Origin of the sequence: Stenotrophomonas sp. RIT309 (genome assembly GCF_000632045.1) — a bacterium.
GTDB classification, from domain to species: Bacteria; Pseudomonadota; Gammaproteobacteria; order Xanthomonadales; family Xanthomonadaceae; genus Stenotrophomonas; species Stenotrophomonas indicatrix.
Genome location: NZ_JFYS01000042.1, coordinates 168,034 through 221,029, shown reverse-complemented (window position 1 = coordinate 221,029; position 52,996 = coordinate 168,034). Strand labels below are relative to the sequence as shown.

The window sequence follows — 52,996 nt, the reverse complement described above, 5'->3', positions numbered from 1 at the left end:
TTTCCCAGGCCGGTGGCCGAAAAACACGCCCGAGCATGATCAGTTCCCCCCCCCCCCGAAAACGCAGAAGGCCCTCCCGCCCGATGAGCGGAAGGGCCTTCAAACCACGCGCGATTACTTGCGCTTGGCAGCCTTGCGCACGGCCTTCTTGGCCGGAGCCTTCTTGGCCACGGCCTTCTTCAGCGGTGCAGCCTTCTTGGCGACCGTCTTGCGGGTAGCAGCGACCTTCTTGCCGACAACCTTCTTGGCAGCAGCGGTCTTCTTGCCGACAACCTTCTTGGCAGTGGCGGTCTTCTTGCCGACGACCTTCTTGGCAGCGACGGTCTTCTTGCCGACGACCTTCTTGGCAGCGACGGTCTTCTTGCCGACGACCTTCTTGGCAGCGACAGTCTTCTTGCCGACGACCTTCTTGGCAGCGACGGTCTTCTTGGCCGCAGCCTTCTTGGCGGTAGCGACCTTCTTGCCGACGACCTTCTTGGCGGCCACGGTCTTCTTGGCCACAGCCTTCTTGGCGGTAGCGACCTTCTTGCCGACAACCTTCTTGGCAGCAGCGGTCTTCTTGGCCACAGCCTTCTTGGCGGTCGCAACCTTCTTGGTGGCGGCCTTCTTCACGGTAGCGACCTTCTTGCCGGCAGCCTTGGTGGTCTTCTTGGCAGCAGCAACCTTCTTGGTCACGGTCTTGCCGGCAGCCGCCTTCGTCTTGGCCACTTCCTTCTTCAGGGCAGCAGCTTCGGCCTTGGCGTTCTTCTTGGCCGCTTCCAGCTTCTTCTTGGCGTTGGCAACGGTCTTGCCGACCGACTTGGCAGCCTTCTCGGCCTTCTTGGCAACGGTCTTCTCGACCTTGGCCACGACCTTCTTGGCCTTGGCGACGCGGGTGGTGGCAGCCTTGCGGGCGCGCTTGACGGTCTTCTTGACCGACTTCACTGCGTCTTCGGCGGCGTGGGCGATGGTCTCGCCGACGTTGGTGGCGGTTTCTTTCACGTTCTCGACGGCGTCGGTCACGACCGACACACCATTACCGTTGCTCATGTTGCCCTCCTAGGGGCCTGGATTGTCAAAACGGGGCGATGCTATACCGACAATGGCTATCGTGGAACGGGCACGGCCGGCCAATCGCATCCGGTGCGACGCAACTGGAGTAGGCGATAGCGGCGGCTGACGTGCCCCGCAGTCAGGAAATCCCTTTTTTTAAGCAGTGTGCTGCGCAGCCTGCCTGCTGCTGGCGTGCCGATGCAGGCACTGGCAGCAGCCACACATCCGCGCAGCACTGAGCGTCATCGCAAGGTCGGGATGCGCGGAACTGCGCAAGTGTCGCGGTGTATCAGGGCGCTGCCGGCGTGCCTTGCGGCACTCGCTCGCGGCTGTCGCGAACAGCGTTGTGGTGCGCGCGTCAGCTTTCCGGCGCCTGCGGCGAGGGTCGGATTTTCATGGGGCATTTATCCAGATCGCGACACACTCATTCAGCTTGTTCTACCGTATGCGTCAACGGCCCCAACCTCAGCCTGCGAACCGACTCCCATGCGACCGCTTCCCACCCTGCTTACGCTCGCAATCGCCGCTGCCTTCGGCGGCTTCGTTGCCACCGGCCTCAATGCGCACCTGGACAACCGTGCCGATGCCGCTCCGCTGCCGGCGGTACTGCCCACCTCCGCAGCGCTGCCGGCCGCGGTTGCCGGGCAGGCGGTGCCTTCGCTTGCACCGATGCTGGAAAAGGCGATGCCGGCGGTGGTCAGCGTCAACACCAAGCAGGTGGTGCGGGTACGCAACCCGTTCTTCAACGACCCGTTCTTCCGCCGCCTGTTCCCGGACATCCCGCAGGAGCGGATCAACGAGTCACTCGGTTCGGGCGTCATCATCGATGCCACCGAAGGCCTGGTGCTGACCAACCACCACGTCATCGACAACGCTGATGACGTGCAGGTGACACTGGCCGATGGGCGCACGGTGAAGGCCGAGTTCCTCGGCTCGGACCGCGACACCGACATCGCGCTGATCCGCATTCCGGCGCAGAACCTGACCGACATCAAGCTGGGCAACAGCGACCAGCTGCGGGTGGGCGACTTCGTGGTCGCGATCGGCAATCCGTTCGGTTTCAGCCAGACGGTCACCTCGGGCATCGTCTCGGCGGTGGGCCGCAGTGGCATCCGCGGGCTGGGCTACCAGAACTTCATCCAGACCGATGCATCGATCAACCCCGGCAATTCCGGTGGCGCACTGGTCAACCTGCAGGGCCAGCTGGTGGGCATCAACACCGCCAGCTTCAACCCGCAGGGCAGCATGGCCGGCAACATCGGCCTGGGCCTGGCGATTCCGTCGAACCTGGCCCGCAGCGTGGTGGACCAGCTGGTCAAGCATGGCGTGGTGGTGCGCGGCACGCTGGGCATCGAAAGCCAGAACCTGAGCGCGCAGATCGCGCAGGGCCTGGGCCTGGGCGAAACCCGCGGCGCCCTGGTAACCCGCGTGCTGGCCGGTTCGGCCGGTGCCGCCGCAGGACTGAAGCCGGGCGACGTGGTGGTATCGGCCAACGGCCAGCGCGTGGACAGTGCCGAAGCACTGCACAACGTGGAAGGCCTGGCGGCGGTGGGCAGCGTGCTGACCCTGGACGTTCGCCGCGAAGGCAAGCCGCTGCAGATCAAGGCAACGCTGAAGGAACAGGCGCGCGTGGTCAGCGGCGAGAGCCTGGACCCGCGCCTGACCGGTGCCAGCTTCGTCGACCTGCCCGAGTCGCTGCGTCAGTCTGGCGTGGGCGGCGTGCTGGTCAGCGAGGTCAAGCGCGGCAGCCGCGCCGCGACCAATGGCCTGCAGCAGGGCGACATCATCACCGACGCCACGGTGGGCGAGTTCGCCGACCTGGCCAGCTGGCGCGCCAATTTCCAGCAGCGCCCGCCCACCCTGGTGCTGCGCGTGCTGCGCAACAATGGCCAGCAGCAGGGCCAGTTGGTGATGCGCTGATCGCCTGGCCGTAACGCCCCCTATACCCACGTGATGCTATTGCTGTACGTCCAGGTCGGCCAAGCGCCGATCGCCCGTTCCCCCATCGCAACAGGAGTGATTCGATGAGCCCCACCAATACCGAGAACCTGAAGGACCACCTGGGTGAAGCCGGTTCCCACCTGAAGCAGGCCGCCAGCGCTGCCGGCGGTGCGATCAAGGGCGCTACCGGCGCCGCGACCGACGAACTGCGCATCGGCAAGGCCAACGTCAAGGCTGAACTTTCCGACAGCGCGCTGTCGGGCCTGGCTGCTGCCGAGTTCGGTGGTGCCGCCGCCAAGGAACAGGTCGACGCGCTGATGGACAAGGGCAAGGACCTGATCGACAGCGCTGCTGAGCTGATCCGCGAACGTCCGCTGGCCTCGTTCGGCGTGGCCTTCGCTACCGGCTGGATCATCGCCAAGCTGGCCCGCGGCAGCGACAAGTAAGCTGCGGCGTGAGCGAAGACACCACGCAACGTCCTGATCCGGCGGCCACGCCGCCGTTGGACGAAAGCATCCGCCAGGTCGGCGCAGCCGGCCGGGCGACTGCCGATTCGGCCAAGCACTCACTGCGTTCGCTGCGCCGGTTGGCGTCGGCGGACTTCGCGTTGGCGCGCAGCGCGTTCGGCCGCGCATTGGCCTGGGCCGGCGTCGCCATCGTGTTCGGTGCGTCGGCCTGGCTGTTGCTGGCCGCCACCCTCATCGCCCTGCTGCAGAGCTTCGGCCTGAGCTGGCTGCAGGCCCTGCTGATCACCTCGCTGCTGAGCCTGGCCGTCACCGGCTATGCGATCTGGCGCGTTTCCTACTTCTTCCACCACACTGGCATGCACGCCACCCGGCGTCAGTTGTCCCGGTTGGGCCTGTTCGATGAGCCCACCGATGATGATCCCGATGCAGGCGTGCAGATCCCGGAGGGCAAGCCATGAAGTTCGGTGCACTGCAGCGGCGTGTGAAACGTTGCGAACAGGTGATGGCCGTGCGCCTCGGCGAGACCCAGGACCACTGGAACGTGCTCAGCCAGGTCTGGCGACAGGGCTGGTCGCCACTGCGCATCGTGGTGGTGGGTCTGGCCGGCGGGTTCATCGCCGGCAAGCTGGAGGTTCCGGGCAAGGTCAACGGAGCGCGTTGGCTGCAGATGGTCGGTTCGGTGTCCAGCCTGTTCGCCAGCGCCCAGGCCGCGTTTGCTTCGGTGGTGGCGGCGCAGGCGGCGGAAACCGCAGACGATGCCGCCGACCAGGTGGATGAAGCGGCCGGGCCGCCCCCCGCCGCCGCAGCACGACCGGCAGCACGCCCGGTGGCCGAGCCCGAGCTGCGTGAGCCCCGTCCGGCCGAAGCGGCGACCGAGATGTCCGAACGTTGACGAACCTTACCCGCCGCGTTGATCGCGGCGGGCCGATAATGGGCTTCTCTTTCTGGTCGGTGCGTCGATGAGCGAGTCCCTGTTGTCCCCGTCGTCGCCTGCGCCGGACGAGTCCGCACCCCTGCCGCCGCCCTCGCGCCCACGTGGCCCGATGTCGCTGGTGATCCTGGCGACCCTGGCCGTGGCGTTCACCCTGTGGGCGGCGCAGGACATCATCCTGCCGGTCCTGCTGGCGATGTTCTTCGCCCTGGTCGGCAACCCCATCCTGCGCCTGCTGCAGAAGCTGTGGATTCCGCGCGCGCTCGGCGCCCTGCTGGTGCTGGGCGCCGGCCTGGGCGTGACCGGTGCGTTGGCGGTGCAGCTGATCGGCCCGGCGATGGACTGGGCACAGGAAGCACCGCAGCAGCTGCGCAAGGTTGCGCGCCAGGTGCAGGACCTGACCAAGCCGGTGCAGCAGGCCAACCAGGCCGCAGAGAATTTCGCGCGCGTGGCCGGCGGCGACGGCAACCGCAAGGTGCAGGTGATCCGCACCCAGCTGGACGACCCCTACCGGATGCTCACCCGTGCGCCGCGGCTGGCCGCCTCGGTGCTGGCCGTCGTGCTGCTGACGCTGTTCTTCATGATCTACGGCCAGAGCCTGCAGCGTGCAGCGATCGCCCTGTTCCCGAACCGGCAGCAGCAGCGTTTCACCAGTGACATCCTGCGCTCGATCGAGCATGAGGTGTCGCGCTACGTATTGACCATCAGCGTGATCAACACGGTGGTCGGCCTGCTGTTGGCCGGGGTGCTGATGCTGCTGGGCATCGGCCTGCAGGAGGCGCTGCTGTGGGGAACCGTGGCGGCGCTGCTGAATTTCGCGCCCTATGTCGGCCCGCTGCTCGGCGTCGCGTTGATGCTGCTGATGGGCTTTGTGGAGTTCCGCGACCCGCTTCAGGCACTGCTGCCTGCGGCCGCCTACCTGGCCCTGCATACCCTGGAAGGGCAGCTGGTGACGCCGATCGTGCTTGGCCGGCAGATGAAACTGTCACCGCTGGTGCTGATCCTGGCGCTGATGGTGTTCGGCTGGGCCTGGGGCATGATCGGCCTGCTGCTGGCGGTGCCGCTGCTGGTCTGCATCAAGCTGGTGCTGGCGCGGCTGGACGGCATGCACGGCTGGGCGCGGCTGCTGGAGTGAGGCGCGCTCCATCGACGGGCGTGCGGGGAGAGGAACGGTGGGACGGCGAAGGCTGGCAGAATATGCGCCCGCTTTTTCCCAGGATGGAACCCTTGCCATGTTCTCTTTTGCGCGTCGATGCCTCGCCCTGACCTGCCTGGCCGCCCCCGCCTTCGCCGCGGCCCCGCCCAGTGCGGAAGTGGCCCGCACCCAGCTGGTGGAGGCCATCACCTGCCAGCGCCATCTCACGCCCGAACAGTTCGATGCCATGGCCAAGGTGCTGATGCCCGCCGGGGCCAAGACCAGGGACGAGTACGACGACGGCTACACACTGGCCTCGCCGCTGATGGTGCTTGGCCTGCCGGTGACCCATGTGACCTCCTACGACGGCTCCAGCGGCGAGGATGGCGTGGACAGTTACACGGCGTACTTCGGCAGCGCGGAAATCAGCAAGGTCGCCGCCTTGGCGAAGATGCCGCCGCCGGTGGCCGGTGGCTACCGGCGCGAAGTGGGCAGGCATGACCTGAGCGTCGATCGCGTCGATGGCCAGACCGTCCTGTACTGCTCCTACGACCTGCGCAGCCACTGACGGCGGCAGCGCCTGCCCGCCGCGCGCATGAAAGCCCGCGCGGGCAGGCGTAGAATGGCGGGGTGAAATTCCCTGTCCTTGCCATCACCCTCGACCTCGACGATACGCTGTGGCCGTTCGCTCCGATCGGCGCCCGCATCGACCAGGTCCTGTTCGACTGGATGCGCGAACACAGCCCCGCCACCGCCGCGATGTATCCGGTGGCGGCCATGCGCGAACTGCGCGAGCGCTCGTTCCGCGACAACCCCCACCTGCATTTCGACCTGAGCGCGCTGCGCCGGCTGACGATCCAGGAGGCGCTGGAAAACAGTGGCGCCAGCCTGGATCTTCTGGAACCGGCGTATGAAGTGTTCTACGCCGCGCGCAACCAGGTGGAGTGCTACCCCGATGCGCTGGACGCACTGGCGCGTATCGCCGCGCGGGTGCCGGTGGCCGCGTTGAGCAACGGCAACGCCGATCTGGAACGGATCGGCCTGGCCCATCACTTCAGCTTCCAGTTGGGCGCGCGCGAGCATGGCGCGGCCAAGCCCGAAGCGAGCATTTTCCACGCTGCCTGCGACCGCCTGGGCGTCGCCCCGGCGCAGGTGCTGCACGTGGGCGACCACGTCGAGATGGACGTGGCCGGCGCGATGGCTGCCGGCCTGCGCGGCTGCTGGATCAACCGCGAAGCGGCCACCTGGAACCATCCGCAGCTGCAGCCTGACCTGCAGTTCGACACCCTCACCGGCCTGGCCGATTGGCTCGATGCCAACCTCGACGCCGCCGACGCTGACGCATCCCGGAGTACCTGACGCATGAGCGAGATCACTGGCTTCACCGCCGACACCACCGCCGCACTGCCGCTGCACGTGCTGGACCGCAGCCAGTTCGAGGCGTGGAAGAACAGCCAATCTGCTGCCACCCAGGCGTGGTTGAAGTCGCAGGGCTTCACTGCGGGCGCGCATTCGGTTGCGCTGCTGCCCGGCGCCGATGGCCTGGCTGGCGCGGTGATCGGCGTCGGTGATCGTGCCGATGCCTACAGCTACGCCCATGCACCGCATGCCCTGCCGGAAGGCAGCGTGTGGCAGCTGGCCAGCGAACTGCCGGCCGCCGAGCAGGCGCTGCTGCAGCTGGGCTGGGGCCTGGGCAGCTACCGCTTCGACCGCTACCGCAAGCGCAACCGCGCGCCGGCCCAGCTGGTGGCTGCACCGACCGGCGAAGTGGCCGACCTGATCGCCGCCAGCCTGCGCGTGCGTGACTGGGTCAACACGCCGACCGAAGACATGGGCCCGCAGCAGCTGGAAGACGCCGCGCGTGCCCTGGCTGAAGCGCATGGCGCGCAGGTGGAAGCCATCACCGGCGACGAACTGCTGGCGCAGAACTTCCCGGCCATCCATGCGGTGGGCCGTGCCTCGCACCGTGCGCCGCGGCTGATCGTGCTGCGCTGGGGCAAGGAGACCGACCCGGCGCTGGCACTGGTCGGCAAGGGCGTGTGCTTCGATACCGGCGGCCTGGACATCAAGCCGGCCGATGGCATGCGCAACATGAAAAAGGACATGGGCGGCGCCGCACACGCGCTGGCCCTGGCCGGGCTGGTGATGGCCCAGCAGCTGCCGGTGCGCCTGACCCTGCTGGTACCGGCGGTGGAAAATGCGATCGGCCCGGATGCCTTCCGTCCGGGCGAAGTGATCGCCACCCGCAAGGGCCTGAGCGTGGAGATCGACAACACCGATGCCGAAGGCCGGGTGATCCTGTGCGACGCGCTGACGTTCGCCGGTGAGCAGAAGCCGGACCTGGTGCTGGACTTCGCCACGCTGACCGGCGCGGCACGCATCGCGCTGGGCCCGGACCTGCCGGCGCTGTTCAGCAACGATGACACGCTCGCCCAGCAGTGGCTGCAGGCTGGCGACGCCACCCGTGACCCGGTGTGGCGCATGCCGTTGTGGCGCCCGTACCTGCGTTACCTGAGCAGCGGCATCGCCGACCTGGCCAACGCCGGTTCGCGCATGGCCGGCTCGGTCACCGCCGCGCTGTACCTGGAACGCTTCCTGGAAGACGGACAGCGCTGGGCACATCTGGACGTGTATGCCTGGAACGATGGCGAGCGCCCGGGCCGCCCGGCCGGTGGCGAAGCCCTGGCCCTGCGTTCGGCCTGGACGATGCTGAAGGCACGTTACGGCTGATGGAGCCGCCGGGCATGGCCCGGCGCTGCCCATGCCGGTGGGTGCCGACCTTGGTCGGCACTGCATCACCCTGCAAATCTGACGAAAAATTGAATTTCGGCCCCGGCCGGGTTCTGCGAGGATGGTGTGGTCGCCCACCCACACATCCGTGAAGGCAGGACTCCGACCATGTCGCTCTTCCGCTATACCCGCGCTGGCCAGGAGCCGGGCGCGCCGCGCCGGCATTCGCCCTTGCCCAGGATCGCGCTGATCGCACTGATCCTGGGCATCGTTGCCCTCGCCTTCGCCTGGCTGGCCGGTTGGATCGGCCGCGACCGGCTGACCGCACAGCGCTTCACCGACACCATCGAGGCCACCGGCCCTGCACATCCCGGCTTCCGCCGCGCGCACAGCAAAGGGGTGTGCGTGAGCGGCTGGTTCGAACCCAGCGCACAGGCGCCCACGCTGTCCAGCGCACGGGTGTTCTCGCAGGCGAAGGTTCCGGTGCTGGGCCGGCTGTCGATCGGCGGCGGCGATCCGCACGGCGCCGATGGCAGCGCGCGCGTGCGCAGCATCGCCGTACAGCTGGTGGGCGATGACGGGCAGGAATGGCGGATGGCGATGAACAGCTTCCCGTTCTTCGCCGTGCCCACCGCCGAGGCGTTCTACGAGCAGACCCGCGCGCAGATTCCGGATCCGGCCACCGGCAAGCCCGACCCGCAGAAGATGGCGGCCGTGCTGGCCAGATACCCCAGCGCACAGGCCTTCCAGCAGTGGGCCAAGAGCGCACCGTGGACCAGCAGCTGGGCCAACACCACCTTCAACAGCGTCAACAGTTTCTGGTTCACCAACGCGCAGGGGCAGAAACGCGCGGTGCGCTGGCGCTGGCAGCCGCAGGCGCCGCTGGTGGAGATGGATGCAGAGGCACGCAAGCAGGCCAATGTCGATTTCCTCAGCCAGGAACTGCAGCAGCGCCTGGCCACCGGCCCGGTGCGCTGGAACCTGGTGGTCAGCCTGGCCGCGCCGGGCGATGCCATTGACGATCCCTCGGTGCCGTGGCCGGAATCACGCGAACAGGTGGTGGCCGGCGTGCTCAGCCTCGACCGCATGCAGTCGCAGGAAGAAGGCGCCTGTGGCCAGCTCAACTTCGATCCGCTGATCGTGCCCAGCGGCGTGCGCGGCAGCGACGACCCGATCCTGGCTGCGCGCTCGGCGGTGTATTCGCAGTCGTTCAACCGCCGCGAGCGCGAGCGCGCCAGCGGTGCGGCGGCACAGACGAAGGGGGAAGCACGATGAGTACCGGCAACGGCCACTTCAACCTGCTCGCCCGGGTGCTGCACTGGTCCATGGCGCTGATGATCATCGCCATGCTGTTCATCGGCGTGACCATGGTCGCCTCGCTGCACCTGCGCCCCATGCTGATCGACCTGCACCGGCCGCTGGGTATCGCCATCCTGCTGCTGGCGGTGCTGCGCCTGTACAACCGCCTGCGCCACCGCCCACCGCCGCTGCCAGCGGATCTTCCCGCGTGGCAGGTGCTGGCCGCGAAGGCTTCGCACTGGATGCTGTACGCGTTGATGCTGGCGATGCCGCTGATCGGCTGGGCGATGCTGTCGGCCGGCGGCTACCCGATCGTGCTGGGCGGTGGCCTGCACCTGCCGCCGATCGTGCCGCACACGCCAGCGCTGTACGCCGCGCTGCGCAATGCGCACAGCCTGCTGGCATACGTGTTGTTCGCCACGGTGCTGATGCACGTGGGTGCGGCGCTGTTCCACCTGTGGGTGCGCCGCGATGGCGTGTTCCAGGCGATGGCACGCGGGAAGGATTGAATGGGTTCGCCGGGGGTTCCCGGCTGGTCATTTCCGCGACTGCGGAGGGGTGTCACTTTTCTTTTCGCGCGAAAAGAAAAGTAACCAAAAGAAACGCGCCGCCAGCCGCGAGCCGGCGTGCTTCGCACGCCGGTGCCCTGTGCTCCTCGGTCCGTCGAGGGACGGCGCGGGAACTCGCTGCGCTCAGACACCCGCGCCTCTTCGCCCTCGCCGGACCTGCGGTGCTCGGCTCGCTTGAAGGCGGACCCAACGTCAAAAGCCGCAGCTGCACCCAGTAGATCCACGCCATGCGTGGATGCCTTTGCCGTTGATCTTGACCTTCCATTCCGCCTTCTAGCGAGCCGAGCATCGCAGGGGAATCAGGGGCGAAGAGGCGCCGATGTCTGAGCGCAGCGAGTTCGGCGCCGTCCCCTGATTCACCGAGAAGCGCAGGGTACTGGTGCGCAGCACCGGCTCGCGGCCGGCGGCGTGTTTCTTTTGGTTACTTTTCTTTTCACGCGAAAAGAAAAGTGACGCCCCGCTACAACCACCCCTTCTGCCGTGCCAGCCGATACGCCTCAATCCGGTTGGCCACGCCCAGCTTGCCGATGCATTCGGACAGGTAATTGCGCACCGTGCCGTGCGACAGCCCCAGCTGCTCGGCGATCTCACTGGCGGTGCGGCCCTCGCCTGCCAAGCGCAGTACGCGGCGCTCGCGGTCGGTCAGCGGGTCGGCCTGCGACCACGCATCCAGCGCCAGCTGCGGATCGATCGCACGGATGCCCTGCTTCACCTTGCGCAGTGCCTCGGCCAGGTTCTCGGCCGGTGCATCTTTCAGCAGATAGCCCAGTACACCCGCTTCCAATGCGCGACGCAGGAAACCGGCACGGGCGAAGGTGGTCACGATCACCACCTTGATCGGCAGTTCATGGCGGGCGATGCGCTGGGCCAGTTCCAGCCCGCTCAGCCCCGGCATCTCAATGTCGGTGACCAGGATGTCCGGCTGCAGCTGCTGCAGCATGCGCCAGGCGGCTTCGCCGTCGGCAGCACTGCCCAGTACCTCGATATCCGGTTCCAGGCCCAGCAACGCCGACAATGCGCCACGCACCATCGCCTGATCCTCGGCCAGCAGGATGCGGATCATGCCGCGCCTCCCTGTGCCAGCGATGCCGGCGACAGCGGCGTAGTCGCGGCCACCAGGGGCACGCGCACGGTCAGCAGCGTGCCTTCCCCGCGCGGCGACTGCAGCGTCAACTGGCCACCCAGCGCCGCTGCGCGCTCACGCATGCCACACAATCCGTTGCCCTCGGCCTGCACACCACCACGGCCGTCATCGCGTATCTGCATCACCAACTGTCGGTCCTCAAGCATGAAATCCACCTGCACCCGGGTCGCCTGCGCGTGGCGCACGATGTTGGTCGCCGCCTCGCGCAGCACCAGTGCCAGCCCACGCTCTACCTCCACTGGCATCGGTGGCGGCGGCATGTACTGCAGGTGTACCTGTTGGCATTCCAGCAGCAGGCGTGCCGAGGCCAGCTCGCCGGCCAGGTCGCTGGCGCGGATGCCGGTGACCGCACTGCGTACCTGCGCCAGCGCCTCGCGGGCAATGTCCTCGGCCTCGCCGATTTCCTGCCGGGCACGCGCGTCATCGCGGTCGTACAGCTTACGCGCCAGTTCCAGCTTCAGCGTGATCAATGACAGCGTATGCCCCAGCAGGTCATGCAGATCACGGCCGATGCGCTCGCGCTCGGCGGTGGTCGCCAGGCGCCGCACCTCGTCCTGGGACAGCTGCAGGGCAACGTCGCGCTGATGGCTCAAGGCCTCCACGTTGACCACCAGCCCGACAATGAACGACACCGCCGGCATCCACACCATGGCCTGCCACGGATAACCGAAGTAGAGCGCGGTGCTGCAGAACAGGAGATTCAGGCCAGTGAGCTGCAACAGGTACACCCACCAGCCGCCGCGGCTGCTCATGCGGATCATCACGCAGCCGAACACGAAGTAGCTCAGTCCCGACGGATACCACGGCAGCAGCACCAGGGCCATCGCAATCATGCCCAGCGCGTAGCGCCAGGCGTGGTGCCGTGGCGCCAGCATCACCCTGGCATAGAACAGCAGGAACAACGGATAGCTGGCCAGCGTCAGCAACAACCAGCGCAGCGTGAAGCCATTCCCGAGCACCGGGGTAAGGAAGATCCAGACCGACCACAGCAGGTGGATCGCACCACTCCAGGGCGACTTGCCACGCCGCAGCAGTTCGGCCACCGCCGAATCCGGGGCAGGGCGCAGCAGGGACGCAGGCCAGCTCGGTGGCACGGAAGATTCCAGGCGGGGACGATCGCTGCCGATCATGCCAGTTCAGCCGACCCGGCGCAGGCGCCGACACGCCTGCGCCACCAGTTCATCCACCTGCAGCATCGGCGGCAGGCTGGTGCTCTGCAGCATCACGCCGAGGCCGAGCCGCTGATCGCGCTGCTGCGGATCACCGCCCAGCAGCTCGACCTGGCCGGCGTCGGCACGGCGCAGGCCCAACAGCACGCTGATCGCGGTACTCTTGCCGGCACCGTTGCGGCCCAGCAGGGCCAGTACCTGGCCAGCGCGCACCTGCAGGTCGATGCCGTGCAGGGCGGTATGGTCGCGGTAACGCCCCTGCACCTGCTGCAGGCGGGCCAGCGACGGAGCGATCGTATCCATGGGCGGTACCGGTAGCGGGGACGTTGCCATCCTGTGCCGCCGTGGTCACATTTCGCAGTTGCCGCCGTCAATGACATCGGATGACAGCTGTCACTGCCATCGCCGATGCACCTGCCTTCATGCTGTGCCGCACGCTCCACCGCCGGAACCGCCGCTGCCTGCCCTTCCGGTCACACCCGCCCGAACGCCTGTGATGGAACGAATGAACGCTTCTGCCGAGCTGTTGAAGGAACTCCGTATCGACCGCAAGTCGCCACCGCCCGCCTCCAGTGGCGGCAGTGGTGGCCGCCGCTGGCTGTGGATCGCCGTGGCCGTGATCATCGTGCTGCTGGCCGGTGGTGCATTCGCACTGTTCGGCCGCGCGCCCACCGTGGAAGTGGACACCGCGCCGGCGGTGGCCATCCAGCAGGGCAGCGCCAGCAGCTCGGTGCTCGACGCCAGCGGCTACGTGGTCGCCCGGCGCATGGCCACGGTGTCGGCCAAGATCACCGGCAAGGTGCGCGAGGTGATGATCGAAGAAGGCATGCGGGTGGAACAGGGGCAGATCATGGCCACCCTGGACCCGATCGATGCCGACGCGCAGCGCAACCTGTACGCCTCGCAGCTGCAGGCCGCACGCAGCCAGGTGGTCGGCCTGGAAGCCCAGCAGAAGCAGGCCGCCGCTGAAGCCAGCCGCCTGCAGGCGCTGGTCGGCCAGCAGCTGGTCTCGCGTTCGCAGTACGACCAGGCCGTGGCCCAGCGTGACAGCCTGCGTGCGCAGCTGGAAACCGCACGACGCAACGTCAAGGTTGCCAACGACCAGCTGTCCATCGCCGACCTTGGCGTGGACAACAACATCGTGCGCGCGCCGTTCTCCGGCGTGGTCACCGCCAAGGCCGCGCAGCCCGGCGAAATCGTCTCGCCGCTGTCGGCCGGTGGTGGCTTCACCCGTACCGGCATCGGCACCATCGTCGACATGGAATCGCTGGAGATCGAAGTCGAGGTCGGCGAAGCCTTCATCGGCCGCGTGCAGCCGAAGATGCCGGTGGAAGCCACGCTCAACGCCTACCCGGACTGGAAGATCCCGGCCGAGGTGATCGCCATCGTCCCCACCGCTGACCGCGGCAAGGCCACGGTGAAGGTACGGGTCGCACTGAAGGTGAAAGATCCGCGCATCGTGCCGGAGATGGGCGTGCGGGTCAGCTTCCTGGAACAGGCCAAGCCGCAGACCGAAGCCAAGCCACAGGGCGTGCGCGTTCCGGCCACTGCGGTGGTCGAGCGTGAGGGCGCGTCGGTGGCCTTCGCACTGGGCGATGACAACCGTGTGCAGCAACGCACGGTCGAGGCGGGCCAGGCGATGGGCAAGGACCGCCAGATCCTCAAGGGCGTTAGCGCGGGGGAGTCGGTGGTGGTCAACCCGCCGGACACCCTGCGCGACGGCACCAGGGTCAAGCAGAAGCAAGCGCAGTAACGGCCCGGCGCCCGCATGGCGCCACCGGCAGTACCGCTGGAAAGCACCACTGTTCGACGCGTGCCGGCCGTTGGCCGGGACGCATCCCCGTTTCCCGCCTTTCGTGGAGAACCACCCATGTCGACCCTGGTTTCACTGCGCAACATCACCAAGACCTACCAGCGTGGCCCCGAAAAGGTGCAGGTGCTGCACGGCATCGACCTGGATATCGCCAGTGGCGATTTCGTCGCGCTGATGGGCCCGTCCGGTTCCGGCAAGACCACCCTGCTCAACCTGATCGGCGGCCTGGACAACCCCACCGGCGGCGAGATCAGCATCGAAGGCGAGCGCATCGACCAGATGAGCGGCGGCCAGCTGTCGACGTGGCGCAGCCATCATGTCGGCTTCGTGTTCCAGTTCTACAACCTGATGCCGATGCTGACCGCGCAGAAGAACGTGGAACTGCCGTTGCTGCTGACCCACCTCAGCGCGGCGCAGCGCAAGCGCAATGCCGAGATCGCGCTGACCCTGGTCGGCCTGGCCGACCGCCGCAGCCATCGCCCCAACGAACTGTCCGGCGGCCAGCAGCAGCGCGTGGCGATCGCCCGCGCGATCGTCTCCGACCCGACCTTCCTGATCTGCGACGAACCTACCGGCGATCTTGACCGCCAGTCCGCCGAAGAGATCCTGGGCCTGCTGCAGCAACTCAACCGCGAACACGGCAAGACCATCATCATGGTCACCCATGACCCGAAGGCTGCCGAGTACGCCACCCACACGGTGCACCTGGACAAGGGCGAGCTGGCCGACGCGCCGCTGGCCCACTGACGGAGGCCACAGCGATGAAATACTTCTCGTTGGTCTGGGCGCAGCTGTTCCGCAGCCGCACCCGCACCCTGTTGACCCTGCTGTCGGTGGTGGCCGCGTTCCTGCTGTTCGGCATGCTCGACTCGGTGCGCGTGGCGTTCTCGTCCGGTGGCAGCGTGGAAGGTGCCAACCGGTTGGTGGTGGCTTCGCGCCTGTCGATCACCCAGTCGCTGCCGATCCGCCTGGAAACGCAGATCCGCCAGGTCAGCGGCGTGCGCGATGTCACCTACGGCATGTGGTTCGGCGGCATCTACCAGGACCCGAAGAACTTCTTCCCCAACTTTTCGGTGGCGCCCAACTACTTCGATGTCTACCGCGAGCTGCAGATCGACCCGGCGCAGCTGCAGGACTGGCAGCAGACCCGTACCGGCGCGATCGTCGGCGAGACGCTGGCCAAGCAGTTCGGCTGGAAGATCGGCGACACCATCCCGCTGCAGGCCACCATCTTCCCGCGTGGCGGCAGCAACGACTGGCCGCTGGAACTGAAGGGCATCTACCGCTCGAAGGATCGCGCACTGGCGGCCAATGAAGAACGCCAGTTGATGATGAACTGGAAGTACTTCGATGAGTCCAACGACTACATCAAGAACCAGGTGAGCTGGTACACGGTGACGCTGGACAACCCGGAGCAGTCGTCGAGAGTGGCGCAGGCCATCGATGCGATCTCGGCCAACTCCGACCACGAAACCAAGACCCAGACCGAATCGGCGTTCCAGCAGGCGTTCGTGAAACAGTTCGCCGACATCGGCATGATCGTCACCTCGATCATGGGCGCGGTGTTCTTCACCCTGCTGCTGTTGACCGGCAACACCATGGCCCAGGCGGTGCGTGAGCGCGTTCCGGAACTGGCCACGCTGAAGACGCTGGGCTTCAAGGACAGCACGGTGCTGACCTTGGTGATGGTCGAATCGGTGCTGCTGATCGGCCTCGGTGGACTGATCGGCATGGGACTGGCGGCGCTGATCCTGCCGGCCATCAGCCCCAAGAGCATGGGCATGCTGCCGCCGCACGTACCGACGCCGACCTGGCTGGTGGGCATCGTCCTGATCGTGGTGATCGGCATCGTGGTCGGGCTGCTGCCCGCACTGCGCGCCAAGCGCCTGAAGATCGTCGACGCGCTCGCCGGCCGCTGAAGAGGACACCGACATGAACAAGCTCAAGAAGTGGCTGGGGAACGCGGTGACCGTGCTGCTGCTGGTCGTTGGCCTGGTGGTTTGGATCAGCCTGCCGTGGATCGGCGTCGCTGCCATCGCGGTGCTGCTGGGGCTGTGGCTGGCGCTCACCCGCAGTGGCCGGCTGGCCCTGGCCGCCACCCGCATCGGCATCGCCAGCCTGCCGCAACGCTGGGGTGCCTCCTCGGTGATCGTGGTCGGCATCGCCGGCGTGGTCGGCGTACTGGTCGCGATGCTGGCGATGGGCGAAGGCTTCCAGGCCACGCTCAACAACACCGGCGATGACACCACCGCGATCGTGCTGCGCGGCGGTTCGCAGGCCGAGACCAACTCGGTCATCACCCGCGAACAGGTCCCGACGCTGTCCACCCTGCCCGGCATCACCCGCGATGCGCAGGGGCGGCCGCTGCTGTCGCCGGAACTCTCGCAGGTGGTCAACCTGGTGTCCAAGGCCGATGGCACCGACGTCAATGCGCAGTTCCGCGGTGTCGGCCCGCAGGCGTGGGCCGTGCATGACAAGGTCAAGATCGTCGAAGGCCGCCGGTTCGCCGCCGGCCTGCGCGAGATCGTGGTCGGCCAGGGCGCCAGGAGCCAGTTCCGCGACATGGATGTTGGCAAAACGCTCACCTTGGGCAACCAGACCTGGACGGTCGTGGGCGTGTTCGCTACCGGCGATGCGCATGACTCGGAACTGTGGACCGACGCCGACACGCTGGCCACCACCTACCAGCGCAGTGCCTGGCAGTCGATCAGCGTGCGTACCGACGGCAAGGCCGGCTTCGAGCAGTTCAAGGCCGCCGTGGCCGCCGATCCGCGCCTGAAGCTGGACGTGGAAACCACCCGCGTCTACTACAGCAAGCAGGGTGGTGGGTTGACCAAGCTGATCGACATCCTCGGCAAGGTGATCGGCACCATCATGGCCGTAGGCGCTGTGTTCGGTGCGCTCAACACCATGTATGCCGCCGTGGCCACGCGCGCACGCGAGATCGCCACCATGCGCGCGATCGGCTTCCGTGGCCTGCCGGTGGTGACTGCGGTGATGCTGGAAACCATGCTGCTGGCCCTGCTCGGCGGACTGCTTGGCTGCGCGGTGGCATGGCTGCTGTTCAACGGCTACAGCGTGTCCACCATCGGCAGCAACTTCAGCGCGGTGGTGTTCAAGTTCCATGTATCGCCGGAACTGCTGTGGAGCGGGCTGAAGTGGGCGCTGGGCATCGGCCTGGTGGGCGGGTTGTTCCCGGCGCTGCGCGCGGCACGCCTGCCGATCACCACGGCGCTGCGCGAGACCTGAGCATCACGCATTGATTTATTGAGCGTTGCGCAGGGGACGGGGCGAAGGCTCCGTCCCTTTTTCGTTCCCGGAATTCAGAAGTCCACCGACGTGGCTTCAGATGGCGGGGTACGCGAGGCCAGATGCTGACGCAGGGCTTCCTCCGGCGCACATGCCGTGCACAGCGGGTGCTGATCGCCCGTATGCCTGTCGAAGAAGATCGGTCCATTGCCGGCCAACGCATCCGATATCTCGCCGGATTGCAGGTAGCGCAGCGATTGGAAACAGAACAGCCAGCCTTCGACGACTTCATGCTCGTGCGTGATGACAACCGGTTCATCGTCGGTGGCAAGTGCAGCCTCCACTCGGCGGCGTGCCTCTTCGAGGTGGATCATCCCTTCATCTCCTTCTTTCGACGACAACGCGAAGAGCGTTTCATGCGGGACGGAGTACCACAACTGATAGCTACGTGCGTACTGCGATGCGTTGTTGCAACCACTCAAGCGTGCCGGGTTCGTGCCGCTATCGGTGCCTCTGCCCATCGCAAGCGCATCGCGCGTGACGTTGCGCACAGTGCACCTGTGGATTGTTGGTTGCGATTCATTTTCGCGGCGTTACAGCGCGCGCGGACAAACAGTTACCGATGAAAACACTCTAGAATCCGGCCCCCACGTTGGTTTGCAGCACCCCACGCGTCCATAGAACGGACGCATGTTTTTTCTGAAACACGAGATTTCACGGATGTCCCTGAAGACCACCCCGCTGCGCAACGCGATCGTCATCGCGCTGGCCGCCAGCTGCACCACGCCCGCTTTCGCACAGGAAGCCGGCGATACCCCCACCAACCTCGACCGCATCGAGATCACCGGCTCGCGCATCCGCCAGGCCAGTGTCGAGACCGCGCAGCCGGTGGTGGCACTCAACCGCGCCGACATCGAGAAGAAGGGCTACGTCAACGTTGCCGACATCCTGCAGGACGTCACTGCAGCCGGCGCACCGAGCCTGAGCCGTTCGTCCTCGCTGAGCTCCTCGCGCGATTTCGGCGGCATGTATGTCAGCCTGCGCAACCTCGGCCCGGAACGCAGCCTGGTGCTGATCGACGGCCGCCGCATGGGCGTCAGCGCCGGCGGTTACTCCGACCTGGCCTCGATTCCGTCGGCGATCGTGGAACGCGTGGAAGTGCTGACCGATGGCGCCTCGGCGCTGTACGGCTCGGACGCCATCGCCGGCGTGGTCAACATCATCACCCGCAAGAACTTCGACGGTGGCGAAGCCAGCGTCTATGTCGGCCAGTACGGTGAAGGCGACGGCCAGAAGCGCTCCTATAGCGCCACCTTCGGCAAGACCTTCGACCGCGGCTGGTTCAGCGTCGGCGCCGAGCGCACCAAGGAAGACGAAATCCTCGGCGATGCGCGCGAGTTCAGCCGCTACCCGGGTGGCCCGCGCCATGCCGACGACGTCGACGCGCTGAGCCCGACCACCCAGTGGGGCACGGTCACCGTCGGTGGCAAGCCGCTGACCGTGGGCCCGGGCGGCGACCCGAGCAGCGCTGGCAACTTCCACACGCCGGATCCGGCTGACGGCGCCAACGCCAAGACCAACATGAGCCTGTTGAGCGGCCTGGAGCGCACCTCGGTGTTCGCCAACGGCGGCTTCTCGATCACCGACAACCTGCGCATCGTCGCCGATGCGCTGTACAGCAAGCGCGAGTCGACCAAGCACCTGGCCGGCTACCCGTACTCGGTCTCGGCTGCGCAGTCGCGCAACGGCACGCGCGCTGCGCTGTCCAAGGACAGCACCTTCAACAAGTGGGGCCAGGACGTGCTGTTCTCGCACCGCACCGAAGAGCTGCCGCGCGGTACCGAGAACACGCTGGAAACCAAGCGTGCCAGCCTCGGCCTGGAAGGCAGCTTCGAAACCGGTTCGCGCTACTGGGACTGGAACGTCAGCTACATGTACAACCGCAATGAAGGCGAGCGCGTTGGCACCGGCAGCATGTACCAGCCGAACGTCAACCTGGCCGTCGGCCCGTCCTTCATGGACGGCGACGTGGCCCGCTGCGGTACACCGGGTGCGGTGATCGCCGGCTGTGTGCCGTGGAATCCGGCTGCGCCGATGGGCTACACCGGCCCGGGCTCGCTGGGCAACCAGGACGTGCAGGACTACCTGTTCACCCGCTTCGTCGACAAGATGCGCAGCACCACCAAGGTCGCCAGCGCCAACATCTCCGGCTCGCTGTTCAACCTGCCGGCCGGCGACATCATGGGCGCGATGGGCTTTGAGCACCGCAGCGAAGAAGCCAGCTACACCCCGGACCTGATGGTGCAGAAGGGCCAGATCGCCGGCACCACCGGCCAGCCGACCCGTGGCGACTACTCGCTCAACGAGGTCTACCTGGAAATGCAGGTGCCGCTGCTGGCCGACATGGCCTTCGCCCGCGAGCTGTCGCTGGACCTGGCCGGTCGCTACACCGACTACAACACCTTCGGTTCGACCACCAACAGCAAGTTCGGCCTGAAGTGGAAGCCGATCGACAGCCTGCTGGTACGCGCCACCTACGGCACCGGCTTCCGTGCACCGACCGTGGACGATCTCTACGGCGGCGCGGTTTCCAGCCGCGATTCGTTCACCGATCCGTGCGATACGAAGTTCGGCATCGCCGCCAGCAGCCCGACCGTGGCAGCACGCTGCCAGGCGCTGAACGTGCCCGCCAACTTCCGTCAGCAGACCGGTTCGGACGGCAACCTTGCCAACCGCCCGGGCCAGCAGGCCACCTCCGATTTCAACTCCGGTTCCAACCCGGAACTGAAGCCGGAAACCGCCAAGACCTGGACCGTCGGCCTGGTCTACAGCCCGGAATTCGTGCAGGGCCTGGACGTCAGCCTGGACTGGTGGAAGATCCGCATCGACAACGCCATCGTGGGCGAGTCGGCTACCGACATCCTCAACCAGTGCTACGTGCAGGGCGTGGATTCGGCATGCGGTCGCTTCACCCGTTCCACCGCTGCGGCCACCCGCGGCCAGGTTTCGGCGCTGGATCGTTCGCTGGTCAACGCCGGCTACCGCGAAACCGCCGGCTATGACATCGGTGTGCGTTACCGCCTGCCGGAAACCGCATACGGCAAGTTCGCCATCAACTGGAACACCACCTACACCGACTACCTGGAGCAGCGCAACGACAGCGCCGCCACCACCCCGGTGGAGCAGCGCGTGGGCTGGGCCGGTGACTTCCGCGTACGTTCGACCTTCAACCTGGATTGGCAGTACGGCAACCTCGGCATCGGCTGGACCGCCCGTTACTACTCGGGCATGAAGGAAGCCTGCTCGTACGATCTGGGCGGTGGCCCGGACTGCAACATGGCCGACTTTGTTTCGCCGTATACCGATGCACAGCCGAGCCGCAAGGTGGGTTCCAACACCTTCCACGACCTGCAGGTGCGTTACAGCCTGCCGTGGGATGGCACCGTGTCGTTGGGCCTGAACAACGTGTTCGACCACCAGGGTCCGATCATGTACAGCCAGCCCAACAGCAGCTTCACCTACTACGGTGGCTTCGACATCGGTCGTTTCATGTACATGAAGTACCAGCAGCGCTTCTAAGCCTGCAACCGCGTTCCCGCCCCGGCCAACTCTCTCCTGGCCGTGGATGGAAGCAGAACGGCGCCCCTCGGGGCGCCGTTCTTTTTTGCGGGGTCGGATCCCTTTGCATCGCGAAGGGATCTGACCCCGGAGGCGCTATCGTTTCGCGCCGCGCATCGCCCGTACGTTGTCACCGACGTACAGGACCAACCCGGCCCAGATCGCCGCAAAACCAATCGCCTTGCCGGTGTCGAACGCTTCGTGGAAGAAGAACACGCCCAGCAGCAGCTGCAGGCTCGGTGCGATGTACTGCAGGATGCCGACCAGCGACAGCGGGATGCGCTTGACCCCGTAGGCGAAGCCGATCAGCGGCACCGCCGTGATCACCCCGCCGAAGATCAGCATCAGGTCGTTTGCCCAGCCCCAGCCACCGAAGAAGCCACCGCCATGGCCGTTTTCCGACCACAGCGCGAAGCCCAGCGCGGGCAGGAACAGGTACAGGCTTTCCACGCCCAGCCCGGCCACCGGATCGACCGACACCAGCTTGCGCAGCAGGCCATACAGGCCGAACGAGCACGCCAGGCCCAGCGCGATCCACGGCGGCGTGCCCGCATCGATGGTCAGCCAGGCCACGCCCACCGCGGCGATGGCTACCGCCAGCCACTGCACGCGGCGCAGGCGCTCCTTCAGCACCAGCACGCCCAGCAGAACGTTCACCAGCGGGTTGATGAAGTAGCCCAAGCTGGTTTCGATCACATGTCCTGCGTTGATCGCCCAGATGTACAGGCCCCAGTTGGAGGCGATGGTCAGGCTCGATACCGCCAGGATCGGCAGCGCGCGCGGTTGCGCGGCGATCTTCTTCCACCAGCCCAGCCGTGATGCGATCAGCAGCCAGGCCACCACCAGCACGGTGCTCCAGATGATGCGGTGGGCGATGATCTGGAACGAAGGCACTTCGTTGAGCAGATGCCAGTACACCGGCACCAGCCCCCACAGCACGAAGGTGGAGGCAGTGATCAACAGGCCCCGTCGCTGTTCTTTCTCGTCCATGCTCATCGCTTGCGTGTCCTTGCCATCGTCAGTACCACCACACCCAGAAGTATCACCGCCATGGCCAGGAAGTCGCGCCAACCAAAGCGTTCACCATTCAATGCAGCCCCCAACAGGACAGCAATCACCGGATTGACGTAGGCATAGCTGCCGGCCAGCGCCGGGCGCACGTTCTGCAGCAGCCAGACGTAAGCGGTGAACGCCACGATCGAACCGAACACGCACAGGTAGGCCATCGCCAGCAGGCCACCGCTGTCGGGCAGGGTGGTGGGGCGCTCGCCGACGACCAGGCCGATCAGCACCAGCAGCACGCCACCGCAGATCATCTGCCCGGCGGCCGTCATGAACGGCCCCGGCAGATCCTGCCCGCGTGCCCACACCGAGCCGAACGCCCAGCCGACCGGCGCGATCAGCAGCAGCACCAGCCCGGTGGGCGATGCGGTCAGGCTGCTGCCGGCGTTGAGCCAGACCACGCCGACGAAGCCAACGGCGATGCCCAGCCATTCGCCCTTGCTGGCATGCTGCCCGCGCAGGGCCGAGAACAGCGCCATCCACAACGGCACCGAGGCCACCGCGGTAGCGGCCAGGCCGGATGACACCTCGCGTTCGGCCAGCACCACCATGCCGTTGCCCAGCACCAGCATGGTCACGCCCATGATGACCAGGTTGCGCCACTGCCGCAGGGTGGGTCTGGGCATCTTCCAGAACAGGCGCAGCGCCAGGTACATCAGGCCGCCGGCAATGATGAACCGGCTGCCGGAGACCATCGTCAGTGGCAACGCGCCGCCATGCAGGGCCTTGGCGATACCCAGGTAGGTCGATCCCCAGACCACGTAGACCAGCAGCAGTGCCAGCACGACAAGGCCGCCCCGTGGGGCAGCCGCAGACGGAACGGGGGGAGCCGACATGACACACCAGGGAGCTGGGGGAACACGGATTTTAGGACGTTTTGGTTATGGTCCGGCAGCCCATGTAGTGGCACGCTGTCATCCATCCATGCCCCGCCCGCCCCTTCCGGCACCCGGCGTTGACGTGGGTTGCAGTACCAAGGAGGCTGGCCGGCAGCGCACCGCGCGCCTGGCAGCGCAATTTCCCGCATGGACGCACCGCATCGAGGATCCCCACCCGGATGAGCACTACGTCCCAATCCGCTGTCCCCAGCACCGACGGCGCCGCCCTGCGGCGTTCCATCTCCAACACCCTCAAAGGCTCCGCCGGCAACCTGGTGGAGTGGTACGACGTCTACGTGTACTCGGTGTTCGCCGTGTACTTCGAATCGCAGTTCTTCTCGCCTGAAGACAAGAACTCCACCCTGTACGTGTGGGCGATCTTCGCCGCGACCTTCCTGATGCGCCCGATCGGCGCATGGTTCTTCGGTCGCTTCGCCGACCGTCATGGCCGTCGCCTTGCATTGACCGTGTCGGTCACGCTGATGGCCTTCTGCTCGTTCATCATCGCCATCACCCCCACCGCTGCCAGCATCGGCATCTGGGCGGCGATCATCCTCCTGTTCGCGCGCCTGCTGCAGGGCTTCGCCACCGGTGGCGAGTACGGTGCCAGCGCCACCTACATGTCCGAGGCCGCCATTCCGGGCCGCCGCGGCTTCCTGTCCTCGTTCCACTACGTCACCCTGGTGGGCGGCCATGTGCTGGCACAGCTGACCCTGTTCGTGATGCTGACGTTCTGGGCCAAGCCGGAAATCTCCGAGTGGGGCTGGCGCATCGCCTTCGGCATCGGTGGCATCGCCGCCGTGGTCGTGTTCTGGCTGCGCCGTGGCATGGACGAGTCGCTGTCGGAATCCTCCATCGAAGCCGCGCGCGAGGGCAAGGACAAGAAGTCCGGCTCGATGTACGAACTGTTCGTGCACCAGTGGCGTCCGCTGCTGCTGTGTTTCCTGATCACCGCCGGTGGCACCATCGCCTTCTACACCTACTCGGTGAACGGCCCGAAGATGATCCAGAGCGCCTTCGCCGGCAACGACCCGATGACCGGCACCCTGATCAACCTGGGCGTGCTGGCCTTCCTGATGGTGTTGCAGCCGGTCGGCGGCTGGCTGTCGGACATCATCGGCCGCAAGAGCCTGCTGGTGTTCTTCGGTGTGGGCGGCGTGCTGTACAGCTGGTACCTGATCACCCAGCTGCCGCACCAGCACGATGCCACCCTCGCCTTCCTCACCCTAGCACTGGGCTTTGTCATCCTCACCGGCTACACCTCCATCAACGCCGTGGTGAAGGCAGAGCTGTTCCCCACCCACATCCGTGCGCTGGGCGTGGGCTTCGGCTATGCATTGGCCAACTCGCTGTTCGGAGGCACCGCGCCGCTGCTGTACCAGGGCGCATTGAAGACCGGCCACGTGGACTGGTTCGCCATCTACGTCACCGCGACGATCGCGGTATCGTTGGTGGTCTATGTGTTCTTCCTCACCAACAAGGGCCCCAACTGGCTCGACGGCACGCGCAAGTAAGCGCGCCGTAGTGATCGCGGCCACCGGTGCAATGCCGGTGGCCGCCGCGTCTCCTGCCACGCCGCTGGTATGGCTCGCACTGGGTCTGGGCGCGGCAACCCTGCTGGCATGGCTGATCCGCCGGCCCGGCGCCCAAGCGAGTTGGCCACGTATCGGCTTCGGCATTGCCCTGCTGGCGTTCTGCGCTGCACTGATGCTGCAGCTGGCAGTGGATCTGGGCAACGGTACCAGCACCCTGCATCTGCGCCTGAGCCGGGGCATCAACCCCGCACCGGTGGCCAGCCTGCGTACGATGGTGGCCTGTTACCTGGGCGCGCTTGCCTTCGCCGGTTGGGGCGCGTGGAAGCTGCTGCGGCCACGCGGCTGAAGATGCGGTAGTGCCGGCCGCTGGCCGGCATCTGCACATCCGTTCGGAAGGTTCATGAGGTTGCCGGCCAGCGGCCGGCACTACCATGCGTAAGGTTGCCGGCCAGCGGCCGGCATTGCCGTGCGTTTACCGGCGGGCGGCTTCGCTCTTCTCGCGGGCGCCGTGGAATTCCGATTCCTTCTCCCACTGCGGCCAGCGACGGCTGTTGGCCAGTTCGGCGCCCAGGTCATAGACCAGCAGGGTGTCGGCCGCGTGGCCCGCCGGATCCCAGCTCGGCGTCCATGCATCGCAGGCCTGGTGGTAGCAGTCGGCGAAGTACTTCTCGCGCAGCGCGCGACCGGCCTCGACGCCGCCCTCAAGCTTGTCCAGGCCCGGGCCGATGGTGATCGCTGGCACGCCCAGGCGGGCGAAGGCGAAGTGGTCGGCACGGTAGAAGAAGCCGGCTTCCAGGTTCGGATCCGGGCTGTAGCTGCGGCCACGGGCCTTGGCCACGCGTTCCAGATCGCCTTCCAGCGACACCCGGCCCTTGCCCCACGAGGCGATGTCACGGGTGGCACCATCCGGGCTGAACATCTCGATGTTCAGCACCGCAGCGGTCTTGTCCAGCGGCGCCAGCGGGTGCGCGGCGTAGTAGCTGGCGCCCAGCAGGCCCTTCTCTTCGGCGGTCAGGGCGACGAAGTACAGGGTGCGCTGCGGCTGCGGGCCGGCGGCGAACACCCGGCCCAGTTCCAGCACGGTGGCCACGCCGGTGGCGTTGTCGATCGCACCACGGCGGATACGATCACCCTTGGCGTCGGCCTGGCCGATGCCGAAGGCATCCCAGTGCGCCGAGAAGATCACCGCCTCATCGGCGTGCTCGCCGCCGGGCAGCTTGGCCACCACGTTGCGGGTCACCACCTGCTCGCGCTTGAGCGCGAAATCGACGCTCAGCTTCGCGTTGTCCAGCGCAACCGGGCGGAAGTCCGCACTCATCGCCTTGCGCTTCTCTGCATCGAAATCCAGGCCGGCGTCGGCGAAGATCTGTTCGGCCAGCTCACGCTGCATCCAGCCACGCAGCGGCGTGTGCTGGGCCATCGCCTCGGCCTGGCCGCGCTCGATGTCGAACAGCGGCGAGGTGCCCGAACTCTTCACCGTGGCCCAGCCATAGGCGGCCGGTGCGGTCTCGTGCACGATCAGCACGCCTTCGGCACCCCGGCGCGCGGCTTCCTCGAACTTGTAGGTCCAGCGGCCGTAGTAGGTCACCGCCTTGCCATCGAACGCACCTGGCGCGTCGGCTTCAAAATCGGCATCGTTGATCAATACCACGGCGATCTTGCCGTGCAGGTCCACGTCCTTGTAGTCATTCCAGTGGCGCTCGGGCGCGTCGATGCCGTAGCCGACGAACACCAACGGCGCCTCCTTGATCTGCACGCGCTTGCGCGGCTGCAGGCTCTGCAGGGTCACGTCCACACCATTGGCCAGCGCGCGCTTGCCGCCCTTCAGGGCGAGACTGGCCTTGGCCGGGCCATCCAGCTGCGCGCGCACCAGCGGTACCGGCTGTACCCAGCTGCCGTCCACGCCACCCGGCTGCAGGCCGTAGCTGCGGAACTGCTCGATCAGGTACTGCACGGTGCGTTCTTCACCTTCGGTGGCCGGTGCGCGGCCTTCGAATTCGTCCGATGCCAGCACGCGCACATGACGCGACAGCGCCTGCGGATCGATGCCGCCGCCGGGCAGGTCATTGGCCGCATGGGCCAGGCCACCGACGAACAGGCAGGACGACAGCAGCAACACGCGCATCGGGTTCACGGCAACACCACGGCTAGCTTGAAAGTCACCAGAGTGTAACGTGGTCATGACATCGCGGCGCGGTCCGGGACCGTGTCATCCACGCATGGCGTGGATCTACCAGGGGCGCAGCGGATCTCCGCCGCCAGGGAGTGCGCAGGTCAGCGCGATACACGGTCCAGCCAGCAGGCCAGGCCCTGCGCGTTGAGTTCGATATCCATCGCCAGTACTTCGCCCACTGCAGCCTGGTCCAGCGCGCAGCCATGCTGCTGTGCGCGCTCCAGGTACAGCGCCTGCAACGCGGCCAGCAGGCAGCGATGACGATCGGGGCGGCCGTCGCACTGGCGGCCGATTGCCGCCATCGCATCAATCTGTTCGAACAGATCCTCGGCCAGCTTTTCGACCTGTTCGACACGACCGTAATGGGTCAGGTACATCGCCTGCGGTGCGTAACCGAGCATGCGCTGGATCGACGCCTTCATCGCTTCCGGGTCGAACTGCACCGGCGACGAGGTGGGGAAGATGAAAGCGCCCTGCGCGCTGTCCAGCTCGCGGTAGGAGATACCGAAGGTATCGCCGGTGAACCAGCTGCGGCTGCGCGCATCCCACACGCAGTAGTGGTGCAGCGCGTGCCCCGGGGTATGCAGCAGCACCAGCTCGCGGCCGGCCAGGTCGATGCGCTGGCCGTCGTCAGCCACCACCACGCGCTGCTCGGGAATCGCTTCGATGCGGCCATAGCTGCGGGCGATTTCCTCAGCGCCATAAACGGCCGTGGCACCGGCGATCAACCGGGTCGGATCGATCATGTGCGGCGCGCCGCGCGGGTGCAGCACCGCGCGCGCATTGGGCAGCTGCTGCATCAGCAGGCCAGCGCCACCGGCATGATCCAGGTGCACATGGGTCAGCAGCAGCCAGTCCACCGCCTCCACGCCCAGCCCGTTGTCGGCCAGGGCCTGCAGCATTGCCGGTACCGACAGGCCGGTACCGCAGTCGACGAACGCGGCGCGACCGTTTTCGATGATCAGGTAGGCGGCATCGAAATCAGGCCGTTGGAAACCGGTATCGATGGTGTGGATGCTGGGATCGGCGGTCATCGACGCTCACCTGGCAGGATCGGGAACAGACACCCATGGTAGGCGCGCCGGCATGGCGTGATCGATGCGGCTTTGGTCGGATGGTGCCGGCCGCTGGCCGGCAATCCCGGGTTAGCCAGTTGAATGCAGTTGCCGGCCAGCGGCCGGCACTACCGATCAGCTGCAGCGCAAAGCGAATCGCGGCCGCAGCAGCAGCGCCAGTACCAGCACCGCCAGGAACGCGCCATAGGCATACAGCACCGCCAGCACCTGCGGCCAGATCGGCCCGGCGCCCGGCTGTACCAGACCGATGTGGTGGCCCCACAGCATCGCCACGATGCTCAGGGCCAGCGCCAATGCCAGCGTAGTGCTATCGAACAGGCGTCGCCGCGCGGTACGCGGCTGGCGCGGAAACAGCCAGTACAGGCTGCCCAGCAGGATGAACCAGGGCAGGAACAGCAGCAGCGACAACCAGGCCATTGCAGACTCCATGTCATCGCGCCTGAGGCGCGCGGACATCATGCCATGGGTGCACTGCCGTGGTAGTGCCGGCCGCTGGCCGGCATTTCGCCCTCAACAGCGCCGACCAAGGTCGGCATCTACCGATCAGTCGGCGCGCAGTACGGCCAACGCCGCCAGCACCGCATCCACCTCGGCTTCCAGCTTGAACAGGTCGCTCTGCAGCTGGTCACCCTGCTCGGCCTGCTTCAGCACCGCGATCAGCTGGCCGGCATCGCGCGGCGAGTCGAAGCCTTCGCTCTGGATCAGCAGCGTGCCGTCACCGGCGGTCAGCTTGAAGTAGAAACGGCCGTCCTTCTCGCGGTACTGCTTGAACAGCGGCGGAGCGGCGCGGGCTTCACCGGCATCTTCGCTGGCGATGTCGCCGGCATCGGACAGATCACGCAGGCCCACCGCATGGCGCAGTTCTTCCAGCAGCGGTGCTGCCAGCTGCTCACGCAACTGCTGGCCACGGCGCTTGAGCAGTGCTTCGATCTTCTCCGGCTCGGCCATCAGCGCGTTGTAGCGCTCGCGCAGCGGCGACAGTTCGCTGTCGATGCGCTCGAACAGCTGCTGCTTGGCATCGCCCCAGCTGATGCCATCGGCGAAGGCCTTGGCGAAGGCAGCGGTCTGCTCCGGGGTGGCGAACGCCTGGTACATCTGGAACAGCGCCGAACCTTCGGTGTCCTTCGGCTCGCCCGGGGCACGCGAGTCGGTCAGGATCGAGAACACCAGCTTCTTCAGCTCCTCGCGCGGCACGAACAGCGGAATGGTGTTGTGGTAGCTCTTGCTCATCTTGCGGCCATCCAGGCCCGCCAGGGTTGCCACCTGCTCGTCGATCACCACGTCCGGCAGCGGGAAATACTCCTTGCCGTATACGTGGTTGAAGCGCTGGGCGAAGTCGCGCGCCATCTCGATGTGCTGGATCTGGTCACGGCCCACCGGTACCTGGTTGGCCTTGAAGATCAGGATGTCGGCCGCCATCAGCACCGGGTACATGAACAGGCCGGCGCTGACACCTGCGTCCTCGTCCTGGCCTTCCTCCCGGTTCTTGTCCACCGCCGCCTTGTAGGCATGGGCGCGGTTGAGGATGCCCTTGCTGGCGATGGCAGTCAGGAACCACATCAGCTCGGTGGTCTCGCGGATGTCGCTCTGGCGATAGAACCACACGTGTTCCGGGTCCAGGCCACAGGCCAGCCAGCTGGCAGCGATCTCCAGGGTCGCGCGCTGGGTGCGCTGCGGGTCCTGCGACTTGATCAGGCTGTGCAGATCGGCCAGGAAGAAGAAGCTCTCGATGTCCGGCGCGCGGCTGGCCGCAATGGCCGGGCGGATGGCGCCAACGTAGTTGCCCAGGTGGGGCGTGCCGGAGGGGGTGATGCCGGTAAGGACTCGGGTCGTCATGACTGCGTACGGAAATCTTCTATGAACGCGGCCAGTTTACCGTGCACACGGTCAACCCCGTCAGGGCCTCCGGCGCGTTCATTCACCCAACCCCGCTGGAGACGCCCGATGAAACGCCTGCTGCCCCTGCTGCTGATCCTGCCCCTGGCCGGCTTCCGCCCGGCTCCGCTGCCCCCGCCGATGCCGCAGGACGGCCCGGTGCGCGTGGCCCTGGTCGACCGCGACCGCGGTACCGAGCTGCGCAGCTACCCGGCCGACGGCCAGCGCTGGGTGGCCGGTGAGCGCGGCCACCGCTATGCCGTGCGCCTGTACAACGACAGCCCGCGACGGGTGCTGGTGGTGCTGTCGGTGGACGGGGTCAACGCCATCTCCGGCGAAGACGCCGATCCCTCGCAGACCGGTTACGTGCTCAACCCTGGCCAGCGCGCCGACATCACCGGTTGGCGCAAGACCCAGGACGAAGTGGCCCAGTTCGTCTTCAGCAGCCCCAGCGGCAGCTATGCCAGCCGCACCGGCCGCCCGGACAACGTCGGCGTGGTCGGCGTGGCGGTGTTCGAGGAAGCACGTCGCTGGTACCCGCGTCCGCAGCCGATCCTGCGCGGTCGCGCCGGGCCGGCACCGGCGTCGGCCGAAGCCTCGGCGGCGGCCGACGCCAGCGCCAGCCGCATCGAAGGCTATTCGGCCAAGTCGCAGGCACCCGCACTGGGCACCGGGCATGGTGCGCGCGAAAGTTCATCGGTGCGCGATACCGATTTCGAACGCGCCACCCGCAGCCCGGCACAGGTGCTGCAGCTGCGCTACGACAGCGCCCGCAACCTGCGTGCACGCGGCGTCCTGCTCGATCCGCCCTCGCGTCTGGATCGCCAGCCACAGGCCTTCCCCAACCGCTACGTGCCCGACCCGCCGGCGCGCTGATCTGCGCACAGCACAACGCCCGCACCTTCCGGCGCGGGCGTTGTCGGTGGGGGCATAACGCGGGCGTTCGACGCGCCGTTACTTGTAGTCCGGGTAATCCTTGTGCATCGCCTTCTCGAAGTCGCGCACTTCGGTTTCTGCGCGGTCCTTGGCCCAGCCATAGCGCTCCTGCAGGCGGCCCGCCAGATATTCGGCATTGCCCTCGGCCACATCGAAATCGTCATTGGTCAGATCGCCCCACTTCGCCTGGGCCTTGCCCTTGAGCTGGGACCACTTGCCGGAAATGATGTCTTTGTTCATTGCTGAGGCTTCCTTGGTATGCAACGGCGTTGTTACCGTGGCTGCAGCATCGCGCAGTGCACGTTGAAGCACGGTCAACCGGCCATGAAAGCGCCGCTCACCTGCTTGAATGGTTCACTACCGGTCGGCACGCGGCGTACACACGCAGCAAACGCACATGAAAAAGGCCGGGAAGATCCCGGCCTTTTCCGTAGTGCGCACCACCTCAGGCTCAGTTGCCCTTGGCGGCATCCTCAACCTTCTCACCAGCCTTCTGCACGTCCTTGCCGGCACCGGCAACGGTGTTGCAACCGGCCAGCAGGGCCACCGAGAACATCGACAACAGCATCAGGGCAACTACGCGCTTCATGGGCTTCTCCTTGGGTTTGCCGCTACACCGCTCAATCACGGGGTTCGGTTGTATTGATCGGGGCGGCAGGCTGGCTCGAAGCCAACACTGCCGCGTGAGGTGCAATCTGGCGGCAGGGGCGTGGAGCGCGTGTGAACGGTTCGTCCAACCGTTCAGGCTGGATCCTCTCAGTCGCGCATCAGGGTCGATTTCCCGAACAGGCTTTCGACCAGGTCCACGGCCAGTTCGGCGGTGCTGTTGTGGTTGTCCAGCAGCGGATTGAGTTCAACGATATCCAGCGAGCCCATGCGGCCACTGTCGGCGATCATCTCCATCACCAGCTGCGCTTCGCGGTAGTTCACCCCGCCCGGGACGGTGGTGCCCACGCCCGGGGCAATACTCGGGTCGAGGAAATCGACGTCGAAGCTGACGTGCAGGTGGGTGTTCTCGTCGATGCCGGCCAGCGCCGCTTCCACGGTACGCTTCATGCCGTTCTCGTCGATGTAACGCATGTCGTAGACATCGACCTTGTGGGTCTTGATCAGGCGCTTTTCTTCCGGGTCCACCGAACGGATGCCGATCTGGTGCACCTGTGAAGGCTGGATCGCCGGCGAAGTGCCGCCCAGCCTGGTCAGCGCATCCGGGCCGAGGCCGCACAGGCAGGCCACCGGCATACCGTGGATGTTGCCCGACGGGGTCACCTCACTGGTGTTGAAATCCGAATGCGCATCCAGCCACAGCACGCGCAGGTCCTTGCCCTGCTCGCGGCACCAGCGCGCGACGGCAGTGATCGAACCGATGCCCAGGCAGTGGTCGCCGCCCAGCATGATCGGCATGCGGCCGGCCTGGAGTTCGGCGTAGCTGGCTTCCATCAGCGCGTGGTTCCACGCCACCACCTCGTCCAGGTGGCGATAGCCCTGCACCGGCGCGGTCCACGGGTTGCGCGGGCCGTCCAGGTTGCCGAGGTCGCGCACGTCCACGCCACGCGCTTCCAGTGCTTCGGGCAGGCCCGCCACGCGCAGGGCTTCCGGCCCCAGCCGGGCGCCGCGATGGCCCGCCCCGATGTCGGTGGGGACGCCAATCAGGGTAACGGCGGGATGATGGGCCATGGGTGCCTCCTGCGAACGAAAAAGAAGCACAGTCTAGCCAGACGCATGTGACACCACTCGCGGCGGTGCAGCAGGGAATGACGGCGCCATGGCGCAAGTGGGCAACGGGCAACCACGCGTAGGACTTACCCGGCCTTGTGAATCAGAAATTCTTCCGCCTGTGATGGGGCTCACCACACTGACGGATACGGCTCTATCGCTTTCCCGTCAGCGCAGCGAAGGTGCTCGCCCCAAAATAGAGGCAAGGATGTTCCTGCGTTGAATCGAAGAAAACTCTTACCCAGCTTCTCGACGCTGTTCAGCAAGCGATTATGTATCGGCACGCTGACAGTGTTGACGGCGTCCTGCTCGGTATCTGGCGGCGACACCTCGGCAGGGCACGCGCCACTTCTGGAGATGAAGCGTGCCGCATCAACCCATGAAATGGCCGATCCGCGTAGTGCAAGGACCGATGAACAGCCATCCACCGGGACGCTCAATACGCGCATAGCATTAGGACCCAAGGCGTTTCTGATCGACATCAAGAGTCCCGAGTACATAGGAGATGCAACAAGCTACATCGACGAGAGAGTACAGCGATCGAAAGCAGGCGACAGCCAGGCAAGCTACGAAATACACGCAAGGGTTGCCAGTTGCAAACGCGCCCTCGATCCCGGTGACGACGGTGAGTACAAGGTGTACTCATCCATGGGTCTTGCCGAGCAGTTCTCGAGGCGTATCGAAGAAGAAATCGAGAACTGCAAGGCGATTGCCGAACGAACCGACATCACGGGAGAAAACTGGCTGTCACTGGCAGCCGCCCAAGGGTCGATTGAAGCCCGACTCATGTACGCCCAGAACCCTCGTGCGGCCATCGGCGATCTCACTGACGTTCTGTCAGACCCCAGCAGGCTGATCGACTATCGCCGGAACGCTGTGGAGTATCTAAGCGAATCTGTTTCCTCAGGGAACGTGGATTCGATCGAAGCTCTCGCAAACATCTATGACAGAGGAATAGTCGCCGAGCGCTCCTACACCAAGAGTCTCGGCTACTGGATGGCCCTGCAGCGCGTGCATCCAAGCCAGTACTCCGCGGAATCGATAAGCCGCCTGTTCAGCAGCATGCAGACAGAGCAGATCATTCATGCGCAAGAGCTCTCAAGTGATATCTACCGATCATGCTGCGAACGACTCTCGATTGATAATCCTACGCACCAAGAATAGACAGACGGCTCAATCATGTGAAGACGAAGATACTTATTGCGGCAATCGCAGTCCTGGCAGCAGTCGTCGCACTTCCATTCGCGCATGCGACCTGACCCCTCGGAAACGCTTCATCCGTATTCGGCCCAGCGTCCTGCGCGCAGTGCCGTGGACAAACCCCACTTCCAGATACAGCAACCAGAGTTCTTCTGACCAGATACACGCAGGTGACGAACAAGAACAATTCTGGAACCTTCAAGGAATCCATTCAACCAGGCTCCAAGGTCATCGTCTGCAACGCGTCCCACTGCGTGACCTACCAAATGACCGATAGCCAGGACTGGAATGGGGCTTCGCGTGAGCCCATCACGACGAGCCATCCCCCTCGCGGCGGCGGCGGGAATGGGAATGGCGGCGGAGGCGGCGGCGGCGGTTACACCGGGCCCATCAGTGGCGGCAGCCATGGCGGAGGGGGCGGCGGAGGGTCCGGCAAAGTCACCGTCGGGCCGGCCAAACCGTCCCGCCCCACCCACGAGGATTGACGGAGCTACGCGATAGCGTCATTGGCCTGCTTCTGCAGGCCAATTCACGCGCGAGCAGCCACATACCCGACTGCAAAGCATGGGACACAGACTCAGCGCCGCTTGATCGGCGTCACGCTCTGCACCCGGCCGTCGTTGCGCATCATGCACAGGAAGCGGCCCTCGGGATAATCGATGATCAGTTCCTGGTAATCGGTGCCGACCGGCACCTGGGTCACCAGCGTGCCCTGTGCGCCTTTGCTTGCATTGCACGAACCGAGCGCGGTATCGCCCGCTGGCGCGCGGACTGCGGCCTTGGACATGTTGCGGAACGTCGCGCGGCAGCCGCCATTGACCCAGACCGAATGCCGCGACAGGCCCCAGTTGCTGCCCTGCTCGCAACGGGTACGGCTGAGCTGGCGCACGATCTCCACATTGCCACGCGTGTCCATGTCACAGGACACCTGGCGCTGGTCGGTGGATTCGCAGGTCACCTCGCGTGGCAGTGCTGCATCGTCATCGCGATCCTGATCACGGTGGTGCCTGCCGCCTTCCACGGCAGCCGCCGGCGTGCCGTTGTTGCTGACCTGGCAGATGCCGTTGGCACCGCCGCGTCCGGTGTAGCTGACCTGCGGCGTACCGTCGTCACCGGTGCTGATTGAAAGCGTGGTGCCGCTGCTGGCATCGCGCGCTTCGAAGTAGCGATCGTTGAAGCGCTTGAGCGTGGTTTCGCGGCCCTGCACGTAGACCGGCCCGCCTTCGTCTGCATGGACATCCAGCCCACCGGGGCAGCTGGCATTGAAGAACGGCACGGCGGCCATCGCCGGTGCTGTGAAGGCGCTGGCGAGCAGCGCGACGGTCAACGGCAAGCGGTGGCGGCGCATGGTCGGCTTCCTTGTGAGAATTGAGCGGAGGGCGCCAGTATGGGGGCTGCCGGAGTTGCTCGACCGTGAGGAATATCAAGCAACCGATCACGGGCCGCAGACCACCGCCATCAGGCCAGCGCTATCATCGGGCGGATCACACGGACGTCCGGTATGCACACATGGCAGCTCCTCCCTTCGACCACGCGCAGCAGCAGCTGCTGGCGCTGCAGCAACGCATCCATGCCTTCAATCTGGACAGTGCCGCCGAGCATGAACTGGATATCCAGGACCCGGCCGGCCCGCTGTGGGCCGCGCTGCAGGAACGGGTGACCGTGGCGCCATTGTACGGCGGCCTGCACGTGGAGTTCTTCGGCAACCCATGGGAAGAGCCATTCGCATGGACGCTGGCCTGCCTGTCCGACCAGCGCGTGGCCGATGCGATCATGTCGCTGTCGTTCACCGGCCCGGACGAAGGGGCCAATGGCACGCGCGAGTGGGCGTTCACCGCGCTGCTGGACAGCGATGTGCGTTTCCCGCGCCTGCGCGCATTGTCGATCTCCCCCACAGAGCCGGCCGACCACAACATGTCGCTGGTGCAGCGCGCGGGCACCATCATGGAAGAAGACGGCGAGATCGCCCGCTTCGTTTCCAAGGCCCCGTATCTGAGCGAACTGGTCGTGCCGAATGCACCGGACGCCGCGTTCTTCGAGGTTCCGCTGCCACACCTGCACAGCCTGCGCATCGGCGGTGGCTCTGACACCCAGCGCTTCATCGACAACCTCGCCGCATCACGCAGCCTGCCTGCCTTGGGCCTGCTGGATTTTTGCGAATCGACGGAGCTGCAGTTCTCCTGGGCCGACGCGCGCGTGGCTGAAGCGGTCACGCCTTTCGCGGCCTATGAGCGCTTGTTCGCCAGCGATGCCTTCGATGCGCTGCATACCTTCCGGTTGCGAAACAGCGCGTTGGATGTGGCGCAGCTGCAGACGCTGCAGGCCATGCGCCCACGGTTGTCGTTCATGGTCATCCAGGCCGCGACGGGGGGCTATGTCAGCCATTTCGCCAAGGATGTGTTTCCGTGGCGCCACCTGGTGCCGGGTGATCCGGGGACGCGTTGATCGCCGCGCGGGTGCGTATGATGGTTGAGTGGGCCGCTTGGTGACGCGGTTAGGTTGGCTTGACACGGCACGGCGGCGTTACGCCGCACGATCGCGGCGCTACGGCCTGCTTCAGGCTCTAATAGTACGCCGCGCAGGATGTCGTTTTTGCCTTGGGATTGGCCACGACAAGCCAATTGCGATAATTCATTTTTCCTTTCAAACAGCGCGATGCCATCGGAACAATCGACTGGCACCCCGTGATTCTGCGTGCGCATGATGAATCGCCATCGACAACGGATGGCCGGGGCTTCCAATCCCGAATGAGTTGAGTTGTTTACGCTTGTCAGCCGGCGCCACCACCTCGGGGGTGGCGTCGGCTGGCAATCCGTCTGCTGCGTTACGGCGGGCGGTGCGTGGGGGCCTCGCGCCCACCGGCTTCTCAACTCACCGGTATTGGAAACCACGCATCGTCCGCCACCCCCTGCGGTGGCGCCTCTCTTGTACCCGAGGATGCCCACATGCCCGTTCCTGACTATCCCTATCTGACCGCCACGCTGGGCGACGCCGCCGAACGCCTGCCCCCCGAGCTTGCGCAGCCGTTGGAAGCCGCGTTCGCCGCCGCCGTCGATGTCCCGGACCCCATCACGTTGCAAGGCTGCCTGCTGCGCATCCGCAATGGCGATGGTGCCGACGGTCAGCCGTGGCGCGGGCCAACGCTGACACCCGGCCAGGGCATGGCCATGGCACGCGCCGACCGCGCCGCTGCCGGGCTGACCACCTTGCTGGAAATATTCCACGCCGCCGAGCGCGTGCGGGTCGATGGAGGCGACGAGCAGCAGATCGGCGACGGAACGCGCGAAGGGCTGCTGCTGGCGTGCCGGGGATTGGCGGAGTATGTGGAGCTGCAGCTGCATGCGGCGTAGGCACACAGACACTAGCCGGCCCCATGCAACAAAAGGGGCAATGGAGATTGTCGGGAGATGGTGCCGCTTATCCGAATCGAACGGATGACCTACTGTTTACAAGACAGTTGCTCTACCAACTGAGCTAAAGCGGCACGGGGTGAAACGCCGACGGCAGCGCCGTGGTTTGGGAATTCTAGCGCAGTCGCGTGCATTCCAGCGACCGTTGCTGCGCGGCGCCACTGCGCTGCTGCGCCTGGGCCGGTTCGCTGCCGGTGGCCAGCTGCCCTTCCAGCCACCATTGGCCGGCATCGCCACTGGCCACCAGGCGCGGCTGGAAGCCGGCGGCCTGCACCGCGGCCATGCGCCGTTCGGCGCCCTCGCGGTTGCGGTACTGGCCCAGCGCAATGGCGTTGGTCTCGTCGCCCTGGCTGATGATGTAGTAGTCGCTCAGCCCGGCAGCGACGATGCGCTTGACCGTGGCCTGCGCGTCATCGCGGCTGGCGGCGGCGGGCAGCAGCACGCGGTAACGGGCGCTGCCGCTGGCGGCGGGCTGCTCGCGCAGGCGCACCTGGCTCAACAGGTTGCCCGCACGACTCTGCGCAGCGCTGGCAGCGGCGCGGTCGGCGAACGGGCCCAGCGCCAGGCAGCGCGGCGGTACGGCCGGGGCTGCGGGTTTCTCGGCCACCGGTTCGGGCGCTGGCTTGGCGACGGCGGCCATCGGCTCAGGCGCCTTCACTGGTTCGGCGGGCTTGCTGGGTGCTGCAGGCATCGCCGCTGCCGGTGCGGGTGCAGCGGCCACTGCGGTAGCCGGCGCCGCCTCACGCTCCACCAGTGCTTCAGTGGGGGCCGCTGCCGAGGCCTGCGCGGCCACGGCCGCATCGGTGCCACCGGGCAACCAGCGCAGCTCGGCCACGCCGGTCGGGGGCGGTGGCAACGGCGCCCGCGCGGGTTCATCGCGCAACAGCCACCAGGTGGCAACACCAAGATTGAGGATCGCCAGCACGACGATCAGGGCACGGATCAGCATGCGCCGATACTAGCCTGCGGGCTGGTGCACCGCCCAGCGGGCGAGGCCATCCAGCACCAGCGAGGGGTGGTAGTCGGCGCCGTCCAGCAGCGGCATCAGCGCGGGTGCACCACCGCCATGCACCAGCAGCGACGGCATCACGCCCAGCAGCGCCTGTGCCTGGCGGGCGCTGCGTTCAACCAGCGCCACGGCGGCACCATCGCAGCCGGAGGCCAGCGCATCGGCGGTGTCGTTGGCGAATTCGCTGTAGTCACCGCCGCTGGCCGGCAGCTGCACCGCGCGCGCGTGCAGCGCCTCGCGCATGGTGGTCGGCGAGGCGGAAATGCGTCCACCGTGATGCTGGCCGTTGGCATCAAGCAGGTCGATGGTCAACGCGGTGCCGACACCGACCACCAGCACCGGCCGCTGTGCCTTGGCGGCAGCCAGCAGCGCCAGGAAGCGGTCGACACCGAATTTTTCCGGCTTGGCGTAGGCAATGCGTACACCCGCACACTGGGCGCTGGTGCGCACCACATGCACGTGCTCGAAGCGGCGCTGCAGCTGATCCAGCATCGCGCTGGTCAGCGATGGCGCGGCGACGCTGGCCACAAACGCGGTGCCGCCACTGGGCAGGCTGTGCGGCGGTTGCCCGGCCATGCCTTCGGCGCCATGCGCCCAGGCCTGCACGTCACCGGCACGGTCACCCTGCAACGGCGCGAACTTGAAGCGCGAATTGCCCAGATCGAACAACCAGTCGCTCATGCTTTTCTCACACTGACTTCGCCGGCATGCAGCAGGCGCTCGCGGCCATCGATACGCACGCGCAGCGCGCCATCGTCAGCCAGGCCGAGCGCGGTACCGTGCTGCCATTCGCCATCCAGCTGCACGCGCACTTCGCGCCCGGCCAGCATGTCGAACGCTGCGTAACGCAGCAGGAACGGCGCCAGCCCTTCCCGGTCGAATTCCTCCAGCGCCGGTAGCAGCCGTGCCAGCACCGCGGCCACCACCGTGTTGCGATCCACCGACGCGCCGGCCAGTGTGTCCAGGTCCACCCACGGCTGGGTGATCTGTTCGGCGAAGGCCGGCGGCATGTGCACGTTGATGCCGATGCCGATCACTGCACGCGCCGGGCCGGCGTATTCGCCACCACCCTCGGCCAGCAGGCCCACCAGCTTGCGGCCATCGACCAGCACGTCGTTCGGCCACTTCAGCTGCGCCTGCGTGTAGCCCAGGTCGTGCAGGGCTTCGGCCACGGCGACGCCGGCGACCAAACTCAGCCCGGCCAAACGGCCCAGGCCACCCTCGAACAGGCGCAGCACCGACAGATACACATGGGCGGCCAGCGGCGACGCCCAGGTGCGCCCGCGACGGCCACGGCCGCCAGTCTGGCGCTCGGCCAACAGGACGCTTACACCGCGCTGGGGCGCGCTGCAGCGCAGCAATTCGGCGTTGGTGGAGTCCACCGTCCAGGCCACCTGCAGGTCGTGCAGCAGTGCTGCGGCCTCCTTGGGCAGGCCGGCGCGGATGGCCCCGGCGTCCAGCAGGTCGACCGGCCGGGTCAGCCCGTAGCCCTCGCCTGCGCGACCTTCAACCTCGACGCCAGCGGCCCTAAGCCCTTGAATTCGCTTCCAAATGGCGGCCCGGGTCTGGCCCAGCTCACGGGCCAGGGCGTCGCCGGACAGGCGACCGGCAGCGAGTTTGGCCAGCAATTGGCGATCGTCCACGGCAGCTTCCACAAGGTCAGGACGGAATTATGCGGGAAACCCGCCAGCGGCGCCCGCCGGCCCCGGTTCCGGCGGGCTTCCAATCTGGCTCCGGGTTCGGGCTAGAATCGGGAACTCACCTTCCCTTAACGTGGATGTCGTCAATGCGCCGTTATGCCCATTGCCTGATCCTGCTGACGATGCCCTTCGCGGCATCTGCCACAGCAGCGCTTGATGACAGCCGTGGCGCCTGCGTCTACTCGGCCAGCGATGCAGCCTCGCAGCGCACGCCGACCACCGCGCCGACAGCGACGGCCGCCAAGCCGGCACCGGTACGTCCGGCCGCCGCGACCAGCAGCGGCGGTGGCGGTGACGACGATGTACTGCAGCGCATCCGTGCGCCGAAGTGGCACAGCTACCTGCCGGGTATGTTCCGCTGATCAAGTCGTTGCTGCAGTGGTTGCGGCCCGCGCCGCGACCGATCGAAGACGCACACTGGAACGATGCCTGCCACCGCGCAGCGTGGTTGCGCGGCCTGGACGACGAACGGCATGCACGCCTGCGCGCGCTGACCACGCGCTTCCTGCATGAGAAGACCATCTCCCCCATCGGCGACCTGCAGCTGCAGCCGGCCGATGGCGTGCTGCTGGCCGCACTGTGCTGCCTGCCGCTGCTGGAGTTCGGCGAGGTGGGGCTGGAAGGCTGGTCGCAGCTGATCGTCTACCCCGATGCGTTCCGCGTGCATCGCAGCCATATGGACGCCGCCGGCGTACTGCATGAGTGGGATGACGAGCTGATCGGCGAGTCGTGGGACAGCGGTCCGCTGATTCTTTCGTGGGCCGATGTGCAGGCCGACCTGGCGGCACCGCATGAGGGTTACTGCGTGGCCGTGCATGAGATGGTGCACAAGCTGGATGCGCTCGACGGTGCGATGGACGGCACGCCACCGTTGCCGCGTGCGTGGCAACGCGAGTGGGCAGCTGACTTCCAGAGATCGTACGACGCGTTCTGTGCGCAGGTGGATGCCGGCGTGGAAACACGGATCGATCCGTATGCGGCCGAGGCGCCGGAAGAGTTCTTCGCGGTGGCCAGCGAGTACCACTTCTCTGCGCCGGACCTGCTGGCCGAAGCGTTGCCGGAGGTGGCTGCGCATCTGCGGCGGTTCTACGGCGAGCCGCCGGCAATGGTCGGGTGATTCATCCGTCCGCCGGGCATGCCCGGCGCTACCCGAGGGTCTACGTCGACCGGATCGGGTTGCAACGGATCGTTACGGCCCCGGCGGCAGCCGCACTTCGAAACGGGCGCCGCCCAGTTCGCTGGAGCGGGACACCTGCAGCTCGCCACGGTAGTCCTTGATCAGGTCCTGCACGATCGACAGGCCGATGCCGTGGCCCTGTACGCGCTCATCGCCGCGCACGCCACGCTGCAGCACCTTGCCGATGTCCTCCGGAGCAATACCCGGGCCATCGTCATCCACTGCCAGCAGCAGGCCGGCGCGACGCGCATTCGGCGCCGGCAACGGCTGCGCGGTCAGCAGCACGCGGCGCTTGGCCCACTTGAACGCGTTCTCCAGCAGGTTGCCCAGCAGTTCCTGCAGGTCACCCGGTTCGCCGTGGAAGCGCGCGGCCGGGTCGATGTCGAATTCGCACAGTACGCCCTTGGACGCATAGACCTTCTCCAGGCCGCGCACGATTTCCTCGGCGTTGGATTCGATCGGCAGCGGTGCCGAGAACAGCTTGTGGCCCGACGAGGCCGCGCGTGCCAGCTGGTAGGACACCAGGTTGTTCATGCGCTGCAGCTGCACGTCCAGCTCTTCGCGCAGGGCGCCATCGCCGGCGCCGCTGTCCATCTGCGTACGCAGCACCGCAATCGGCGTCTTCAGGCTGTGCGCCAGGTCGGCCAGGGTATTGCGCTGGCGTTCCAGGTTCTCACGCTCGCCCTCGATGAAGGCATTGATGCTGTCGGTCAACGGCTCCAGCTCGCGCGGGTGGCGCTCGCTCATGCGCTCGGTCTCGCCGCGCTGGACCTTGGTCAGTTCGGTGATCACCCGCCGCAACGGGCGCAGGCTCCACTGCAGGATGACGGTCTGCAGCAGCAGCAGGATCAGGCCGATGCCGCCCAGGTAGAACCAGACCCGGCTGCGGAACACGCGCAGCTGCGCACCCAGCGCGCGCGAGTCTTCCATCACGTAGATGGTGTACGGGAATTCGGTGGCCGGGTCGGCGTCGGCATCCCACACCAGGCCCAGGCCATAGCGATACACCGAGCCTTGGCTGCCGTCGATCTGGATCATCGGCAGCGGGCCTTCGAACACTTCCTGGCGCGGAGCCAGCAGGCCGCCGCCGACGGTGGGCAGCATCGGGCCTTCGGCGGACATCGAATTGCCCTTGCCGTCGGGCATGACGACCTGCAGGTACAGGCCGCTGCCGGGCACGTCGAAACGCGGATCCGGCGGCTGCTCGCGGATGTACAGCGAGCGGTCGCGGGTGAAGTCGATGCCGGCCGCATAGGCGGTGGCATAGTTCTTCAGGCGCTCGCGCAGGTTCGCCTTCGCCGTATCGGCGAAGGCGGCATCAAGCGCGTAACCGGCCAGGGCCAGGAACGCGACCAGACCCACTGACGCGGCGAACATCTGGCGCGCCTGCAGAGAGCGCGGCCGCCAGCGTCGGAAGAACCACAGACGGCCGGACATCGTTTATCGCCTGTTGAAGGCCTCAGCCCTCGTTACGCGGAATCGCGAAGCGGTAGCCACGACCGCGTACGGTCTCGATCGGCTTCAGTTCGCCATCCGGGTCCAGCTTCTTGCGCAGGCGGCCGATGAACACTTCCAGCACGTTCGAGTCACGATCGAAGTCCTGCTGGTAGATATGCTCGGTGAGGTCGGCCTTGGAGACCAGTTCACCGGCATGCATCATCAGGTACTCCAGCACCTTGTACTCGTAGCTGGTGAGGTCGACATTGCTGCCGGCCACGCTGACGGTCTGCGCTGCCAGATCCAAGGCAACCGGACCGCATTCCAGGGTCGGCTTGCTCCAGCCGGCGGCGCGGCGCAGCAGCGCGTTGACGCGGGCTAGGAGCTCTTCCACATGGAACGGCTTGACCAGGTAATCGTCGGCGCCCTGCTTCAGGCCCTCGACCTTGTCCTGCCAGCTCGAACGCGCGGTCAGGATCAGCACCGGGAACTTCTTGCCTTCGTCGCGCAGGGCCTTGATCAGCTCCATGCCCGACATCTTGGGCAGGCCAAGGTCGATGATGCCGACGTCGAACGGCACTTCGCGGCCCATGTACAGGCCTTCTTCGCCGTCCTGCGCTGCATCGACGGCAAAACCTTCGCGCTTGAGCCGGGCTGCCAGGGTCTCACGCAGCGGGGCTTCGTCTTCGACCAGAAGGATACGCATGAACTCTCCCTAGTGTGCTGGGTGCGGCCCGGAGGCCTGTGGGTACGGGTTGATAGCGACAACTATCCCTGTTCAGGGGTTATCGCCGCGTAGTGATGACATATCCGACCGCGGCGTGCGCGGCTGTGAACGTGCCGGGGCGGGGTCGTCCATGTAGCGGACCCGACCGCGGTCGTCCATGTATTTGACCCGGTTGATGTCACGACCATCGAACGGCACACGCTCGGCGCCCAGGATGTGGCCACCGGTGGTGCGCTGCACGCGGCGCACGGCATCGGACAGCGAGCGCTCGTTGCTGGCGCCACGGCCTCCACGCTCCATCATTTCTGCGCGCCCCTGTTCCCGCTGCGGGTCCTGCGCCAGCGCCGAAGACAGCGGGGCAGCCGCCAGGGCCACGCAGGTGGCCAAGGCAATACAGCGGTGGAAGGGAGCGGAAGACATCGATGCGATCCTAGCCGAGCACGGCGATTCGTTCAAAAGTCGTAAATCCGGGCACCGGAATGGAACCCGGCGTTTTACAAATCTTTTGCAAATTCTTGGTTTCGGGCAGTGAATCCGGTCTGAACTTTTCCAGATGCTCCAGACCGTTGTTCAGCTAAGTGAACATTCGGGACGAAACGGCCGCCCTTGTCAAGTCAGGAATGTGACTGACGTCACGCAGCGGCGCGATCGGCTTCGCGTTCGGTGACTGCCAGCGCCTGCTCGATCAACGTCCAGTCGGCACCGGGACGATAGGCGCCCTCGCTCAGCACTTGGCGGAATGCGCGGCCGCCGGGCTGGCCGTGGAACAGGCCGAGGATGTGGCGGGTGATGTGCTTGAGGGCCAGGCCCTCGCCCAGGCGGGCTTCGATGTACGGGCGCAGTGCGCGCAGCAGCTCGCCGCGCGGACGCAGTGGCGCGCCGGTCTGCAGCGCTTCCAGCTGATGCAGCAGGTAGGGGTCGTGGTAGGCTGCGCGACCGAGCATGACGCCATCGACGTGCGCGGCCTGCGCCTGCACCGCCTCGATGCTGGCCAGGCCACCATTGAGCACCACCGGCAGTGCCGGGCGCTCGTGCTTCAGCCGGTAGGCCCAGTCGTACTTCAACGGCGGAACCTCGCGGTTCTCCTTCGGCGACAGGCCCTTCAGCCAGGCATTGCGGGCGTGCACCACCACCATCGCGGCGCCGGCCTCGACCTGGCGGTCGACGAAACTGGCGAATACCTCGTAGTTGTCGTCTTCGTCCACGCCCAAGCGGCATTTCACCGTCACCGGGATGTCCACTGCCTCGACCATGGCCGACACGCATTCGGCCACCAGCACCGGCTCGCGCATCAGGCAGGCACCAAAGCGCCCGGCCTGCACGCGGTCGGACGGGCAGCCGCAGTTGAGGTTGACCTCGTCGTAGCCCCAATCGGCGGCGATGCGCGCGGCCTGCGCCAGCAGCGCCGGATCGCTGCCACCGAGCTGCAGTGCCAGCGGTTGTTCGCTGGCATCGAAACCGAGCAGGCGCTGGCGATCGCCATGGATGACCGCATTGGCGTGCACCATTTCGGTGTACAGCCGCGCACCCGGCGCCAGCAGGCGGTGGAACACCCGGCAATGGCGGTCGGTCCAGTCCATCATGGGCGCCACGGACAGCCGGATATCCTCAGTTTTCAACGTTTTCATGTAGTTAGCACCATATGCGGGTACACAGAAGTACCCGATTTTTCCCAATTATTCCCGGTTATTCCCATTCATATGTACCATCCGCGTACCAAGAAAAAAGTGGTACACCGGGAGCTGGTACATCGATGGCAACGCTACAACCGCGCAACGGCCGCTGGCGCGCCATTGTGCGCCGCAAGGGTCACGCAACACAGAGCAAGACCTTCCCGACCAAGACAGCCGCCAAGACCTGGGCCGACCGGATCGAACGCGAACTGGCAGACTACGAGGCCCGTGGCGGTACACCCGGCGAGGATCTGACCATCGATCAGTTGATCGATTGGCGTATCGATGACCTGGCCGCTGTGAAGGCGGCTGGCACGACTCAGACGGGCAACCTCAGCCGCTTACGCGAAAGCCTGGGCAGCATCGTGGCCACACGCCTCACCGCAAACGACGTGATCGACCACGCCCGCCGGCGGGTCCACGGCGACCACATGAACGCCAAGGGCCACATTATCCCCCCTTGCTCGGCCGCCACCATGAACGTCGAGCTGGGCTTCCTGTCCGAGCTGCTGAAACTGGCTGGACCAATGAAGGGAGTGAAGCTTGCCAGTGACCCAGTAGCCGACGCTCGGCCGGTACTGCGGCTGTTGAAGCTGGTAGCCAAATCCAAGAAGCGCGACCGACGCCCGACCGACGAAGAACTGCAGCGCCTGCATGCGTACTACGCGGCCGCGGCCTGGCGCTCAACAATCCCTATGAGCGATATCGTCACCTTCGCTATCCTCACGGCCAAGCGGGAAAGCGAAATCACCCGGCTGCTGTGGTCAGATCTGGACAGCGTGAAGCGGACGGCGATGCTCAGGGACGCAAAGCACCCCCGCGCCAAGATCGGCAACCATAGGACGTTCCCTCTGCTGGGCGAAGCCTGGGACTTGGTGCAGCGACAACCGCAGATCGCCGGCGAGAACCGGATCTTCCCCTACAACTCGAAATCCGTAGGCACGTCCTTTACCCGCGCCTGCAGCGCGCTCGGGATTGAGGATCTGTGTTTCCACGACCTGCGGCACGAAGCCACGTCGCGGCTGTTCGAGCAGGGCTACGATATCCCCGAGGTCGCCGCCGTTACCCTGCATGCATCATGGAATGAGTTGAAGCGATACACACAGCTGCGGCCTGAGTCATTGCACCGTCAGGCATCGTAAGGAACAGCCCTGGTAGGAGACCAATTAGACATGCGGCTTTACAAATTCAAAGGCGTTGCGGATGCGTTGTATGCCCTCGACATCGCCATACATGAGCGCCTCTACTGCGCAAAGTACGCCGACCTCAACGATCCTTTCGAGGGACAGTTCCGTACCATCGTGAAGCCACGCGGCGGCGACTTCAGCCTCCAGTTTGGCGCGAATTTCGGCCCCCCAGCCCGCATCGTCTACACCGATGCCGACCTCGCTCAGTTGACCGGAGGGAAGAAGGTTTGCAGCCTCACCACTGCGTGGGATGACGTGCGAATGTGGGCTCAGTACGGTGACAGCTTCCGGGGCTTGGCGTTTGAGTTCGAGGTCGATCCCGAACACCCTCAGTTGCGGCAGGTATCGTATGTCGATGAGCTGCCCAAGATCGCCACCGGGCTGCTAAGCACCAGCACAGCTGAGGACGTGCTTAGCCATAAGACCCATCATTGGTCATTTGAAGCCGAGTGGCGCTTCATCTCCGACCAAGACTACGTCCATCTGGGCGGTTGTCTACGCCGCATTCTGCTTGGGAACCGCGTTCCAACTGCCGTCCGAGAGGCAATCCTCAAGATCGCCCCTCGAGAAACCACCGTGCACCCTGTGGGCTTGGACCCTGAGGGCATCCGCATGGCGATTCGTCCAGCCTTAGAAAGACCTTGATCGAGGATTGATCTGGTCCCCTCCCTGCCGACGCCTACACGCGCCACGCACGGCCGCCGGCGGGCCCTACCCCACCCAACCGAAGGGCGGCGCGGTGTTCAACTTGGCCAGCCTGTTCGCGCGCACAACCTCCCGCCAGCGATTGATGGCTGCCACGTCCTCGCGGAGCCGTGCCTCATGCCTGGCCACCCACAGCTCAGCGCCGGCACGCCCCTGCTCATAGCTGGTGCACCGCCGGGCGGGCCCACCTGGGCCATTGCGATGACGATCCAGCAGGGCAATCCATATCCCGTCGTCAAAGCGCTGCGACATGGCGACCACCCAGACACTGTCGCAAGCGATCACGGTCAGCGGATCACCTGGCCAGCTGGCAGAGCGTGTCGTCCAGTAGAAGTCGGGGGGCAGCGGCATGGGCGGCAGGATACGGCTGGCCGTCGCAAAGGCTGCGACAACGCGACGTGCGTCCAGTGAGAGTGCAGGTGCGGTAGCAGAGATGCCAAAGCAACCTCCCGGCCCTTTAGTTGCAAAAAATCATTCGGCCACCGGGAAGTAGCAACTTCTGCAATCGACGCTCTGAATGCCTATAAATTACTTATAAATCAATTATTTATATATCCATATCAATGGCAATAATAGGGCAACCTTCGAGCAACCGCATTGCCTTTTGAGGGAGCAACTCCGACAGGATTTTTTTCCCTTAAAAATCAATGACATTACATTTTTGGGCCTTGGAAATTGCTCTGAATTAACATCTTTTGCAATCTTCCATACCCATACATATCAATGACTTACAGGGATAAACGACGGCCGATTGCAGATGTTGCCCCTTTCCGGACACCCCCCATCCCCCTAAACGGACACGCCGACGGCGCTCGCCACCCAGGGCACGTAGAAAAGCCCCCTTGCGCGCAGGGAACCGCAGGGTCGGCAGGCACTCGGACACCCCGGAGAAAGCCATACAGGGCCGCGCCGGGGGGGCTGCTGCAGGGGGTGCAGGAAAAACACCCCATGAAGTGCGCAGGCGTGGCGGGGAGACGAGTGCGCTCCGGCCCCTTGGAGCGGTGCATCGGCTAAGATCGGGCAATGACCGAACCCATTCATGTTCATGCGTTGTCGATCTTCCTAGGCCTGACGAAGGTCAAGGGCATCGGCTTCAAAACCATGAGGGATTTGGGCGGCCCGATAGGCATTGCTGAGAGGCTCGAAACGGGACATCTATTCCCGCTCGTGTCTTCACTCGCCGGGATCGAGGAGAGCGCCCTGCGTGACTTTGTACGGCAAGAAGGTAGACGATTGCTGCGGCAGCTGCGGTTAAACCGCATCGCAATCGTCACGCGCCAGGACGACCTCTATCCGCTGCCCTTCCGCCTGCTTCCAGAGGAATCGCAACCCCTCTGGCTGTTCTATCGCGGCAATCCCGAACTAGTGCAACGGCCTTCGATTGCAGTTGTGGGCACCCGCGATCCCTCAAAAGAAGGCGAGTTCCTAACCCGGTACGCAGCGTATGCCGTGAAAGAATTTGACTTGCCGCTGGTCAGCGGGCTTGCCCTAGGAGTTGATGGGCTTGCGCACGAAACAGCACTGAACGCCGCCATTTCGAACATCTCGATCTTGGGTACGGGAATACTCCGCCCCTACCCCGCTCGCAATGGCTGGCTCGCTGAGGCAATTGTCGACAACGGCGGTTTGCTCATCTCGGAGTACTTCCCGGAGGCCGACCCAGCTGCTGAGCAGTTCGTGTGGCGCAATCGTCTTCAGGCAGCTCTAGCGGCCTGCGTCGTCGCCACGCAATGGAACAAGTCTTCGGGAACTGCCCACACCATCCGATTCGCCAAGTCTTTTGGCCGCCCCAGTATCAACCTGGTACCTAACGGCCTACTCCAGCCGTTAGACCATGGCAAGGCAGACCACCTTTTCGAAGTCCCAAGCCAGCACGCCCGCTTCATGGACTGCATGCATCGCTCGATCAGCAACTGGCCGCACGGAAAGCTCGCACTTCAACCATCTCTTTTTGGATGAATCAATGGCATTGAAGCTACTGCTGGTATCAGTGACTGGTACCGTCGTTAATCCACTTCACAAAGTCGACCACCAAATCGCTAAGCAGCTTGGCGCACTGGCCGCAGAGCTTCACGCGCACGGCGTGAAAGTCGCGCTGTGGTCAAACGAAAAATGGACCTGCAATGGATTGCCGCTGGCCAAATACGTTGAGCAGTTCGCCGGCGTGCCGATCTACGCACACGGTATGGGATGGGATGGATCCCCGGCACGGCACAAGGGTGATTCAGCAGCAGGCATCTTAAAGACGCATGCTGCCAAGCGCTCCGAGACGCTCTTTCTGGGGGGCGGCGAAGGTGACATGATCGCCGGCGTTAACAATCGGCTACTCCATATTCGAAGCGATTGGTATGGTCAGACCTCTGACCATGGCTTCCAAGTACAGTCAGTGGAGGAGCTGAGGCGCTTCTGCCTCTTGTTCGGATTGCGTAAGCACAATCTGTTCTGGCGCGTGCAACACGGCAGCCTGGATGTGGCAACTGCCGGGCCGTTCTCAACCATAAAGGAAGCTTACGCCCACTTCGGATACGACGCGCGGGAAGCCGCTAAGTTTGGTGCGGGCCACCCGGATTTCTGGTTCTACATCACCATTGCATCGTTGTACTTCTCGGGGTTGATGGAGGATGTGGATTACATCTGCAGCTTCCCGGGGCACAAGGCCGGTCAGAAAAATCCGTCCGCGGACAGCATGGAGGCGATCCTCGCGCGAATGGGTCGCTGTACGCGATCAAGCTACTACCATGACCTCATCGTCCGGCACGCCGATGCACTGAAGAGCCAGCCGATCAAATCCGATGATCGACTATTCTCGACACAGATCAACTCAATCAAGCTCAACAAGAACCCCCACCGCAATCTGGCCGACGAAGCGCGGAAAAGCGCCATATCGCTGAAGGGCAAGCGGGTTCTAGTCGTGGACGATATGGTTACGTCCGGCAGAAGCTTGGAGTGCGCGCGCGCTTTCATTGAAGCTGCGGGCGGCACCGCTGTGCTGTTTGGATGGCTGAAGACCATAAACACTGCTTACCGCGAAATTTCACCGACCCTATCCGGCCTAAAGGCGTTCGCTCCCAACGCCATCGCAGCCGAGCCAAAATCTATCGGGCATTCCTACCATGACTCGATCATCGGGCCAGATGCTCCGGCCGAACTGGATGGGATTTTCAAGCGCTTCTGTTCGTGGCCCAGCTAACCCGAAATTGGGTCAGAGGAGATATCGAACGGCTCAAACCGAATCACCTCATCACCGATCCATTCGTTGATCGCGGTCATCCGCGTCTGCAGTGGCGCCAGCTCCATGGCGGACCACACCATTGCCGCCTCGCGGATCGAACCGAAGCCGCCGCTGTTCTGCGGCACGATCCCCAGCAGCTGAGGCGGGGTCCGCAGCGACGCCAGCATGTCGTCGCGGGTGACGCTCTTGATGCCGGTGAACTCATCCTTTGCCGCCACCTCGCTGACCGGGATCAGCTGCAGGCCGTCCTTCTTCCCATTCGGGGAATGCACGAACAGGTTGCGGAAATTGCCCGGCCCGCGCGACTGCCGCAGCGCCTCGCGCAGCTTCGATACATCCCCGTCCTCGGGTTGCGGATCGGTCAGGTACAGGATGAACCCGGCATGCGAACCGTTGTTGTAATACTTGCGGCGGAACAGCGTGGCCGATTCGTTGAGCAGCGCTGACTGCACCGCCGGCATCCACTCCGGTAGGCCATAGACCTCCTGATCGGGATCGGCCTCACGTAACTGGAACACCTCGCCCGGCTTGAACTCATGCTCAATTCGGCCGGCCCGCACCTGAAAGAACTCACCCGCCTCAACACCACGCCGCATGTACTGCGCCAACGGCACGGCCAGGCTGTGCGCGTTGCCGGACATAGCGCGGCGGCGCTCAACGTAGGCCATGCCGAAGGTGATGTAGTCCAGCGCCAGCTGCGCGAACGCTTCCCGGCTCAGCAACTTATGGGGGCGGAAAGTCCGCACCAGCATGTTGCGCTTGAACGTCAGCCCGCTCTGCAGGTACGGATTGGCGCGGGTGGTGCGTGACAGCCCGTGCAGATCCACCGGCGGCTCGTAGTAGCGCCCGTTGCGCCAGCATTCGAGGTAATCAAAGATGCCCCGTGATTCCAGCACCGGGGTGGGGTCGCCAAGGCGCGCGAGATCATCACAGCTCTGCAGGAGGCAGCATGACTCAGCAGCAGAAGACCCCGCCCCGGCCGCTGCCGGCGTGCCCGTCCGGCCACCCCGCTCGCTACATCCTCGACGGCCGACGACTGGAAGCACGCGGCGGTCACTTCATTGAATGCCGCTGCAGCCGCACGGCGAAATGCCCCACCTTCGACTTGGCCTGGGCGCACTGGCATAAGCAGCACGGCCTGCAGGCGGCGGTTACCTCGGCACCCGCCACTACCAGCAATGTGTTGCAGCTTGGCCTACGGTGGGCAGGTGGTGACGCATGACGCCCCACGGCTTCGGCACGTTCTGGCTGCTCTACGGCCAGTTCGGAGCAACGATGACCATCGAGCAACTGCGGACTACCTATTTCCCAACCGCGAAGCTCAAGACTATGGCCAACAAGCACACCGCCGGATTGCTGCCCCCCCGTGTGGGCGACGTGTATGACACTAGGGACGTCGCGACTTGGTGGGACGTCCGACGGGACGTGGGCCAACGATAGACAAAGAAAGAAGCCGCCTTAGCGGCGGCTTCTTCATCTTCATCGCGCGGTGCGCAGGTCTTGCTTCAGATCAGGCCAATAATCCCTGACAATTTCCTGCAAAACTGAGTAATTCTTAGAGTTGTTCTTCTGCTTGCGATGCCTGCTGGATGTCCCGCTCGACAAGATGTAAGCAGCTCCGTCCAGTGCCATCTTATTGAGAGCCTTCTCAGCGTCTTGGTGCACCGCTTCTTCGACGATCTTCAATGAGACAGAGCTGGCACCCAACGCCATGGTGTCGATGAGTAACGAGTAGATTCTTCCACTTCCGCTTCCGACGAAAGCAGTCACATGATCGTCCAGCGTCATGTCCGTCGTGTCTTCACTATCAATGTACTTAAAATCGATTACGAATTTTTTTGACTCTTCGTCATAGTCGCCTCTTACCAAGCTTGGCACGTCGTACGGAGATAGACTCATCTCGATCAGCACACTGCGAGAGTCAATCCCCGAGTATCGCCTCTTGATTTGGTTATACCTCGACTCGTCGACTTCAATCCAATCAGCGACTTCCGTATTCATAATCAAATCCTCGGTAGCAACAGCGAGAGGACACGAGCGTGCTGCTTAATTGCACTGTCGGCCTTCTTCTTATTCAGCGACTCGCTCACTGAATCCAACACCAACACCCCCCAAGGCACGCCATTAGCAAGAACCCTAACAGCCCAGTAGGAACGAGAAGATGAAAGCTTCTTGCGGAGGGACTTCACCGGAATATTGGTTTCATCTGAATATGTTTTGAACTCTTCTTCTGTACTGTTCTCAGTCAGCTTAGGAAGGTTCTCCACATGCACCCCACCCTCACTTTCCCAAGCCTTCCCCGCGAAGCCATTCTTGCAACCAGGCTTTGCGGGGTCGATCTGAAAGCAACGGACATTGGTTTTGCTGGTGTGAGCTGACCGGACAAATGGCATCAGCCACAGCGTGCCAGGGAGCCACCACAAAAGTCGCCGCTGACGACGATAGAGGGTGACTCGATGATGGTGATGGTACTGGCCAACTTGGGGACCATAGACCTCGCTCCGGAACTCATCCACCCACTTTTGCAGATCTTTCCACACCGCTGGCTCACCGATCGCCTTCTTCAAATGCTTGAGCAACCAAGCCAATAGCAAAAGGGAGGGCGAAAGCCACCAAGCATTCTCCTGCACCTTGGTCACAAGAACGGCGATAAGCGGCCCAGCCTCTCCGAGTTTTTTTGCGAGCTCTTCGGGCTTTGCCTTCAGCATCATGGCGATGATGCCAGCGGTCGCTATCGCTATGGACTGTACTTGGGTAGCTCTCTTGTACCATTCCGGACTTCTTTCACTGCGCATGCTGCAGTCCCCCCTCCCTAGGGTGCAAGTTTGGAGGCATTGAATCACGTTTGCCGAAGCTTTTGATGCGGCCAAGGTGCGGAACGACGACTTCCCGTGCACACCCACCGAATGAAGGTACCCATACTGTACCCTCTGGCCGGAAAGGCCCGTCAAATAAGGCTGTCGGTCCAGTCCATCATGGGAGCGACGGACAGGCGCAGGGAATCAGCGTAACGGGCGGTGGCGGACGTCATCGGGCGGTTGATCGTGGAGACTGGCATTGCCAGTGAGATCAATAGTTACACCGGGCGGATGAATGGCGGCGGGCAGCCGGGGATGCAGGCCGGGTTGCCGCTGCCGCCCTTGCGTGGGGATACTCGGTACGCGAGTTCCTGTTGCACCGCATCTGTTGGA

Annotated in this window: 52 protein-coding genes, 1 tRNA gene and 1 pseudogene; 27 read left to right on the top strand and 27 right to left on the bottom strand. The window is 65.2% G+C overall.

From position 1 onward, the window contains the following. Positions 1 to 114 precede the first annotated feature (114 nt). Positions 115 to 1,029, bottom strand: coding sequence for a hypothetical protein (locus BW38_RS01810; protein ID WP_032978297.1), 915 nt, complete (start codon positions 1,027 to 1,029; stop codon positions 115 to 117). Positions 1,030 to 1,518: 489 nt separating this feature from the next. On the opposite strand from BW38_RS01810, the gene BW38_RS01815 reads away from it, so the two are divergent. The 10 genes from BW38_RS01815 to BW38_RS01860 all read left to right on the top strand — a co-directional run bounded on the left by BW38_RS01815 (position 1,519) and on the right by BW38_RS01860 (position 10,044). Continuing rightward, the gene (locus BW38_RS01815; RefSeq protein WP_025878360.1) at positions 1,519 to 2,952 is read left to right on the top strand and encodes a Do family serine endopeptidase; all 1,434 of its coding nucleotides are present in this window, start codon (positions 1,519 to 1,521) and stop codon (positions 2,950 to 2,952) included. 104 nt (positions 2,953 to 3,056) lie between these two features. Further along, positions 3,057 to 3,419 carry a hypothetical protein gene (locus BW38_RS01820; protein WP_025878359.1) on the top strand — a complete coding sequence of 121 codons (363 nt, stop codon included), beginning with the start codon at positions 3,057 to 3,059 and terminating at the stop codon, positions 3,417 to 3,419. Positions 3,420 to 3,427: 8 nt separating this feature from the next. After that, on the top strand, positions 3,428 to 3,898 hold the full coding sequence (locus BW38_RS01825; RefSeq protein WP_025878358.1) for a phage holin family protein: 471 nt from the start codon (positions 3,428 to 3,430) through the stop codon (positions 3,896 to 3,898). Then, positions 3,895 to 4,332: a hypothetical protein gene (locus tag BW38_RS01830; protein ID WP_025878357.1), complete on the top strand. Its 438-nt coding sequence runs from the start codon at positions 3,895 to 3,897 to the stop codon at positions 4,330 to 4,332. Before BW38_RS01825 ends, BW38_RS01830 begins: the two co-directional genes overlap by 4 nt. A 67-nt stretch (positions 4,333 to 4,399) precedes the next feature. Beyond that, entirely contained in the window at positions 4,400 to 5,506 is a 1,107-nt protein-coding gene (locus BW38_RS01835; protein WP_025878356.1) for an AI-2E family transporter, read from the top strand. Between the two features lie 97 nt (positions 5,507 to 5,603). Next, positions 5,604 to 6,074 carry a hypothetical protein gene (locus tag BW38_RS01840; RefSeq protein ID WP_032978295.1) on the top strand — a complete coding sequence of 157 codons (471 nt, stop codon included), beginning with the start codon at positions 5,604 to 5,606 and terminating at the stop codon, positions 6,072 to 6,074. A 62-nt stretch (positions 6,075 to 6,136) separates the two neighbouring features. Then, entirely contained in the window at positions 6,137 to 6,865 is a 729-nt protein-coding gene (locus BW38_RS01845; RefSeq protein WP_025878355.1) for an HAD-IA family hydrolase, read from the top strand. A gap of 3 nt (positions 6,866 to 6,868) precedes the next feature. Continuing rightward, positions 6,869 to 8,236, top strand: a complete 1,368-nt coding sequence (locus BW38_RS01850; protein WP_032978292.1) for a M17 family metallopeptidase — start codon at positions 6,869 to 6,871, stop codon at positions 8,234 to 8,236. A gap of 168 nt (positions 8,237 to 8,404) precedes the next feature. Further along, the gene (locus BW38_RS01855) at positions 8,405 to 9,511 is read left to right on the top strand and encodes a catalase family peroxidase (RefSeq protein ID WP_032978289.1); all 1,107 of its coding nucleotides are present in this window, start codon (positions 8,405 to 8,407) and stop codon (positions 9,509 to 9,511) included. After that, positions 9,508 to 10,044, top strand: coding sequence for a cytochrome b (locus BW38_RS01860; protein WP_025878352.1), 537 nt, complete (start codon positions 9,508 to 9,510; stop codon positions 10,042 to 10,044). The genes BW38_RS01855 and BW38_RS01860 overlap by 4 nt, the downstream gene beginning before the upstream one ends. A 520-nt stretch (positions 10,045 to 10,564) precedes the next feature. On the opposite strand, the gene BW38_RS01865 is transcribed toward BW38_RS01860, so the two are convergent. The 3 genes and pseudogenes from BW38_RS01865 to BW38_RS21130 form a co-directional block, all read right to left on the bottom strand. Further along, the gene (locus tag BW38_RS01865; RefSeq protein WP_025878350.1) at positions 10,565 to 11,167 is read right to left on the bottom strand and encodes a response regulator transcription factor; all 603 of its coding nucleotides are present in this window, start codon (positions 11,165 to 11,167) and stop codon (positions 10,565 to 10,567) included. Then, complete coding sequence (locus tag BW38_RS01870; protein ID WP_032978362.1) at positions 11,164 to 12,378, bottom strand: sensor histidine kinase; 1,215 nt, start codon at positions 12,376 to 12,378, stop codon at positions 11,164 to 11,166. Before BW38_RS01870 ends, BW38_RS01865 begins: the two co-directional genes overlap by 4 nt. 30 nt (positions 12,379 to 12,408) lie before the next feature. After that, a pseudogene (locus tag BW38_RS21130) lies at positions 12,409 to 12,720 on the bottom strand (ATP-binding cassette domain-containing protein); the annotation flags it as partial. Between the two features lie 202 nt (positions 12,721 to 12,922). On the opposite strand from BW38_RS21130, the gene BW38_RS01875 reads away from it, so the two are divergent. The 4 genes from BW38_RS01875 (at position 12,923) to BW38_RS01890 (ending at position 17,479) form a co-directional block, all read left to right on the top strand. After that, positions 12,923 to 14,170, top strand: a complete 1,248-nt coding sequence (locus BW38_RS01875) for an efflux RND transporter periplasmic adaptor subunit (protein ID WP_032978286.1) — start codon at positions 12,923 to 12,925, stop codon at positions 14,168 to 14,170. 117 nt (positions 14,171 to 14,287) lie between these two features. Further along, positions 14,288 to 14,977 carry an ABC transporter ATP-binding protein gene (locus BW38_RS01880; RefSeq protein ID WP_025878346.1) on the top strand — a complete coding sequence of 230 codons (690 nt, stop codon included), beginning with the start codon at positions 14,288 to 14,290 and terminating at the stop codon, positions 14,975 to 14,977. Between the two features lie 14 nt (positions 14,978 to 14,991). Further along, positions 14,992 to 16,149 (top strand): FtsX-like permease family protein, encoded by a 1,158-nt coding sequence (locus BW38_RS01885; RefSeq protein WP_032978283.1) that lies wholly within the window; start codon positions 14,992 to 14,994, stop codon positions 16,147 to 16,149. 13 nt (positions 16,150 to 16,162) lie between these two features. Then, a complete protein-coding gene (locus tag BW38_RS01890; protein WP_025878344.1) occupies positions 16,163 to 17,479 on the top strand; it encodes an ABC transporter permease in 1,317 nt (438 codons plus the stop codon). 74 nt (positions 17,480 to 17,553) lie between these two features. On the opposite strand, the gene BW38_RS22145 is transcribed toward BW38_RS01890, so the two are convergent. Next, positions 17,554 to 18,030 (bottom strand): YrhB domain-containing protein, encoded by a 477-nt coding sequence (locus BW38_RS22145; protein ID WP_235190002.1) that lies wholly within the window; start codon positions 18,028 to 18,030, stop codon positions 17,554 to 17,556. A 169-nt stretch (positions 18,031 to 18,199) separates the two neighbouring features. Here BW38_RS22145 and BW38_RS01900 point away from each other — a divergent pair, with 169 nt between their 5' ends. Next, positions 18,200 to 21,058, top strand: coding sequence for a TonB-dependent receptor (locus BW38_RS01900; protein WP_032978277.1), 2,859 nt, complete (start codon positions 18,200 to 18,202; stop codon positions 21,056 to 21,058). 135 nt (positions 21,059 to 21,193) lie between these two features. Here BW38_RS01900 and rarD read toward each other — a convergent pair whose 3' ends face one another. Both rarD and yedA read right to left on the bottom strand, forming a co-directional pair. Next, positions 21,194 to 22,093: an EamA family transporter RarD gene (gene rarD, locus BW38_RS01905; RefSeq protein WP_032978274.1), complete on the bottom strand. Its 900-nt coding sequence runs from the start codon at positions 22,091 to 22,093 to the stop codon at positions 21,194 to 21,196. Beyond that, entirely contained in the window at positions 22,090 to 22,995 is a 906-nt protein-coding gene (gene yedA, locus BW38_RS01910) for a drug/metabolite exporter YedA (protein WP_025878341.1), read from the bottom strand. The genes rarD and yedA overlap by 4 nt, the downstream gene beginning before the upstream one ends. A 221-nt stretch (positions 22,996 to 23,216) precedes the next feature. Between yedA and BW38_RS01915 the strand changes: the two genes are divergently transcribed. Next, a complete protein-coding gene (locus BW38_RS01915; RefSeq protein ID WP_032978271.1) occupies positions 23,217 to 24,551 on the top strand; it encodes an MFS transporter in 1,335 nt (444 codons plus the stop codon). A 31-nt stretch (positions 24,552 to 24,582) separates the two neighbouring features. Beyond that, on the top strand, positions 24,583 to 24,918 hold the full coding sequence (locus tag BW38_RS01920) for a hypothetical protein (protein ID WP_051585157.1): 336 nt from the start codon (positions 24,583 to 24,585) through the stop codon (positions 24,916 to 24,918). A gap of 126 nt (positions 24,919 to 25,044) precedes the next feature. Here the strand turns inward: BW38_RS01920 and BW38_RS01925 are convergent, their stop codons facing one another. From BW38_RS01925 to BW38_RS01940, 4 genes are all read right to left on the bottom strand, one after another. Further along, a complete protein-coding gene (locus BW38_RS01925) occupies positions 25,045 to 26,697 on the bottom strand; it encodes a M28 family metallopeptidase (protein WP_032978269.1) in 1,653 nt (550 codons plus the stop codon). Positions 26,698 to 26,846: 149 nt separating this feature from the next. Beyond that, the gene (locus tag BW38_RS01930) at positions 26,847 to 27,779 is read right to left on the bottom strand and encodes an MBL fold metallo-hydrolase (RefSeq protein WP_032978267.1); all 933 of its coding nucleotides are present in this window, start codon (positions 27,777 to 27,779) and stop codon (positions 26,847 to 26,849) included. A 156-nt stretch (positions 27,780 to 27,935) separates the two neighbouring features. After that, a complete protein-coding gene (locus tag BW38_RS01935; protein ID WP_032978265.1) occupies positions 27,936 to 28,238 on the bottom strand; it encodes a hypothetical protein in 303 nt (100 codons plus the stop codon). A 126-nt stretch (positions 28,239 to 28,364) separates the two neighbouring features. Then, a complete protein-coding gene (locus tag BW38_RS01940) occupies positions 28,365 to 29,657 on the bottom strand; it encodes a tryptophan--tRNA ligase (protein WP_025878334.1) in 1,293 nt (430 codons plus the stop codon). Between the two features lie 108 nt (positions 29,658 to 29,765). On the opposite strand from BW38_RS01940, the gene BW38_RS01945 reads away from it, so the two are divergent. Further along, positions 29,766 to 30,572: a hypothetical protein gene (locus tag BW38_RS01945; RefSeq protein ID WP_032978262.1), complete on the top strand. Its 807-nt coding sequence runs from the start codon at positions 29,766 to 29,768 to the stop codon at positions 30,570 to 30,572. 78 nt (positions 30,573 to 30,650) lie between these two features. Here the strand turns inward: BW38_RS01945 and BW38_RS01950 are convergent, their stop codons facing one another. From BW38_RS01950 to rocF, 3 genes are all read right to left on the bottom strand, one after another. Further along, positions 30,651 to 30,872 (bottom strand): CsbD family protein, encoded by a 222-nt coding sequence (locus BW38_RS01950; protein WP_025878332.1) that lies wholly within the window; start codon positions 30,870 to 30,872, stop codon positions 30,651 to 30,653. Positions 30,873 to 31,083: 211 nt separating this feature from the next. Continuing rightward, positions 31,084 to 31,221 (bottom strand): entericidin A/B family lipoprotein, encoded by a 138-nt coding sequence (locus tag BW38_RS01955; protein ID WP_019661832.1) that lies wholly within the window; start codon positions 31,219 to 31,221, stop codon positions 31,084 to 31,086. 167 nt (positions 31,222 to 31,388) lie between these two features. Next, the gene (gene rocF, locus BW38_RS01960; RefSeq protein ID WP_032978254.1) at positions 31,389 to 32,309 is read right to left on the bottom strand and encodes an arginase; all 921 of its coding nucleotides are present in this window, start codon (positions 32,307 to 32,309) and stop codon (positions 31,389 to 31,391) included. Positions 32,310 to 32,567: 258 nt separating this feature from the next. On the opposite strand from rocF, the gene BW38_RS01965 reads away from it, so the two are divergent. Further along, on the top strand, positions 32,568 to 33,512 hold the full coding sequence (locus BW38_RS01965; protein ID WP_152543338.1) for a hypothetical protein: 945 nt from the start codon (positions 32,568 to 32,570) through the stop codon (positions 33,510 to 33,512). 613 nt (positions 33,513 to 34,125) lie between these two features. Here the strand turns inward: BW38_RS01965 and BW38_RS01970 are convergent. Next, the gene (locus BW38_RS01970; RefSeq protein ID WP_032978249.1) at positions 34,126 to 34,896 is read right to left on the bottom strand and encodes a DUF3011 domain-containing protein; all 771 of its coding nucleotides are present in this window, start codon (positions 34,894 to 34,896) and stop codon (positions 34,126 to 34,128) included. 161 nt (positions 34,897 to 35,057) lie between these two features. Between BW38_RS01970 and BW38_RS01975 the strand changes: the two genes are divergently transcribed. Together BW38_RS01975 and BW38_RS01980 are read left to right on the top strand one after the other, a co-directional pair. After that, a complete protein-coding gene (locus BW38_RS01975) occupies positions 35,058 to 35,993 on the top strand; it encodes a hypothetical protein (RefSeq protein WP_032978246.1) in 936 nt (311 codons plus the stop codon). Positions 35,994 to 36,493: 500 nt separating this feature from the next. Beyond that, positions 36,494 to 36,898 (top strand): hypothetical protein, encoded by a 405-nt coding sequence (locus BW38_RS01980; protein WP_032978243.1) that lies wholly within the window; start codon positions 36,494 to 36,496, stop codon positions 36,896 to 36,898. A gap of 58 nt (positions 36,899 to 36,956) precedes the next feature. Here the strand turns inward: BW38_RS01980 and BW38_RS01985 are convergent. The 4 genes from BW38_RS01985 to birA form a co-directional block, all read right to left on the bottom strand. Continuing rightward, positions 36,957 to 37,032: transfer RNA gene (locus tag BW38_RS01985), tRNA-Thr, on the bottom strand. Positions 37,033 to 37,073: 41 nt separating this feature from the next. Continuing rightward, on the bottom strand, positions 37,074 to 37,907 hold the full coding sequence (locus BW38_RS01990; protein ID WP_032978242.1) for an SPOR domain-containing protein: 834 nt from the start codon (positions 37,905 to 37,907) through the stop codon (positions 37,074 to 37,076). Positions 37,908 to 37,916: 9 nt separating this feature from the next. Continuing rightward, positions 37,917 to 38,648 carry a type III pantothenate kinase gene (locus tag BW38_RS01995; protein WP_025878323.1) on the bottom strand — a complete coding sequence of 244 codons (732 nt, stop codon included), beginning with the start codon at positions 38,646 to 38,648 and terminating at the stop codon, positions 37,917 to 37,919. Continuing rightward, complete coding sequence (gene birA, locus BW38_RS02000; RefSeq protein ID WP_032978357.1) at positions 38,645 to 39,610, bottom strand: bifunctional biotin--[acetyl-CoA-carboxylase] ligase/biotin operon repressor BirA; 966 nt, start codon at positions 39,608 to 39,610, stop codon at positions 38,645 to 38,647. Before birA ends, BW38_RS01995 begins: the two co-directional genes overlap by 4 nt. Before the next feature lie 143 nt (positions 39,611 to 39,753). Between birA and BW38_RS02005 the strand changes: the two genes are divergently transcribed. Next, on the top strand, positions 39,754 to 40,029 hold the full coding sequence (locus tag BW38_RS02005; protein WP_032978241.1) for a hypothetical protein: 276 nt from the start codon (positions 39,754 to 39,756) through the stop codon (positions 40,027 to 40,029). Further along, on the top strand, positions 39,996 to 40,784 hold the full coding sequence (locus tag BW38_RS02010) for a M90 family metallopeptidase (protein WP_193600430.1): 789 nt from the start codon (positions 39,996 to 39,998) through the stop codon (positions 40,782 to 40,784). Before BW38_RS02005 ends, BW38_RS02010 begins: the two co-directional genes overlap by 34 nt. A gap of 72 nt (positions 40,785 to 40,856) precedes the next feature. On the opposite strand, the gene BW38_RS02015 is transcribed toward BW38_RS02010, so the two are convergent. From BW38_RS02015 to dusA, 4 genes are all read right to left on the bottom strand, one after another. Then, on the bottom strand, positions 40,857 to 42,281 hold the full coding sequence (locus tag BW38_RS02015; RefSeq protein WP_032978238.1) for a sensor histidine kinase: 1,425 nt from the start codon (positions 42,279 to 42,281) through the stop codon (positions 40,857 to 40,859). Between the two features lie 22 nt (positions 42,282 to 42,303). Then, complete coding sequence (locus BW38_RS02020; RefSeq protein ID WP_004136763.1) at positions 42,304 to 42,987, bottom strand: response regulator transcription factor; 684 nt, start codon at positions 42,985 to 42,987, stop codon at positions 42,304 to 42,306. 72 nt (positions 42,988 to 43,059) lie between these two features. Then, on the bottom strand, positions 43,060 to 43,428 hold the full coding sequence (locus tag BW38_RS02025; protein WP_032978236.1) for a hypothetical protein: 369 nt from the start codon (positions 43,426 to 43,428) through the stop codon (positions 43,060 to 43,062). 212 nt (positions 43,429 to 43,640) lie between these two features. After that, positions 43,641 to 44,636: a tRNA dihydrouridine(20/20a) synthase DusA gene (gene dusA / locus BW38_RS02030; RefSeq protein ID WP_032978234.1), complete on the bottom strand. Its 996-nt coding sequence runs from the start codon at positions 44,634 to 44,636 to the stop codon at positions 43,641 to 43,643. A gap of 125 nt (positions 44,637 to 44,761) precedes the next feature. Between dusA and BW38_RS02035 the strand changes: the two genes are divergently transcribed. Together BW38_RS02035 and BW38_RS02040 are read left to right on the top strand one after the other, a co-directional pair. Continuing rightward, on the top strand, positions 44,762 to 45,823 hold the full coding sequence (locus BW38_RS02035; RefSeq protein ID WP_032978233.1) for a site-specific integrase: 1,062 nt from the start codon (positions 44,762 to 44,764) through the stop codon (positions 45,821 to 45,823). Between the two features lie 30 nt (positions 45,824 to 45,853). Further along, positions 45,854 to 46,513, top strand: coding sequence for a DUF2971 domain-containing protein (locus BW38_RS02040; protein ID WP_032978230.1), 660 nt, complete (start codon positions 45,854 to 45,856; stop codon positions 46,511 to 46,513). Between the two features lie 66 nt (positions 46,514 to 46,579). On the opposite strand, the gene BW38_RS21300 is transcribed toward BW38_RS02040, so the two are convergent. Beyond that, positions 46,580 to 46,924: a hypothetical protein gene (locus BW38_RS21300; RefSeq protein ID WP_051585153.1), complete on the bottom strand. Its 345-nt coding sequence runs from the start codon at positions 46,922 to 46,924 to the stop codon at positions 46,580 to 46,582. A gap of 672 nt (positions 46,925 to 47,596) precedes the next feature. Here BW38_RS21300 and BW38_RS0120990 point away from each other — a divergent pair. After that, positions 47,597 to 48,532, top strand: coding sequence for a DNA-processing protein DprA (locus tag BW38_RS0120990; protein WP_051585151.1), 936 nt, complete (start codon positions 47,597 to 47,599; stop codon positions 48,530 to 48,532). 4 nt (positions 48,533 to 48,536) lie between these two features. Beyond that, positions 48,537 to 49,763: a phosphoribosyltransferase family protein gene (locus BW38_RS0120985; protein ID WP_051585148.1), complete on the top strand. Its 1,227-nt coding sequence runs from the start codon at positions 48,537 to 48,539 to the stop codon at positions 49,761 to 49,763. On the opposite strand, the gene BW38_RS02045 is transcribed toward BW38_RS0120985, so the two are convergent. The 3 genes from BW38_RS02045 to BW38_RS02060 form a co-directional block, all read right to left on the bottom strand. Next, positions 49,760 to 50,746 (bottom strand): phage portal protein, encoded by a 987-nt coding sequence (locus BW38_RS02045; protein ID WP_032978346.1) that lies wholly within the window; start codon positions 50,744 to 50,746, stop codon positions 49,760 to 49,762. The two genes, BW38_RS0120985 and BW38_RS02045, sit on opposite strands and share 4 nt — an antisense overlap. A gap of 538 nt (positions 50,747 to 51,284) precedes the next feature. After that, complete coding sequence (locus BW38_RS02055) at positions 51,285 to 51,806, bottom strand: hypothetical protein (protein WP_032978224.1); 522 nt, start codon at positions 51,804 to 51,806, stop codon at positions 51,285 to 51,287. Positions 51,807 to 51,808: 2 nt separating this feature from the next. Further along, entirely contained in the window at positions 51,809 to 52,516 is a 708-nt protein-coding gene (locus BW38_RS02060; RefSeq protein ID WP_032978222.1) for a hypothetical protein, read from the bottom strand. Between the last annotated feature and the right edge of the window lie 480 nt (positions 52,517 to 52,996).

What these genes read in the sequence shown, in the direction of transcription:
- BW38_RS01810 (WP_032978297.1), bottom strand. Translation starts at nt 1,029, where the DNA reads ATGAGCAACGGTAATGGTGTGTCGGTCGTGACCGACGCCGTCGAGAAC.
- BW38_RS01815 (WP_025878360.1), top strand. Translation starts at nt 1,519, where the DNA reads ATGCGACCGCTTCCCACCCTGCTTACGCTCGCAATCGCCGCTGCCTTC.
- BW38_RS01820 (WP_025878359.1), top strand. Translation starts at nt 3,057, where the DNA reads ATGAGCCCCACCAATACCGAGAACCTGAAGGACCACCTGGGTGAAGCC.
- BW38_RS01830 (WP_025878357.1), top strand. Translation starts at nt 3,895, where the DNA reads ATGAAGTTCGGTGCACTGCAGCGGCGTGTGAAACGTTGCGAACAGGTG.
- BW38_RS01835 (WP_025878356.1), top strand. Translation starts at nt 4,400, where the DNA reads ATGAGCGAGTCCCTGTTGTCCCCGTCGTCGCCTGCGCCGGACGAGTCC.
- BW38_RS01840 (WP_032978295.1), top strand. Translation starts at nt 5,604, where the DNA reads ATGTTCTCTTTTGCGCGTCGATGCCTCGCCCTGACCTGCCTGGCCGCC.
- BW38_RS01850 (WP_032978292.1), top strand. Translation starts at nt 6,869, where the DNA reads ATGAGCGAGATCACTGGCTTCACCGCCGACACCACCGCCGCACTGCCG.
- BW38_RS01855 (WP_032978289.1), top strand. Translation starts at nt 8,405, where the DNA reads ATGTCGCTCTTCCGCTATACCCGCGCTGGCCAGGAGCCGGGCGCGCCG.
- BW38_RS01860 (WP_025878352.1), top strand. Translation starts at nt 9,508, where the DNA reads ATGAGTACCGGCAACGGCCACTTCAACCTGCTCGCCCGGGTGCTGCAC.
- BW38_RS01865 (WP_025878350.1), bottom strand. Translation starts at nt 11,167, where the DNA reads ATGATCCGCATCCTGCTGGCCGAGGATCAGGCGATGGTGCGTGGCGCA.
- BW38_RS01870 (WP_032978362.1), bottom strand. Translation starts at nt 12,378, where the DNA reads ATGATCGGCAGCGATCGTCCCCGCCTGGAATCTTCCGTGCCACCGAGC.
- BW38_RS01875 (WP_032978286.1), top strand. Translation starts at nt 12,923, where the DNA reads ATGAACGCTTCTGCCGAGCTGTTGAAGGAACTCCGTATCGACCGCAAG.
- BW38_RS01880 (WP_025878346.1), top strand. Translation starts at nt 14,288, where the DNA reads ATGTCGACCCTGGTTTCACTGCGCAACATCACCAAGACCTACCAGCGT.
- BW38_RS01885 (WP_032978283.1), top strand. Translation starts at nt 14,992, where the DNA reads ATGAAATACTTCTCGTTGGTCTGGGCGCAGCTGTTCCGCAGCCGCACC.
- BW38_RS01890 (WP_025878344.1), top strand. Translation starts at nt 16,163, where the DNA reads ATGAACAAGCTCAAGAAGTGGCTGGGGAACGCGGTGACCGTGCTGCTG.
- BW38_RS01900 (WP_032978277.1), top strand. Translation starts at nt 18,200, where the DNA reads ATGTCCCTGAAGACCACCCCGCTGCGCAACGCGATCGTCATCGCGCTG.
- rarD (WP_032978274.1), bottom strand. Translation starts at nt 22,093, where the DNA reads ATGAGCATGGACGAGAAAGAACAGCGACGGGGCCTGTTGATCACTGCC.
- yedA (WP_025878341.1), bottom strand. Translation starts at nt 22,995, where the DNA reads ATGTCGGCTCCCCCCGTTCCGTCTGCGGCTGCCCCACGGGGCGGCCTT.
- BW38_RS01915 (WP_032978271.1), top strand. Translation starts at nt 23,217, where the DNA reads ATGAGCACTACGTCCCAATCCGCTGTCCCCAGCACCGACGGCGCCGCC.
- BW38_RS01920 (WP_051585157.1), top strand. Translation starts at nt 24,583, where the DNA reads ATGCCGGTGGCCGCCGCGTCTCCTGCCACGCCGCTGGTATGGCTCGCA.
- BW38_RS01925 (WP_032978269.1), bottom strand. Translation starts at nt 26,697, where the DNA reads ATGCGCGTGTTGCTGCTGTCGTCCTGCCTGTTCGTCGGTGGCCTGGCC.
- BW38_RS01930 (WP_032978267.1), bottom strand. Translation starts at nt 27,779, where the DNA reads ATGACCGCCGATCCCAGCATCCACACCATCGATACCGGTTTCCAACGG.
- BW38_RS01935 (WP_032978265.1), bottom strand. Translation starts at nt 28,238, where the DNA reads ATGGCCTGGTTGTCGCTGCTGCTGTTCCTGCCCTGGTTCATCCTGCTG.
- BW38_RS01940 (WP_025878334.1), bottom strand. Translation starts at nt 29,657, where the DNA reads ATGACGACCCGAGTCCTTACCGGCATCACCCCCTCCGGCACGCCCCAC.
- BW38_RS01945 (WP_032978262.1), top strand. Translation starts at nt 29,766, where the DNA reads ATGAAACGCCTGCTGCCCCTGCTGCTGATCCTGCCCCTGGCCGGCTTC.
- BW38_RS01950 (WP_025878332.1), bottom strand. Translation starts at nt 30,872, where the DNA reads ATGAACAAAGACATCATTTCCGGCAAGTGGTCCCAGCTCAAGGGCAAG.
- BW38_RS01955 (WP_019661832.1), bottom strand. Translation starts at nt 31,221, where the DNA reads ATGAAGCGCGTAGTTGCCCTGATGCTGTTGTCGATGTTCTCGGTGGCC.
- rocF (WP_032978254.1), bottom strand. Translation starts at nt 32,309, where the DNA reads ATGGCCCATCATCCCGCCGTTACCCTGATTGGCGTCCCCACCGACATC.
- BW38_RS01970 (WP_032978249.1), bottom strand. Translation starts at nt 34,896, where the DNA reads ATGCGCCGCCACCGCTTGCCGTTGACCGTCGCGCTGCTCGCCAGCGCC.
- BW38_RS01975 (WP_032978246.1), top strand. Translation starts at nt 35,058, where the DNA reads ATGGCAGCTCCTCCCTTCGACCACGCGCAGCAGCAGCTGCTGGCGCTG.
- BW38_RS01980 (WP_032978243.1), top strand. Translation starts at nt 36,494, where the DNA reads ATGCCCGTTCCTGACTATCCCTATCTGACCGCCACGCTGGGCGACGCC.
- BW38_RS01990 (WP_032978242.1), bottom strand. Translation starts at nt 37,907, where the DNA reads ATGCTGATCCGTGCCCTGATCGTCGTGCTGGCGATCCTCAATCTTGGT.
- BW38_RS01995 (WP_025878323.1), bottom strand. Translation starts at nt 38,648, where the DNA reads ATGAGCGACTGGTTGTTCGATCTGGGCAATTCGCGCTTCAAGTTCGCG.
- BW38_RS02005 (WP_032978241.1), top strand. Translation starts at nt 39,754, where the DNA reads ATGCGCCGTTATGCCCATTGCCTGATCCTGCTGACGATGCCCTTCGCG.
- BW38_RS02015 (WP_032978238.1), bottom strand. Translation starts at nt 42,281, where the DNA reads ATGTCCGGCCGTCTGTGGTTCTTCCGACGCTGGCGGCCGCGCTCTCTG.
- BW38_RS02020 (WP_004136763.1), bottom strand. Translation starts at nt 42,987, where the DNA reads ATGCGTATCCTTCTGGTCGAAGACGAAGCCCCGCTGCGTGAGACCCTG.
- BW38_RS02025 (WP_032978236.1), bottom strand. Translation starts at nt 43,428, where the DNA reads ATGTCTTCCGCTCCCTTCCACCGCTGTATTGCCTTGGCCACCTGCGTG.
- dusA (WP_032978234.1), bottom strand. Translation starts at nt 44,636, where the DNA reads ATGAAAACGTTGAAAACTGAGGATATCCGGCTGTCCGTGGCGCCCATG.
- BW38_RS02035 (WP_032978233.1), top strand. Translation starts at nt 44,762, where the DNA reads ATGGCAACGCTACAACCGCGCAACGGCCGCTGGCGCGCCATTGTGCGC.
- BW38_RS02040 (WP_032978230.1), top strand. Translation starts at nt 45,854, where the DNA reads ATGCGGCTTTACAAATTCAAAGGCGTTGCGGATGCGTTGTATGCCCTC.
- BW38_RS21300 (WP_051585153.1), bottom strand. Translation starts at nt 46,924, where the DNA reads ATGCCGCTGCCCCCCGACTTCTACTGGACGACACGCTCTGCCAGCTGG.
- BW38_RS0120990 (WP_051585151.1), top strand. Translation starts at nt 47,597, where the DNA reads ATGACCGAACCCATTCATGTTCATGCGTTGTCGATCTTCCTAGGCCTG.
- BW38_RS0120985 (WP_051585148.1), top strand. Translation starts at nt 48,537, where the DNA reads ATGGCATTGAAGCTACTGCTGGTATCAGTGACTGGTACCGTCGTTAAT.
- BW38_RS02055 (WP_032978224.1), bottom strand. Translation starts at nt 51,806, where the DNA reads ATGAATACGGAAGTCGCTGATTGGATTGAAGTCGACGAGTCGAGGTAT.
- BW38_RS02060 (WP_032978222.1), bottom strand. Translation starts at nt 52,516, where the DNA reads ATGATGCTGAAGGCAAAGCCCGAAGAGCTCGCAAAAAAACTCGGAGAG.